We start from the raw sequence: 52,811 nt of genomic DNA on the forward strand, positions 1-52,811 counted from the left end.
CTGTCCCCCTTCCCCCGCTCCCGTCTCGTCAACACCCGCTCGATGGAGGTCTTCCGGCGGCTCGGCCTGGCCGCCGGGATCACGGCCGGCGCGTTCCCGCCGCAGTTCGGCCGCGTCAGGTTCCGCGACACCCTCCACGACCGTGACTTCGCCTCCGCCGTGATGGTCGGGGTCGACGGGCCGATCCCCGAGTCCCCCGTGACGGGTGTGGTCACCTCGCAGGACCGGCTGGAGCCCCTGCTGCTCGCCGCGGCGGACGCGCCGGCGCGGTTCGGGGCCGAGGTCGTCGGCCTGGCCGAGGAGGCCGACGGCGTCACGGCCCTCGTCCTCGACCGGGAACGCGGTACGCGCAGCCGCGTACGCTCCCGCTACCTGCTGGCCGCCGACGGCGCGAACTCCGCCGTCCGGCGGTGGCTGGGGACGGGGACCACCGGCCCCGGGGCGATGGCGGCCGTCACCACCGTCGTGTTCGACGCGGACCTGGGCCGCTGGTGCGCCGGCCAGCCCGCCGGGGTGTACGTCACCGCGCACGGATCGTTCCTCCCGCTGTACCCCGAAGGGGGGTGGGCCTGGCTGGCGCCCACGCCCGAGGGCGCGGAGCGCGCCGACTGGCCCGGCCTGGTCGCGCGCGCCCTCGGACCCGGCTCCGCCGTCCGCCCCGAGGTGCTGCGGGTCCAGCACTGGGTGATGAACGCGTTCGTCGCCGAACGCTTCCGGCACGGCCGGATCCTGCTGGCCGGGGACGCCGCGCACGCGATGCCGGTCATCGGCGGCCTCGGCATGAACACGGGCGTCGCCGACGCGCACAACCTGTGCTGGAAGCTGGCGGGTGCGCTCCGCGGCTGGGCCGGGTCCGGCCTGCTGGACACGTACGAGGTGGAACGACGCCCCGTCGCCGACCGGACGCTCCGCCAGGCGGTGGCCAACACGGACCTGATGTTCCAGGCGCAGAGCCTGCGCCGCGAGCAGCTCCGGGCCGGCGGAGCGGCGTCGGGCCGGATCGAACTGCCCTGGTCGGAGCGGTACTTCGCGCAGCTGGGTCTGGTACTCGGCGTCACGTACCGCTCCGCGGCGGTCCTCGGGGACGGCGGCGGCACCGCCCCGCCGCCACCCGGATCTTCCGAGGCGTCCGAGGCGTCCGAGGCGTCCGCCCACTACACGCCCACCGCGGAGCCCGGCCGCCGCATGCCGCACCTCTGGCTCGCACCCGGCCGCTCCACGCTCGACGCGTTCGGCGAATGGTTCACCCTGCTCACCCCGGACCCCGCCCGCTGGGCGCCGCAGGACGCACCGCCGTGGCCGCTGCGCGTCGAGGCCCTCGGCGCCGAGCACGCCGGCCCGTGCGGCCTCTCCCCGCGGGGGGCGCTGCTCGTCCGGCCCGACGGCCACGTCGGCGCCCGCTGGCAGGACGGCCTCCCGCGCCCCTCCGCCCTTCGGGACGCCCTCGCCGCGATCACCGGTACGGAAGGCCGTACCGCCTGAATCCCGGACGGGTCCGGAGGTCACGGCGTACGCGTGGACCGCCCCGTCCGGTGGCGCGTCATCAGTCCCGGAGCACGCACGGGAGTCATGCGCCGACGGGACCGGCCGGGCAGCCGCCGGGGCAGTCGTGGGACGCGCCCGGCGTGACGCGGGCGTCGTCCACGTACAGGATCAGTGCGCCGTCCTCGGGGCACCTGAGGGCGACCGAAAGGCCCCGGACCGCGCCGTCCTGCGTGACGGCGAGCGCGACCGCGACCTGGAAGACGCCGTGTCCTGCGGGGCAGCGGGGGAAGTCCGACGGTTCGAAGCCCGGGCCCGGGGAGGCGGGCGGCAGCGGAGCCGCGGACGGTTCGAGCGTCCAGGGGTACGCGTCCGTGTGCATCGCCCCGTCCGCGATGCCGAGCGGCAGGCAGCAGCCCACGCAGAAGCACTCGCCCTTGGCGACCTCGAACTCGTCCGTCCGTTCGCCGCACATCAGGCACTCGGCGATCAGGGCCTCGACGCGCCCGCCCGCCTCCGTGCGGGTGGCGCCGCGCACGAGCCGCAGCAGGTCCTCGGGCCCCGTGGCGGGCTGCCCGTGCGTCCACACGGCCTCGTGATCCATGGGGTGGATCCTCGCACACGGCCCCCTGCCGACGTACGGTCGGGCGACGGGCCGCGCCCGGCGGCCGGACCGGAACAGGAGCGGAGCGGGCCGATGCTTCTCTACGCCCAGACCCCAGCACGGCGGAACCGCCAGATCCTCGCGGATCTGGCCGCCGTGGCCGTGATCGCCTGCGCGGTGTGGTTCGCGCTGGCCGTCCACGACGCGATCATGCTCCTGGCGGAGCCGGGGCGGAAGGTGGAGAGCGCGGGCCAGGGCTTTGCCGGCGCCCTCGACGAGGCCGGTGAGACGGCCTCGGACGTGCCGCTGGTCGGCGGCCTGCTGAAGAAGCCGTTCCAGTCGGCGGCGGACGCCGGCACGGGTCTCGCCGACGCCGGGCGGTCCCTGCAGGACGCCATCGGCCAGTTGGCGACGCTGGCCGCGGTCGTGCTGATCGTGGTCCCCGTGCTCTTCGTGCTCCTGGTGTGGCTTCCGCTGCGGCTGCGCTGGATCCGTCGCGGCGCAGCCGTCCGGAGCCTCGCCGGCGCACCCGGGGGTGCCGATCTGCTCGCGCTGCGGGCCCTCACCGGACCGCTGCGCGACCTCCGCGGGGTCCCCGCTCCGCCGGGGGGCCTCGCGGACGCCTGGCGCCGCGGTGACCCGCAGGTCGTCGCGACCCTGTCCGAGATCGCGCTGAAGCGGGCGGGGCTGCGGCCCTGAGGCTGTCTCAGGGGTGCCTGTCGGGAGCGGCAACCGCTATGTAATGTCACATCGCATGCTGATCTTACGTCGTGCGGCATCGGCCGCCGCCCTCCTCGTCACCGCCCTCCCCATCGCCCTCGCCCCGCCCGCGCAGGCGGCCGACGCCACCCCGGTCTGCCGGACCGCGGCATCCGTACCGCTCGACGCCGAACAGGCACGCCTCGCGGACGCCCGCACCACCGCCCTCGTCGAACGGGCGGGGTTCGGGGACTTCGTACGACGCTTCCCCGCCGCCCTGTGCTCCGCGCGCACCCCCGCCGAGGCCGGACGGCTCCTCGACTCCTGGGGCCAGGCCCTCTGGCAGGCCTCCGTCCGGCGTGCCCAGGGCCAGCGGCCCGGCGGCGACCTCGCCCCCGGCGACGACCGCCCCCTGTACTGGGCGCGGCTCTCCATGACCACCGCCCTCGCCCGCTGGCAGCCGGCTTTCGCCGTCGACCGGGCCGCGCTCCGCACCCGCTTCGAGGACGCCTCGCGCGGCCTCACCGACAACGCCTTCCGGGCCGCGCCCGGCGTCCGCCGCGTCTTCATCAGCGGCTTCGACCCCTTCGGGCTCGACGCGGAGATCCGCCGCGCCAACCCCTCCGGATCGGCCGCCCTCCAGCTGAACGGGCGGCGCGTGACCCTCGCCGACGGCAGCCCGGCCGAGATCCGTGCCGTCGTCCTGCCCGTGCGGTACGCCGACTTCGACGCCGGCATCGTGGAGCGGGCGTTCACCCCCCGCCTGGCCGCCGGCCCGGCCCCGGCCGACGTCATCACCACCGTCAGCCAGGGCTACCCCGGCATCTTCACCCTGGAGGACTGGGCGGGGCGGGCGCGCTCCGCAGACCCGTACCCGGACAACGCGCGCGCCCTCTCCGGCGGCACCCGCGAGCACCCGGTGACCGCCCCCGGCCTCGGCCCGGGGCCCGAGTTCATCCGCACCACGCTGCCCGCCGACGCGGTGACCGCCGCCGTCCAGACCCCGTACCCGGTCCTCCTCAACAGCAAGGTGACCGAGATACCGGCGGGCGGCACCACCCCGGTCGACCGGACCGACGGGCCGACGGCCGGCTCGCGCGCCGTGGCCGGCGGCGGTGGCGGCTACCTCTCCAACGAGGTCGCCTACCGCTCCAACCGGCTGCGCGCCGAACTCGCCCCGCACCTGCCCGGCGGCCACCTGCACACCCCCGTGCTCACCGGCCTGCCCGCCGACCCCGAGCAGTTGACCGGCCCCGAGTTCGAACGCAACGAGGGCGCGATCGCCGCCGAGGTCCGTGCGGTCCTCGAACACGCCGCCGTACGCCGCTAGGCCGTCTCTTCCGGATCTTGCTCCCCCAGCTACCGCTGGGAGGTACCCCCAGACCCGCGCCGCCCGGCACCGCACCTCGCCGCGTTGGCGGAGCACCCGAGTACGTCCAGTACAAGGGCGCCCCGCCAACGCGCCGATGCACGGCACCGAACGACGCGGGCTTAACCGGCAAGATCCGAAAGAGACGGCCTAGTCAGCCGAGGACGGCGGTGACCTCGCGGCGGGTCGCCTCCGACAGGAGCGGCTCCCAGCGCGTGAACAGCTCCTGCAGGGCCGCGCCGTTGCGCTCGCGGAAGGAGTCGTTCACCTTGGCCAGGTCCAGCTCGTTGGCCACCGTGAGCTCGGCGAAGTCGCGGCGCTGCTGCGGGGACGGGGTGAACTCCTCGCCGGTGAACCGGTCCCGGAAGGTCGCCTCGGCCCCGTCCGGCGCGGCGAGGCCCGGGTAGGAGGCCTCGCGGTCGCAGCTCGCGTAGAAGTACACGAGTTCCTCCGCCTCCGTGCCGATCGCCTCGGCGAGGCGGTCGCGCTCGGAGAGCTCCAGGAGCACCAGCGGCAGCCCGTCGGTGCCGTAGAAGGCGTGGCACAGTGCCGCGGTCCGCAGTGCGGGCCGCGCACCCCAGGAAGCGACCAGCGCCTCGACGCGCAGCAGGTGGGTCAGGAGGGTGCCGCCGGAGTGCTTGGTCGTCTCCGCCCCCACCTCCTTGAGCAGGGCGATCGTCGGCGAGTCGGGGTGGTGGTCGTCGCTGTGCATCATGGGCCCATCATGGCGCGGTGCCCGGACCGGCGTCCGGGGGGACCGGCATGCGGACAGCGGGGCCCGCCGGCTCGGTCGCGTAGCGGCTCATCGCGTCGGCGTGCGTCCCGGGCGTCAGCGGCCGGCCGGCGGCGAGCCCCTCCTGGAGGTCCCGGAAGTACTGCACGTACAGGTCGGGGGTGAACGTGCTGAGCAGGACGGCGGGCCGGTCGGCCGGGTTCGCGAAGGTGTGCGGGGTGCCGGGCGGGACCAGCACGAACGTGCCCGCTCCGGCGTCGTGGTCCTCGTCCCCGACGGTGAACCGCACGGTCCCGGAGAGGACGTAGAAGCCCTCGTCGTGCCGGGCGTGGCGGTGCTGCGGTGGCCCCTGGGTGTGCGGGGCGAGGACGGACTCGGCGACCGCGAGGCGGTGCCCGGTGCGGCTGCCGTCCTCCAGGATGCGCATGCGGGTGGCGCCCAGGACGATCGTCTCGCCGCCGCCGGGACCCACGACCGATACGGCGGGGGCGGCCTGCGGCGCTTCGGCTTCTTCTTCTCCGGTCATGCCCACCAGTGCACCGCCGGGGGCCCGGAGGTGTCCAAGACCGGTCCTGTGGCGCCGATGCCCCCCGGGTATCGTCGCAGCGTGGAGCTACGGACCCTGCGCTATTTCGTGGCCGTCGCCGAGGAACTCCACTTCGGCCGGGCCGCCGCCCGACTGCACATGAGCCAGCCTCCGCTGAGCCGGGCGGTCAAGCGGTTGGAGGCCGATGTCGGGGCCCTGCTGTTCATCCGCTCCCCGGCCGGTGTCACGCTCACGGCTGCGGGCGCGGTGCTGCTCGACGAGGCGCGGGACCTGCTCGACCGCGCCGACCGCGTCCGGGTTCGCGTGAGCGCGGCGGCCGGCGCCGCGAGCATCACCGTCGGCATTCTGGGCGACGGGACCGACCCCGGCGTGGCCCGGCTGGCCGCCGCCTACCGGCGGACGCACCCGGGGGTCGACATCCGCATCCGCGACACCGACCTGACCGACCCGACGTGCGGGCTGCGCACCGGTCTGGTCGACGTGGCCCTGACCCGGGCGCCCTTCGACGGGACCGGCCTGACGGTCCGTGAGCTGCGGAGGGACCCGGTCGGCGCGGTGCTGCGCACCGACGATCCGCTGGCCCGCCGCGGCCGGCTGCGGCTGGCCGACCTGAGCGGCCGCCGCTGGTTCCGGTTCCCCCGGGGCACCGACCCCGCGTGGCAGGCGTACTGGCACGGGGGCGCCCCGCGCGAGGGGCCGGTGGTCCGCTCCGTCGGGGAGTGCCTGCACGCCGTGCTGTGGAACGGCACGGTCGGCCTGGCCCCCCTCGGACACGAACCGCCCGCGGCGGACCTGACCGTGGTGCCGCTGACCGACATGCCGCCGAGCCGGGTGGTGGTGGCGTGCGGCGGGGGTGACGCCGATCCGCTGGTCCGGTCCTTAGCCGGGATCGCGGCGGCCGTCTACCGCGGCGGGGGGCCCGGCCGGGCTCGGTGACGCGTCCGCGCTCCGCGCTCCCTGGTCCCCGGTCCGACCGGGTGCGGCGACCGCGGCCACCTACGGGCCCGGTCATCCCCCGTCCGTAGCCGGGCCCCGGGCCGGTGCGACCAGCGGGGTAGGGCGGAAGGTCCTGTCGGCTGACGTACCGGCGGGGCCGCGCCCCGAGGATGGGAGGGACGAAACGCCTCGCACGGGAGCAATCCGAATGAACCGCAAGTCCGCCGTCCTGACCGCCGCCGGAGTGGTCTCCGCGCTCGCCCTCGCCGCGATCGTCGCGACCCCGGCGATCGCCGACTGGCGCGAGAACCGCCACGTGCAGAGCGGCACCTACGCCACCGGCGCCCTGGCCAAGGCCGAGCGGGCCTCGGTCCCCCGCTGGCTGCCCGACGGCGCCACGGCCGTCTCCTACGCGATGAAGACCACCGGCGGCGAACGCCTCCTCAAGGCCGCCCTCCCCGGAGGCGGGCTCCCCGAGGGGTGCAGGCCGCTGGACGGCGCGGCGGCGAAGGAGCCGGGGATGAAGGCCGACTGGTTCCCCGAGGGCGCCCGGAACAGGGCCACCGCCCGCTGCGGCCTCTACTACGCCCACCTCGACGGCTCCACCCTCTACGCCTGGCAGGACAACACCGACTGGATCGACGCCGGCGCCCCCTGACCGGCCGCCGGCTGCCGGCCGCCGGGGCGGCGCGCCTGCTCGGACGTCCCGCATGACCCGGCCGGACCGGAACGGCGTTTCCAGCGTGTCCGAGGAGTGTCTTGACGGCGAGAAACGCGGCGAGATCCACTAAGGCACGACACCCGCCCATATGGGCGGGTACCGGTGGGGTTTCGGCGCGTGGGGGGCGAGGGGTGGGACTTCGGCGTGCGCGGGGGTTCGCGGTGAAGGCCGCGGCGCTGTTCCGTCTGGCGCACCTGATCGCCGCGGCGGGCGTCGTGTTCGAGGGCCCGGTGGACGGCCGGAGCGTGGTTCTGCTGGCCTGTGCCGGTGCCGTCTCGGTGGTCCTGTACGTGCCCGCCCTCGTCCGCGGCTGGTTCTCCGGCCCGGGTGTCTGGGCCGACGTGCTGGTCACCGGGTGCTGTCTCCCGTGGGTCGCGGTCGCCGTCGTCGGCGAGGGGCAGGCCGTGGCGCCGCACGGCTGGCTGATGGTGCAGAGCCTGTCGGCGGCCGCGGCCGCCGTGGTCGCGTTCGGGTGGCGCGGCACCGCCCTCGCGCTCGCGCTGCTGCTCGCCACCTCGCTGGGGATGCACGGGGTGGTGCCGGACTCGGACCCGGAGGGCGTCCTCGACCACGTCAGTGCCGTCGCCACGTCCGTCGCCCTGACCGGCGGCGTCTGGTGGTACACCCGGCGCCAGGGGATCCTGCTGGACGCCGCGCACGACCGGGCGGTGGCCGCCGAGGCCGCTCGCGCGCGGCAGGCCGAGCGGACGGCGCACCACGCGGCCCTGCACGACACCGTCCTCGCCACCCTCACCACGATCGGGGCCGGCCGCGTGGACGCCAACGCCCCGGCGGTCCGCGAGCGCTGCGCCCGCGAGGCCGCGTACGTACGGCGGCTCGTCGAGTCCGGGGACGTCCCGTCCCCCGGCGGGGCCGCGGACGCGCGGGCCGCGCTGGAGGAGGCCGTGCGGCGGGCGGAGGGGCTGGGGCTCACCGTGAAGGCGCAGTACCACGCCGTGCCGGACCTGCCCCGGGAGGTCGCCGAAGCACTGGCCGCCGCGGTGTCCGAGGCCCTGAACAACGTGAGCCGGCACGCGGGCACCGACACGGCGTACGTGACGGCCGTCGGGGGTGCCCGCGGCGGTGTGGAGGTGACCGTGGCCGACCGCGGGACCGGATTCGACGCCTCCGGAGCCGGCGGCTCCCGCGGCGCCGCCGGCGGTACCGGACTGCGGCGCTCGGTGCGCGGCAGGCTGGCGGCCGTCGGCGGGGCGGCGGACGTGGACAGCCGCCCCGGCGAGGGGACCGCCGTCGAGCTGAGGTGGCCCGCGTGATCGACGTCGCCGTGGTCGACGACGACCGCATGCTGCTCGACGGGCTGGGCTCGTGGCTCGCCCGTCAGCAGCGGCTGCGCCTGGTCGGTACCGCGGCCACGGTCGGGGAGCTGCTCGCGCGGCCGGGGGCGGCGCCCGAGGTCGTCCTGCTCGACCTCGTCCTGCGGGACGGGTCCGCTCCGGAGGCGAACGTACGGCGGGTGCGGGCTTCGGGGAGCAAGGTCCTGCTGATCAGCACCGTGACCGACCGCGACCGGATCGTGGCGGCCGTCGCGGCCGGAGCGGACGGCTACCTGACGAAGGACCACGCCCTGGAGGTCCTCGTCGAGGCCGTCGAGGCGGTGGCGGCGGGCGGCACGGCGCACTCGCCCGAGCTGGCGTTCGCCTGGGCGAACGACACCGGTCCGGCCCGGCCGCACCTGGCGCCGCGGGAACGCCAGGTGCTGCGCGACTACGCCTCGGGGCTGACGCTGAAGGCCGCCGCGCGCCGGGCGGGCATCAGCGTCCACACCGCGAAGTACTACCTGGACCAGGTGAAGGAGAAGTACCGGGAGGTCGGCCGCCCCGCCCATACGAAGATCGAGCTGGCACAGCGGGTCCGCGAGGACGGCCTGCACCCGTGAGTCACCGGGGCGGGCCCGGGCCGCCGGTTCCTACGGGGCCGGCGGGTGGCACGCGGCGCCGGTGTCCCCTTCCTCGGTGCGCGGCCAGTAGCGTCCTTCGAGGGCCTCGGCGCTGCGGTTGAGGCGGATCAGGACGTCCTCCAGCTCCCGCACCTCCTCGGGGGACCAGCCGGCGACGATCCGGGCCAGACAGGACCGGTTGACCTCGCGGTCTCCGGTGAGCCGGCGCCCGCCCTCGGCGGTGATCCGCAGTTTGCGGGCCATGCCGCCGTCCGGGTCGGCGACGCGTTCGGCGAGTCCGCAGCGCAGCAGTGCGGCCGTCTGGCGGTTGACGGTCGAGGTGTCGAGCCCGAAGGCCTCCGCCAGCTGGCCGATGGACATGGGGCCCTGGGTGTCTATGCGGCTGAGCAGCAGGTAGGCCGACCGCTCCAGGCGCTCGGGGTCGCGCTCGCGCCGGCCCAGCACCTGGTGCCGCGAGAGCAGCATCAGCTCCCGCTCCAGTTTCTCCAGCACTGCGCCTCCCGCTCCTCCCGGCGCTCCATTATCGCCGAACCACGGACCGGCGAAGCCCTGCAATATGCATGATACATATCATGTGTACTATGCACTTCTCGTTGTCGTCCGACGAGCCACAGCCTCAACCCGGAGGACCCGCATGACCGTCACCACGTCCACCGCCTCCCGCGCGGCCGAAATCCTCTCCCGGCCCGTCACGCTGAACGGCCTGGCCGTCCCCAACCGCATCGCGATGGCGCCGATGACGCGGATGTTCTCCCCCGGCGGCGTGCCCGGCGAGGACGTGCGGGCGTACTACGCCAGCCGGGCCGCCGCGGGCGTGGGCCTGATCGTCACCGAAGGCACCTACGTCGGCCACGAGTCGGCCGGCCAGAGCGACCGGGTGCCGCGGTTCCACGGTGAGGAGCAGCTGGCGGGGTGGGCGAAGGTCGCCGCGGCCGTGCACGAGGCGGGCGGCACGATCGTGCCCCAGCTGTGGCACATAGGCATGGTGCGCAAGCAGGGCGAGGCACCGTACCCCGACGCGCCCGCCGTCGGCCCCTCCGGCATCCGCGTCGACGGCACCGAGGGGACCGGGAAGGCGATGACCCGCACCGACCTCGACGAGGTCGTCGGCGCCTTCGCCGACGCCGCCGCCGACGCCGTGCGGACCGGCTTCGACGGCGTCGAGCTGCACGGCGCCCACGGGTACCTGCTCGACCAGTTCCTGTGGGAGCGGACCAACCGCCGCACGGACGCCTACGGCGGCGACGCGGTCGCCCGCACGAAGTTCGCCGCGGAGGTCGTGGCCGCCGTCCGCGAGCGCGTCCCGGCCGACTTCCCGGTGATCTTCCGCTACTCGCAGTGGAAGCAGGAGGCCTACGACGGCCGGCTCGCGCAGACCCCGCAGGAGCTGGAGGCCATCCTGGCCCCGCTGGCGGCGGCGGGCGTCGACGTCTTCCACGCCTCCACCCGGCGCTACTGGCTCCCGGAGTTCGAGGGCTCGGACCTGAACCTCGCGGGCTGGACGAAGAAGCTCACCGGCCGGCCGGCGATCACCGTCGGCTCCGTGGGCCTCGACGGGGACTTCATCCGCTCCTTCGCCGGCGAGGGGGCGGCGCTCGGCGACCTCGACAACCTCCTGGACCGCATGGAACGCGACGAGTTCGACATGGTCGCGGTCGGCCGGGCCCTGCTCCAGGACCCGCAGTGGGCCGCGAAGGTCCTCGGCAACCGGTTCGACGAGCTGAAGCCGTACGACGCGGCCTCCCTCGGCTCGCTCAGCCGGTAGCCGGCGGTCCCCCGCGGGAGGGCCCCGTGAGGCCGGTCCGCCGGCCCCGCGGGGCCTTCGCGCTCCGTCATGGCCGAAACCACATCTCCCGGGCATGTGCCTCATTGACCCCGCAGCACGGCCGCGATTGCATGCTCTGGCCTGCGGCAGGGAGCCGCAGGCGGGACATCGTCCTGGCTGGGGGGAACATGAGGGGAACCACGAACAGGGTCACCACCAGACGCGTGCGGGCCGCCCTGGGCGCGGCCGCCGCGGTCTGCGCGGTCACGGCCGCGTTGCCCGGAGCCGCCTGGGCCGGGCCCTCGGCGGTGACGGGTACCGCGGGTACGGCCACCGTGGGGGTCGAGAGGATCAGCGTCGCGCCCGACGGCACCCAGGGCAACGGCGGTTCCGGCGCCGCGTCGATCACGCCCGACGGCCGCCGTGTCGTCTTCTCGTCCTCGGCGCGCAACCTGACGTCCGACAACCCGGCGGGCAACGAAGCCGTGTTCGTCCGCGACCAGCAGACGGCCCTGACCAAGCGGATGGGAACGTACACCCCGCTCCAGCCCCCGGCGATCAGCGGCAACGGGGCGTACGTCGGCTACTCGCTCCAGTGGTTCAATGACGTACGGATCCGCCAGTACCAGGTGAGCAGCGGTGGGACGGCGTCCGCCAACTGCTCCGCCTACAGCTGCGACCAGCCGTCGCTGAACGGGGACGGCCGGTACACGGCCCTCGCCCTCCTCATCCGGAAGCCGGCGCCCACCAACCGTCAGCGCGTCGAGGTCCACGACTGGAACACCGGCGCCGTGGTGACCGTCGCCTCCTTCGAGCACACCCAGCAGGCCCGGCCGTCCATCAGCGGCGACGGGCGCTACGTCGCCTACCAGGACGGCGCCGCGAAGGACGTCTTCGTCTGGGACCGGACCACCGGCACCAGCACCGGCCCGGTCGAGGGCCCGGCCACGGCGGCCTCGCTCCTCCAGCTCAGCGACGACGGCGGCACGGTGGTCTACCTCTCGGGCTCCCACACCTACGTCCACGACCTGCGTACGGGCACGACCCGAACGGTCCCTGACGTGAAGGGCCTGGCCGTCGATCCGACCGGCCGGCACCTGCTGTACGCGCCGAACGGCACGGGCGGACCGTCGCTGGTCCTGCGCGACCTGGAGACCGGTACCGACCAGGTCGTCTCGGACCGGCCCGCCACGGCGGGGATCGACGCGGTCAGCACGGGAGGACGCGACGTGGTCTTCCAGTCCGCGGCCGACGACATCGTGCCGGACGACACCAACGGCGCCTCGGACGTCTTCGTCCGCCACCTCTTCTGACCGGACCGGTCTGATCCCGCCTTGTCCGGCACGGCGGACGGGCGGGAGAATCCCGGCATGTCCAGCGACCGGCTCATGCGCATCCACAGTCCCGAGTTCCAGGCCATGGCGGAGAGGGTGCTGGAGGTCACCCGGCTCACCTCCCGCCTGAACGTCCTGCCGTTCGAGGACGAGGAGGGCAAGGCCGCACTGCTGGAACGGATCCTCGGCAAGCCGCTGCCGCCGAGGGTCACGGTCTATCCGCCCTTCTACACGGACCACGGCCTGAACCTCGAACTCGCCGAACGCGTGTTCATCAACCAGAACTGCACGTTCCTGGACTACGCCGGCATCCGGCTCGGCGCGCGCGTGATGGTCGGCCCGAAGGTCACGTTCATCACCAGCGGCCACCCGGTCGATCCCGAGGAGCGGCGGCTGTACCTGACGGGTGCTCCCATCGACGTCGCGGAGAACGTGTGGATCGGCGCCGGTGCCACGATCCTGCCCGGGGTCAGCATCGGCCGTGACGCCGTGATCGCGGCCGGCGCGGTCGTGGCCGAGGACGTTCCGGCGGCGAGCTTGGTCACCGGCCCGAAGGCCGCGGTGCGGCGGCAGTGGTGACGCGGGTGGCGACACGGCTGGTGACACGGCACCGCCCCCGGCCGGAGTACCGGCCGGGGGCGGTGCAGCGGGCCCGCCGCGTCAGGAGCGCGGCGAGAGCTTGACGATGGCCTCGATCTCCACGAGCTGGTCGGGGACCGACATGTCCGACACGCCGACGATGGTGTCGGTCGTGCGGTGCTTGCCGACGTACTCCTTGTGCAGGCGGGCGGCCGTGTCGAAGTTCTGCCGCAGGTCCTTGGTGAAGATCTTCATGCTGATGATCTGGCTGCGCGGCACCTTGTAGTGCGCGAGGACCTTGTCCAGGTTCGCGAACGACTGGCGGACCTGCTTCTCGAAGTCGCCGGCGCCCACGAAGTTCCCGGCCGCGTCGTGCGACACCTGACCCGAGATGTAGATCACGTCCCCGGCCTTGATGCCCTGCGAGTAGCCGTAGGACTCCTCCCACGGGACTCCGAAGGTGAAGTGGTCCCAGCCCCGGCGCGCCTGGTCCTGTGCACTGGCTCCCTGCGGTCCCACGAAGGTGATCATCGTGGCCACGATCGCGGCCACCACGGCGCCGATGCCGAACTTGCGCCTTGACTTGGTCATTCCCGTTGTCCTTTCGTCCCCAGTGGAGCCCGGAGCCCTGACGCTTTCAGAGCGGAAAGGAGAACTCCTCGAACGGACGTCGAGTGCGGCCGGTGGGCGCGTGCCGGGACGCAGGTGCCGGGAGGGGCTGGCCTGATCCGGTGCCTGCGGGTGCCGGGGCCGGCGCGGGGCTGGGAGCATCTGCGGATGCTCGGAAAACGTGGTGCGGTCCTGACGGTGCTGGCGGCCGCGTACGGCCTGTCCTCCATGGGGGACCAGATGGCGATCGTCTCCCTGACCCTCCGTCTGCACGACGAGGGTCACTCGGGTGTTGCCGTCTCGGCGCTGGTCATCGCCGGGGTGCTGCCGCTGGTCGTGGTCGGGCCGCTGGCCGCGCCGCTGGTCGACCGGGTCGAGAGCGGCCGGCTGGTCGTCGCGGTGACGGCTCTGCAGGCCCTGGTCAGCGCCGGGCTCGTGTTCGTGACCGACCTCGCGCTGACGCTGGTCCTGCTGGTCCTGCTCGGTGCCGGACTGGCGCTGGCGTCCCCGGCCCTGCTGCTGCTGGTCCCGCAGATCACCGGCGACGACGGCACCGCCCGCGGCTACGCCCGGCTCGACGCCTTCCGGTCCACCGGCAACGTGGCCGGCCCGGCGCTGGCCGGTGCGCTGATCGCCGTGTCCGACGTACGGGTGGCCCTGCTGGCGAACACGGCCACCTTCGCCGTCATGGCCGTGGTGCTGTCCTTCCTCGGGGTCCGGCGCGAGCCCGTCCAGGGGGCGGGAGGGAGCTGGCCGGCACAGGTCCGCGAGGGGGTGCGGGTCCTGGGCGGGGACCGGCTGCTGCGTACGGCGATCCTCGCGCTGGCGTCGGCGATCGTCTTCACCGCCGTGCTGAGCGTGGCCCGGGTCTTCTTCATCCGGGACGACCTGGACGTGTCCGGCACCGGGTACGGCCTGCTGGTCAGCGCGCACACCGTCGGCATGCTGGCCTCCGCGACGCTGATCGCCCCGCGGGTCCCGCTGGAGTGGCAGCCTCGGGTCCTGGTCGGTGCCGGGGTGCTGATGGGGGCCTCGCTCGCCGTCGGGGCGGCCGTGCCGGTCTTCGCCCTCGCGGTGGTGTCGTTCTTCCTGACCGGCGTCGCCAACTCCCTCCAGGGGCTGGCGATCCGCAACCTCATCCACGCCCGGGTCCCCGAGCAGGTACGGGGGCGGGCCTTCGCCACCTCGGGGGCGACGCTGAACGGGGCCAACCTGGCGGGGACCGCCCTGGGCGGCCCGGCCACGGCGCTGCTCGGTGGGGCCGGGGCGCTGGAGCTGGCGGGGGCGGGCACGCTGCTCGCCACCCTGGCGGGCAGTCCGGTGCTCCTGCGCGGGCGCGCCGGCGCGGACGTCCCGCGGGGGTCGCAGGCTCCGGAGCGGGCTGCCGATCCCGCGCAGGAGTAGGCGCGGCCGCGGGTGGCCGGTTCCCGCTCCTGCCCGTTGACGGGCCGCCGGGGCGTCCCTAGCGTCGAAAACCGACCGACCGGAATCGGTCCTGTACCTCGTGTCTCTGATCTCAGAGGGTGCCAGGCGGTCCCTGCCACCCGTCAGAGGGGGAAACCCATGTCCAGCACGATATCTCCCGACCATCCCATCATTCGAGAACTGGTGCTCCTGGGCGACTCCGCGCCCGGGCGCCGCGCTGGGCGGACCGTCGTCGCCCAGTCCCACTGCGAGATCGACCTCGGCTCCGACGCGGCGCTGGAGCGGTGCGTCCAGGCCCTGCGCGCCTCCGACGAGCGCCTGGCCGAACTGTCGGACGGCCCGTACGACTGGCAGCGGACCTGGGTGGAACGCAACGGCCAGGCCGGCGGCAAGGTCGTCTTCGACGTGGCCTGGTACGACGAGGAGTTCTTCCAGGAGAAGAAGGACACCTTCCTCGCCCCCGAACACCTCGCGATGTACGCGAACATCGGGGCCGAGGAGGGGGCGGTGCGGGTCACGCACTGGCACAAGGTCGACTGACGCACCGCCAGCCGATCGGGGAGGGCCGTCCGCGAGAGCGCGGGCGGCCCTCCGCGCGGTCGTGGCGGCGGGCCGGGCGGTACTCCGATCGGGTGGCGGCGGGGCGGTGCGTGCGGTGGCCGGACGGGCCGTGGGCACAGGACCCGGAGGGAACCCGCACACCTCGGAGGCGCTTCACATGTCCGTGCTCTTCTTCGACATCGGGGCCACGCTGGCGGACGCCCGGCTGGAGCCCGACGGCGCGCTGACGCTGCGCCCCCGGCCCCGCGTGGCCGCCGTCCTGGACTCCCTCGCCGGCGTGCGCATGGGCATCGTCTCCGACCCCGGGCCGGGCGAGGGCGCGGCCGAGCGGGCCGCCGCGGCCCTCGCGGGGGCGTTTCCCGGCCGGTTCGCGGACGCGGGTCTCGTGCACTGGGGCGTGAAGGACGGCCGCGGGCCGTTCGACCTGGCGGTCGCGAGCGCCGGGGGCGTACCGGCCGACGCGTGCGTGTTCGTCGGCGAGGACGCCCGGGAGCGGGCGTTCGCCCGGGAGGCGGGGATGCGTACGGCTCCGCATCCGGTGTTCGCCGCGGCCGCGATGGAGGGCCGTCCCGTGTTCTCCGTACGGATCGGCCTGCCCGACGGGCGGGAGCCGGCCGAGCTGGACGCGGTGGCGGCGACGACCGAGGCGGTTCCCGGGCGCACGCTCCCGGACCGGCTCGTGCTCGCGACGGCGAGTGCGCTCGGCGCCGGGGTGCTGGAAAGCGCCGGATTCCCGGTGGACCGGCAGGAGCGGGTGGACTAGCGGGCGGACCGGCGGGGGTCCTCGGGGCGGGGTCCCGTGGCGTACGGGTTCGCCTGGCCTTCCGCGAGGACGCCCACGAAGGGTTCGCCCTCCCCCGCGAAGGTGTAGGCGCCGGCCTCGATGCGCGCGATCAGGCCGTGGGTCCAGGCCGCTTCGCTGTCGGCCGAGTGGACCCACCTGTTCATGATCTCGCCGATGTGCCCGAGCTGTCCGGGGCCGCCCTGCGGCGTGTAGTACCCGGTGACCTCGGCGCGCCACCGGCGCAGCCCCTCGGTCCGCTCCTTGAGGAGGGCGACGGCTTCGTCCCGCGGCAGGTCGACGATGAATCCGAGGCCGGCCGAGAGGACGTCCGCCTTCTGGTCGTACGAGGTCAGCGCCTGGCGCAGCAGGGCGAGGTACTCCTCGGTGCCCCGGCCGGTGATCTCGTACTCGACGCGCGGCGGGCCGCCGGCGGTGCTCGGCGCGACCTCGTGGGCCAGCAGGAGGCCTTCCTTCGCCATCTGCTTGAGCGCGTGGTAGATCGATCCCGGCTTGGCGTTGGACCACTCGTGGGCGCCCCAGAACTCCAGGTCGTTGCGGACCTGGTAGCCGTGCGCCCGTCCGTGCTGGCGCACCGCGCCGAGGACCAGCAGCCGGATCGCTGACATGGGCGTCTCCTTTCAAGACAAGTTCGACCAGCTTATGGCTCCGGGCTCCGCGGGTTTCCGCATGCCGAAGCCCTGTAATCAAGTTTGACTAATGGAGTGGGCTGTCGTACGGTTCCCTGGTAGTCAAGTTTGACTATGCATCCGTGCCCGCCCGGCCACCGCCCTGACCGTCTGCCGCTCCGATCGCGCACCGAGGGAGAACCGTGCCCCTGCCCGAATCCGTTTCCGAAGATGCCGTGGCCCCGCTCCCGCCGCTCGCCGTCCAGGCCGAGCGGCTGATCGAGCTCGGCGTGCCCGCGCTCGCCGGGATCTCCGCCGCCGAACTGCGCGCCTTCGCCGGGGGCGGAGGCGACGGCGCCCTGCTCGCCGTCCATCCGGACCTGGCACCCGCCTCCGTCCTCGCACCGCTGCTCCGCCGGGAGGGGAAGCCCGGCTTCGTCGTCACCGACATGCAGGACGTCGACCGGTTCGCGCCCCACGGCATCGAGCTGCCCGACGCTCCGCTCTACCTCGTCGACGGCCCGGACCGCGGTGACCGCATGGCCAACTGGAGCCCGGACGAGGCGCTTCCCGCCCTCACCGGGGAGGGCCGCACCCCGCTCCTGCTCACCGAAGGCATCCTCTGGGTCGTCCAGCAGCCCGAAGTCCTCGACCGCAACCACTGCTTCATGACCATCGGCTCGCGCCTCGTCAAGGCCAACGGCAGCCCCGACGCGCGCACTCCGGCGGTCTGGATCAGCAACGGCACCGGGCGGGACGGCCGCGAGCGGCGCAACGCGCCCAAGGTCGGGTGGTGTTGGTGGAACAACCGGCACACCTGGCTGGGATTCGCCTCCGCGACCGGCCGCCGGTCCCGCATCTGAGCGCCGCGGGCTGCGGGACGGCGGGCGCGGAAGGGATGCCGTGCGCCGCCCGCGGGCTTCGTCCGGACCGCGATCGAGCGGCCGGGGAGCGAAGTTGCGAACCCTCCCCCGTGGAGATCGCATCCTCTGGGCGGCGCACAGAGCCACCCGGGAGGCCCGTCGCGCGTGCGAGGGGCCGCCTCCACGGCGGCATGTACAAGATCCTGCTGCACTGCCCCTTGAGTGTCAACAATAGTTTTCACATACCTCAACTCAAGGGCCGTCCGGGCTCCTTGCCTGCGGATCCGCGGGGTGGCGGGTGCTCCTCACGGGACTGCGGGGGCGCCGGTGAACCGTGTCGGCACCGGGGGCTTTAGACCCTTCCCTGTCAAGGCGAAAGCGGCGATGATCGTGGCACTCGCCACCCCGGCCGCCCTGCGCGCCGGCAACGGCGCCGATCGAGCCGACAGGTAAGGGATTGATGAGCGGCACGGGGAACGAACGGGCGTCGCTGATCTCCGCACGTCTCGACTTCCTGTTCGCGCACGTCTTCCCGCGCAACGGCGGCCCCCAGTCGGAGGACTCCGTCAGCTTCGCCACGGGCGTGCCGGCCGCCCTCCTGCGGAGCCTGCGGGCGGGCGATCCCTGCGGGGAGGGCGTGGACGACGACCCGTTCATCGCCAGGCTCGACCACCTGCTGAAGACCCGGATGACCGCCGAGGGCAAGCCCCACACGATCACGGACGTGGCCAGGGCCTGCGGAAAGTCGCGGACCTGGCTCTACAACCTGCTGGACGACAAGAGCAAGCCGAGCCTGGAATCCACCAAGCTGCTCTGCCGGATCTTCGGGGTGGACCCGTCCTTCTTCACGGACGACCCCCTGGAGGCCCTGGCGCGGCACTTCGGCATCGAGGCGGGGGCACGGTTCTTCGTACTCCCCGATGACGACGAGCTGGTGCAGGAGACCAAGAGCCAGGTGGAACTGGTCGCGCTGCTGCGGGAAGTGGGCGCTCCGGCCGTGCTCAGCCGCTACCTCGGCACCCTGCCCGGCTCTCCTCCCGGCTCTCCTCCCGGCTCACTTCCCGCGGGCACCACACCCCGCTCCGGGGCCTGAGTCCCCGGAGCGGCCGGCCACAAGGGGACTCGGGGACCGGTGGAGCCGGAAGCGGCGGGCAGCCATTCGGCGCCCGCTCCTTTACGCTGCCGTCAGGTCACCGTGGGGCGGTCCGAGGATGCGGGCCGCCCACGAGCGATGCGGCAGACCCGTGAACCGGACGAAGTACGCGTCCCGTCACGGGTCTTGTAGGAGGAGAGGCCGGCCGTGGCGGGAATCAGGAAGACCCTCGGGGTCGTCGCGGAGACGGTCCGGGAGATCCGCGCCCTGCGCAGGTTGCGCAACACCTTCTGCACGCGGCTGGGTCTGGGCGCGCATCCGACCATCGACAAGGTCGTCTCGGCCGTGTCCGGCCACCGCGGCATGCCGATCCGGATCCTCCAGCTGCCGTTGAAGTACCCCCTCACCGGAGGGCTCCTGCAGGGGCCCGGCGAACTGATCATCGTGGTCGACAAGGACTCGCCGACCATCCTGCAGAACTTCGTGGTCGCGCACGAACTGGCGCACGCCTTCCTCGGGCACGACCCGGAGACGGCGGGACACGACCTCCAGGACGAGCTGCTCGCCAGCCTGGCGCCCGCGCTCAACCCCAAGGTGGCCCGCATGATGCTCGCCCGTACGTACTTCGACGGGGCCGAACCCGGGCATCCGCACGGCCAGAGTCCGCCCGAGCGGGAGGCCGAGACCCTCGGCCGGCTCATCGTCAGCATGATCACCCATACCGGCGGCACCTCGGCGACATCGGCGAGCTCCGCCCTGCGCCACAGGGGGACCGGTGTCTGAAGACACTGCGAACGTCGTCTACCTCGTCGTCGCCGCGATCGCCACGTGCACCACGCTGGCCAAGATCGTCGCCTGGCAGCGGGAGCGCTCCCCCGCCCTGCGGCTGATCGCCGTGTGCTCCGCGGTCGGGGTGGGCGCGTTCGTCTTCGCCACGCCCGTGGTCTACCGCGGCATCGCCGGACTCACCGGCGCGCAGAACCTCGCCGAGCTGCTGGTCTTCTTCTGCATCCTCGGCTTCTTCGCCCACACCCACGCCATGTCACTGGTCTGGCGGCCCCTCGCGAAGCCCGTCCCCGAGCGGAACGTGCTGGCGTTCCCGCTCTGCGTCTACGCCCTCGTGTCCGTGGCCATGACCGCCGGGTTCCTCGCCGGCGGGCTCGACGACGCGCCCCACCCGCTGGACTTCAACATCGCCTACGCCCGGGACCCGGGAGCCCTGGTCATGCTCGCCGCGTTCCAGCTGGGCCTCGGGTACGCGTCCGTCTCCACCGCCCTGCGCTTCCGCCGCAACGCGCTGTCCGCCCAGGACGATCCGCGGCTGCGCCGGGCGTTGCAGCACATCGCCGTCGCCACCTGGTTCATCGCCGGATACGTGGCCTGCGTCGGACCGGCCACCCTGGCCGGCGCCTTCGGGTGGAGCGGTCTGGACCCCCTGCACAGCCTGGGGCCGGTCTCCGGCACCATCGGGGCGATCATCATCAACTGGGGGTTCTCGGGCGCCGCGATCGCCACGTGGCGCACGGACCGCCGGGACTACCTGGCACTGGCGCCCCTGTGGCAGCTGACGCGGCGCCCCGACCCGCGGATCGCGCTGACCGAGCCCAACCAGGTCACCCAGCTCGGACTCGTCTACGTACGGGACTGGCACCTGGTGACGCGCATGGCCGACATCCTCAGCGGGATCCGCAGCCTGTACCCGTACTTCAGCGAGGCCCCCGTCGAGCGGATCCGCCGGGCCGCACCGGGCGCCGGCTGGTCGCAGGACGAGGAGCACGCCGCCGCGGCGGCCGCGGTCCTCCTGCGCGCGGTGGCCCTCGCCGAGAGCGGGGCCGACACCGTGAGCGAGCGGGGCCGCCCGCTGCCGGGCTCGGGGCTGGAGCCGGCCGCGCAGCGCGCCCACCTGGTCCGCATGGCCCGCCACCTCGAACACCCCGAGGTCCTGACGGCGGCGGGGGTGGACGCGGACGGGCGGCTGGTGCCCGGCCCGGGGGCCGGGTGACGGGGCGCCGCCTCACCGTCCCCGGAGCGGCTGCCGCTGCCGTCGTACCAGCTGCGGCCCCTGCGCCCGCTGTGCCCGCATCGCCCTCGCCACGTGCCACCAGAACTCCGGGGTCCGCAGGTCCGCCGGGCGCCGCCGCATGTTGACGACGTCCAGGAAGCGGCCGTTCACCCACGCGTCCGTCGTGGAGGCCCGGCCCATCCAGTCCGCCATCTTCCGGGCCAGCCGGTATCCGCGCGGATAGGGGCCCGTCACGTGCGGCTGGGCCAGGTCGGAGAGGGTCGACACCTCCCACGCCGCGTCCACGACGACCCTGATGTGGCGGAAGTAGGCGTGGGCCGGCGCGTGCAGGTCCGCTCCCTTGCGCAGGTACGCGGCCAGGCAGGACGCGTGCAGGAAGGCGCTGGTCATCCCCTGCCCGTACACGGGGTTGAAGGAGGCCACGGCGTCGCCCGCCACGAACAGGCCGCCCGGCAGCCGGTCCACCGCCCACCAGTTGCGGCGCAGCGAGTGCGCCATGCCGTACGTCTCGACCTCGCCGATCATCGTGCACCGGTCGGCCACGACGCCGAACGGACCGGCTTCCATCTCCCGCATCCGCCGCAGGAACTCCGCGGGGTCCCGGGAGGGGCGGTTCTCGGCGTAGGCGACGATGACCGCCATCCACTGGCCGCCCTCCACCGCGGCCATGGCCCCCGTGTCGGGCTGCTCCGCGGCGGAGGCGCCGGCCGGGGGCAGTTGGTGGGCCACGCTGACTCCGGGCAGTTCCCCGCCCCTGCGGAAGCGGGCCGTGGCGTAGCCCAGGTCGATCCGCATGCGGTCGACCGGGGGCTGCGGCCACCCCTGCGCGGCCAGCCAGGACGTCAGCCTGCTCGACCGGCCGGTGGCGTCGACGACCGCGTCGGCGGGCACCACGGTCACCGCGTCCGGGTCCGGGTCCGCGGCGCGTACCCGGACGCCGGTGACCCGTCCGCCCCGGATGTCCAGGCCGCAGGCCCTGCCCGCGATCACGGAGGTCCCGTCGTCCAGGAGGGTCCGCCGGCGGATGTGGTCTTCGAGGAGGGTGCGGCTCACGCCGATCAGCTCGTTGCCGGGAACGCTGACCTTGCGCGTTCCGTTCTCGAAGAGCTGGATCTCACTGCCCGATCCGAGGACCGCGCCGTCCGCCACGAGGTCCTTCGACAGGCCGGGGAACCACCGTTCCGCCTGCGTCCGGCCCATGTCGAGCAGCGCGTGGAGCTGCCCGCCCTGCGGTACTCCGCCCCGCGGCCCCGTCGTGGCGAGCCCGTCGGGCTCGACGATGGTGACCTTCATGCCCTGGCCGCGCAGGGCGCGCGTCGCGGCGAGCCCCGCGATGCTTCCGCCCAGGACCACTACGTGTTGCACGTGCTCGTTCCCCCTCCTCCGCCGGCCGGCCTGCCCGCCCGGCGACCCGCGCGCAGAAGACTCCGGGTCAATCTAAGGGCGTTCCGGCGGGCCGCCAACGCGGGCTGGTGCGGCGCCCGTTGGCGCGTGCGGCGGGCCGGGCCTGCGGAGTTCGAGGAGGCCGAGGGCGATCTTGACCCCGGTGGCGACCGTCAGGGCCTGCAGGAAGGGCATGCCCGTGAGCCACAGGGCCAGCATCATCACCGTGAGGACCAGGAACGCGGGAAGCAGACCGGTCCGCGTGATCACGGCCTTCAGGTGCCCGGCCACGCCCGGGCTCCGGGTCCGGGTCCGGCTCAGGTCCACCGCACCGACGGGGAGCGGTTCGGCGAAACCTTCCTTCTCCTCTTCGGCTTGCGGCATCGGCCGTGCTCCTTCCCTCGTGCGCGTCTCCCGCCACGAGCCTCCGGTCTCCCGGGGCCGGCTGCCACTCCTGCCGCCCGCCCGGCCGCCATCCGACGGAGAAGTTCACCGATGTGACGCACGACACTGCCCGGTCGTTTCGGGGCGGACGTACGCGATCATGACCGGATGGACGCCCGATTCCTTGGCATTCCGGAGCTGACCGACGCGCCGTCCGCGGCCGTCGTGGTCGACGTCATGCGCGCCTTCACGGTGGCTGCCTGGGCCTTCGCCCGGGGAGCGGAGAAGATCGTTCTCGCCGAGTCGCTGGACCAGGTCCTGGACCTCAAGTCCCGCCACCCGGACTGGGTGGCGCTCAAGGACGGTCCGCCCGCGGCCGGGTTCGACGCCGTCAACTCGCCGGGCCTGCTGCGCTCCGCGGACCTGGGCGGACGGACCGTCGTACAGAAGACCACGGCGGGGACGGTCGGCGCCCTCGCGGTCAAGGACGCGTCGCTGGTGCTGTGCGCCGGCTTCGTGGTGGCCGAGGCGACGGCACGGCTGCTGCGTGAGCGCGGGTGCGGGAGCGTCACGTTCGTGGTCACCGGCGAGGACGGGCGGGCCGAGGAGGACCTCGCCTGCGCCCAGTACATCGCCCGGCGGGCGGCCGGGGCCGGGACCGATGCGGCCGGCTTCCTGCGCCGCGCCGCCGGGTCCCGTGCCGCCGCCGAGCTGACGGAGGGCGTACGCCAGGGCTCCCACCCCGACGACGTCGCGCTCTGCCTGGAACTCGACCGGTTCCCCTTCGCCATGGTGGCGGAGCCGGAGGGTGCGCACATGGTCCTGCGCCCCTTCCCCGCGCTGCCGGTCAGCGGCCCAGGGTGTTCATCAGGATGATGGCGAGGAGGTCCAGGAGGTTGACGGTGACCACGACGCCGATCATGATCCAGGCCCTGCGCGATTCGTCCACGTCCCTCGCCTCGCTCCGTGCTCTGCCCCCCGGTCATGGTGACGCGCTTCCGCGCCGGGCACACCTCGGGCGCCCGGCGCCGGTCACGAGCTCACGGGCTCACGAGCTCACGAGGGGCGCTTGAGACCCCACGTCTGCAGCACGAACGGCCGGCCCTTCTCCTCACCCGTGATCAGCGGCACGTCGAGCAGCGCGAAGCCGGCCTTCTGGGCCACGGCGACACTGGCGGCGTTCTCGGCCTCCAGTTCCAGGATCACTTCCTCGGCGCCCATCTGCTCGAACGCGTACGCGGCCATCACCCTCACCGCACGCGCCGCCAGTCCCTGCCCGCGGTGCGCGGGGCCGACCGCGTAGCCGATCTCCGTGCCTTCGGGAGCGCGCCGCAGCATGACCTCGCCGAGCGGCGCGCCGCCGTCGACGGTGATGGCGAGCAGGATGGTCTTGCCCTCCTGCCGCAGCTGCCGGTCCCGGGCCAGCCGTGCGTGGGCGGCCGCCTCGTCGAAGGGCGACACGATCGGCGTCCAGTACGCGATGTCGGGGTGGTCGAACAGCTCGGGCATCGCGGTCAGGTCCCCCTCCGTCCAGTCACGCAGCACGAGCCCCTCCCCCACCAGCTCGATCCGCTCGGGCAAGGACGACGACGTGGCACTGCTCATGGTGTGGGACCTCCCGGGGCCGGTTCAGGACGAGGCAAGATAACCGGGTCGGATCCCTGCCGCACCCCCATTTTCCCTGACGAGGGGCACCACGGCCCCGCGGCCCGTCCTGGCGTCAGGGGTGGGTGGGCGGGTCCAGGGAGGCGAGGAGGCGGAGGCCGTCTTCGGTGGGGGTGCCCGGGGCGGCGGAGAGGACCAGGAGTTCCATGCCGGGTTCGCCCGGCAGCTCGAAGTTCTCCTGGTGCAGTTCCAGCAGACCGACCAGCGGGTGCCGGTAGACCTTGCGCCCGTGGGTGCGGGCGCGTACGTCCGCTCGGGCCCAGAGGCGGCGGAAGCGCTCGCTGCCCATGGCGAGTTCGCCGATGAGGGAGGCCAGGCGGGGGTCGTCGGGGTGCCGGCCGGCGGCCAGGCGCAGGTGCCCGACCACGTCGAGGGTGCACTGCTCCCCGTCCGCGTAGAGGCCGTTCTCGGCCTCCTCCAGGAAGAGGTGCCGGGCGATGTTCAGGCCCGGCATCGGCCGGCCGAAGAGGAGTCCGGCGAGGCGGTTGCCGGCGAGCGCGTCCAGGCGGTGGTCCACGAGGAGGGCGGGTGCGTCGGCCACCAGGCCGAGGACGCGCAGCAGTTCGGGCCGGACCCGTCCGCCCGGGGCCTTGGTGCGGCGCCGGCGCTGCCGGGCCAGCCGGTGGAGGTGCTCGTGCTCGGTCTCGTCGAGGCCCAGGACGCGGGCGAGCGCGTCGAGGACCTGTTCGGAGGGCTGGGTCGCGCGGCCCTGCTCCAGGCGCACGTAGTAGTCGACGCTGACCCCCGAGAGGTGCGCCACCTCCTCGCGGCGCAGCCCTTCCACCCGGCGGCGGCCGTCGGTGGGTATGCCGACGGCGGCCGGGGCGACCCGGGAGCGCCGGGTCCGCAGGAATCCCGCGAGATCGTCCATACGCTCCAGTATGGCCCCGGCCGCGCGCGCGAGGGTGGTACTGGCGTTCCCAGGAAGGCCGTTCCGACGGAAGGGCCGTCCCTGAACGCGGAGCCCCGTACCGCCCAGGATGGGGGCATCCGATCCGAAGGAGTTCCCGTGAAGACGCTGATCGTCCACGCCCACCCGGAGCCGAAGTCGCTCAACGGCTCTTTGACGGACCTCGCGGTGTCCACGTTGGAGGGCGCCGGGCACGAGGTGCGGGTGAGCGATCTGTACGCGATGGGCTGGAAGGCGGCCGTGGACGCCTCCGACTACGGCCCCGAGGCCTCCGGTCCGTTGAAGGTGGCCCGTGACTCGGGCCGGGCCTTCGAGGCCGGGACGCTCACCCCCGACGTCCGCGCCGAGCAGGAGAAGCTCCTGTGGGCGGACACGGTCGTCTTCCAGTTCCCGCTGTGGTGGTACTCGATGCCCGCCATCCTCAAGGGCTGGGTGGACCGGGTGTTCACCTACCGCTTCGCGTACGGGGTCGGCGAGCACAGCGACACCAAGTACGGCGAGCGGTTCGGCGAGGGCACCCTGGCGGGCCGCAGGGCGCTGCTGTCGGTGACCGTCGGCGGCCCGGAGTCGCACTACGCGGCCCGGGGCATCAACGGGCCGATCGAGGACCTGCTGTTCCCGATCCACCACGGCGTCCTCTACTACCCGGGCCTGGAGGTCCTTCCGCCGTTCGTGCTGTACGGCGCCGACCGGATGGGCGAGGAGGAGTACGCGGAGGCCGCCCGGGCCTGGGAACGGCGGCTGCTGACCCTGGAGTCGACCGAGCCGATCGCGTTCCGGCGGCAGAACTTCGGCGACTACGAGATCCCCTCGCTGCACCTGAAGGAGGGTCTGGAGCCCGTCGGCCGCTCGGGGTTCGGGCTGCACGTGCGCGGCTGACGGGGGTCCGGGCCCGCGCGTCCTCCCGTACCCGGTCCCGAGCGATTGGCTTGAACTGGTCGTCAGCGGGTTCGGGAGGCCCCTGCCGCCCCGGGAGCGGCGGCCCCCGCCGCACCCTTCAGGGCAGCAGCCGTTCCGGGGACGTCGCCCACCAGAAGGTCAGCTGGGGCACCGTCTCCAGGCCCAGCGCCTCGCGCAGTTTGGACACCTGGGCCGTCACGGTGCGCTCGCTGAGCCCGAGGTTCTCCCCGATCTGCCGGTGGCTCTTGCCGGCCACGATCCCGCGGACGATCGTCCGCTGGATCTTCGAGGTCGTGGCGTCCTCGTCGCCCTTCACCGCGCCCGCCTCGGGATCGCCCGGCAGCCAGGGGTCGGCCCGCTCCCACTGCTGCCAGAAGTGCGCGGCCAGCACGGCGCACACGCCCCGGTCGCGGGTGTACCAGGCGGACGCCTGCTGGATGGTGCCGTCGTCGCCGAAGACCTCGAAGAAGGCGTGCTTGCGGTCCACGACGATTAACCGCAGGAAGTCCTCCCCGAGGGTGCGGACCTGGGCGCCGGCCCGCGTCATGGTGGCGACCCAGTCCCGCTGTGCCGGGTTGGTCCGTCCGTTGTTGCGGTAGATCGTCCGTACGGTCACGCCGCGCCGGGCCGCCTGGAGGTCCCGCGGCAGGGCGCCCTTGAGGACCTGCGGTTTGCGGTGGCCGGGCTGGGCGGTGAGGATCTCGGACTCGGCGGACTGGATGGTCCGTATCGTCTCCGCGTTGACCTCCGGGACGGTGCGCAGGAGGAGCGTCCCGACCGGGCTGGGGCTGTAGTGGTGGCGCTGCTGCTCGGCCTCCAGCTCGCGTACGTGGGCGGGGACGGCGGCCAGGGCGGCGGTGACGTCGGTGAGCGCCTTGAGGACGGCGTCGTTGAGCTGCGTCTCCAGGTAGCGGGAGGGGGCGGGGACGTAGGTTCCGGGTTCATGGGTATTGGGGAAGAGGATGTCCCGCGCCAGGAGCGAGGCGAGTCCGGGTTCGCCGTCGGGGAGCTCCTCGCCGCGCAGGGCCCTGCGGTAGGCGCTCAGTTCCACCGCGGTCAACGGGGAGGTGTCGGGGGCGGCGGCCATGGCCCGTTCCTTCATCAGATCTGTCTTCCTCTTCCTGAACTGCGGGTGGACGCAGTATCGCGAAGGTTGATCGCACCCCTCCCCCGGTAGAGGCTTGATCCCGTGCCACAGGGCCCGTGGTGCGGAGAAGGCCCTTCTGCCCGCATCGTCCGCGGGAGTCGGGCCGGTCGAGGGAGGAACGCCTTGATATCGATCAACATCCGGTCAACCATCACCGCCGTGCTGCTCGCGATCCTCGCGGTCACCGGACTCAGTGGTGTCGCGGCGGCCAGTGCGCCGTCCGGCACCAATTGGGGATTCGCAGCCATGGGAGAGGTGGAGCAGCAGGCCGACGCCCCCGTCGTGTCCGGCCGTTCACTGATCCAGCCGCCGGACTCCGACTGGGGATGATCCTCCCGCGCTGCGGCGCACAGCACCCGGTACGGCGGTAGCCGCCGCCCCGCCGGGTGCAACGCCGTGTCCGGGAGCGGTCCGCCGCGAGGAATCGTGCATCCTCGTGGCGGACCGTCAAGGAGCCGTCGTGGCCCGTGGCGCCCGGGCGGGGACGGTGAACCACAACTCCGGGCGCTCCCAGCCGGCTTCCGGGGGCATCGGGGGGACCGTGCCCACCCGCTGGGCGCCCAGCCGCCGGTAGAAACGTTCCGCGGGCGGATGGGACACGACGCGTACGCCGGCCAGTCCGGCGTCCGCCGCCTGGTCCAGCATGTGCCCGATCAGGAGCCGTCCCACCCCCAGTCCCTGCGCCTCGTCCGAGACGAAGGCCAGGTCCAGCTCGGGCGGTTCGACGACGAGCGAGTAGAAGCCCACCGGCAGGTCGGACGCGTCGACGGCGGCGAAGACCCGGTGCCGGGCCACGTACGCGGGGGTGACCTCGTAGCCGGAGACCATCGAGGCGTACTGCCCCCGGTAGGCGGCGGACTGCTGGACGAGTGAGGTGAGGCGCTCCGCGTCCTGCGCGACGGCACGCCTGATCGTGATGGATTGCATGGCACGAAGTATAGGAGTCAAGGGCCATTTGGCCTCTTACATTCTCGGCGGAAGGACGGGCTCATGTGGCCGCGAGTGCCGTGGTCGGGAGCGCTGCGGGACGAGTGGGGAAGGCCCGGACGCGCGCGCAGACTGGGCAGCAGCCCCCGGTCCCGGGTGTGGCGGGTGGCACTGCCGGACCGGACGGTGGTGGTGAAGCAGGTCGTCGACGGTGTCGGCGCCGACGAGCGCTACGCCCGCGAGGTGGCCGCCCTGCGGCTCGCCGCCCGGGCGGATCCCCCGGTGGTGCCGGCGCTGCTGGGCGCCGATCCCGTCGCACGGGTGCTGGTACTGGAGCACGTGGAGCACCGGCCCCCGGCCGGGGACTGGATCGTCGGCTACGCGGGCGCGTTGGCACGGCTGCACGCGACCGCGCGCCCGGACGACGCCGGGGCGCTCCCACGGTGGCGGGGTCCGGGGCGGGCGGACGCGGACGCCTTCCTGGGGCTGGCCGACGCCCTGGGGGTGCCCGTCGCGTCCGGCGTGGTGGGTGAGCTCCACGGCCTCGTGGAGCGGCTCGGCCGGGCGGAGGGGTACGCCCTGCTCCACGGGGACCCCTGTCCGGGCAACGACCTCCACACCGCCTCGGGGGTCAGGTTCATCGACTTCGAGCAGGCGTCGCTGGGCAACGGCCTGACGGAGCTCGCCTATCTGCGGATCGGCTTCCCGACCTGCTGGTGCGTCACTTCGGCCGCGGAGCCGCTGCTGCGGCGGGCCGAGAGCGCGTACGGCGACGCGTGGCGTGCCGCGACCGGCTCCGAGGCCCCCGGTGACCTCACGGACGCGTGCGCCGGCTGGCTGCTCCGGGGGGACGGGCTCGTCGAGCGGGCCCGCCGCGAAGGCGCCGACCACCTGGCCAGGGTCCCGCGCCGGGACTGGACGTGGGGCACCGCGACGGCCCGGGAGCGGCTGGTCCACCGGCTCGGCGTGGTCGCGGGGATGACGGCCGGCGACGGCCCGCTCGGCGGTCTGGGCGGTCTCAGCGCGGCCATGCGCCGCAGCATGCTCGTGCGCTGGCCCGGGCTCCGGCCGGTGCCGGCGGAGCGGCCGGAGCGGAGCCGGGCCGCTATCCGAGCCAGACGAGGTCCAGGACGGACAGGCGGCGGAGCGGCCGGTTGATCCAGTAGACGAGGGACAGCGCGCCGGCGGACGCGATGCGCACGTCCCGGCCGTCGGGGTCGCCGGGGTCCCACTGCCGGAATCCCCACGGCCCGGCGGCCGCGGCGTCCAGGAGGTCCCAGGCCGTCCGCTCGGCGTGCCGGGGCAGGGTGGTGAGCACTTCGGCGGCGCGCGGGGACAGTCGGATCGCGTACGGCTGGCTCGTCATCTGCTGCTGCTCCGTGTCCTCTTCGGGCCGCCCTCCTCGCCGCAGGCCGGGCCCGGCCTGCGCGGACCACCGCCAACCTACCGGGCCGGGGCGCGGATGCCCCACGGCACCGTCCCTCCCCGTGCACCGGTCCTCCCGCGGAGTCGGGGGAGGACCGGTGGACCGAGATCCCTGAACTGGGCTTACGCCGCCCGGGAGTTCCACCTCGCGCACCCGTGGATGCTGCGCGCGGCCACCGCCGCGGCACCGCAGGGCACGAACGAACCGGTCTGGTTCGAGGCACTGTTGTGACCCCCGTCCCGGTCGGCCTCGTCGCCGTCGACCTGGTCGCCACCGCCCTGCTCGTCTCCGGTACGGTCCGCGAACCGGCCCGGATCGCCGCCGAGATCGTCCCTTCCGGCTCCGCGTACGGGCAGCTCCTCGCCCAGGCCGTCCAGCCCGCCCGGTGCCCGACGCTCGCGTCCCTGATACCGTCGGGCGCCGTGGAGGAGGACGGCGACGTCAGGCCCGCCCTCCCATTCGACCTCCACCGCGTCGTCGACGGCCTGGAGGCGGGGGGAGTGACCGATGGCGGACGGCGGTCCGGCCGCGTTCCACCGGATCAAGATCCGTGTCGCAGGCCTGGTCCTCGACGGGCGGGACGTGGCGCTGATCCGGCGCACGAACGACCTGGGGAAGACCCACTACTCCCTGCCGGGCGGCAACGTCGAGCCCGCCGAGCCGCTGGTCGACGCGCTGCGGCGAGAACTCCGGGAGGAGCTCGGCCTGGTGCCGCAGGACTGCGCGGAGGCTCCGCACTTCCTGTGGCTGCTGGACGCGATGGTGAGCCGGCCCGGCTCGACACCCCCGCGCAAGCTCCACCTCGTCTACCGGGTCCGCCTGAAGCCGGGAGTCCGTCCGACGTTGCGGCTGTTCGAGGACGACGACGCCGTCGGGCGGGGCGAGGTCGTCTGGCTGCCGGTCGAGCAGACCCGGGACCTCAGGCTCTTCCCGCCCGTGCCCGTCGCCGATCTCGGGACTGCCGAAGGCACCGGCACCGGGTCCGCCCTGCTTCCACCCCTCGACGACACCACCTACGAGTGGGTCTGAGCCGGGGCCGGTACGCAGGACGCGGAACCGGGGGTGCGGTGTCCGGCGTGGCACGTTCCGCCACGGGAGGGGCCGTCACTACCCTCGCCGCATGGCAGACACGTTCGATCACGCTCCCGCGGTCTGGACCGCGAGGCAGCTGCGCTCCGCACTGGCCGATGTGCCGGACGACGCCCCCATCAGCATCGGCGTAGCCGGCACCCCCGGCGACTTCGACGAGTACGACGAGTTCGTGCTCGTGGGGGCCGAGCCCGTGGAGGTCGACCCCGGTGACGGCGAGGATCCCGGCACGCCCCAGGTGGAGTTCACCCTCTTCGCCGACGCCAAGGCGGGGCTGTACTACCTGGACATGGAGTGACGTAGGCACAGGGCCCGGCCGTGGTCAGGCCGGGACGGTGTCCCACGGCCAGGCGGACCCGCGGCCGGCCTCGATGAGGCCGGCCGTCCGGAAGGCGGCGTCCGTGAGGCCGCCGAAGGTGTGGCGGTGGGGCCCCGTAGGGCCGTGGGCCGGGCGGTAGCCCGCGAGGTTCCACGTGTAGACCGGCACGTCGGCCGGGACCGGGTCTCCCGGCCCTCCGGGGCGTTCGGGGGCCGCCTGTTCGTCGGTGACGATCAGGACCCGGTCGTGTTCCCGGTAGTGGGTCCGCACCGCCTTCGTGGTGTGGGTGCCGCCCAGGCTGTTGAACCGTTTCAGGACGTCGAGCACCGGCTCGTCCGGGGCGAACGGCACCTCCCGGCTGCTCCACCCGAACTCCACCAGGTCGGCCCGTTCGGCCCGCAGCGCGAGCGCGGTGCCGAACACGGCCGCGGCGTCGGCCCGGGTCAGCCGGGAGCGCTCCGAGACGGTGTCCCAGAACATGGAGTCGGAACGGTCCACGAGGACCAGGGTCCGGCCGGGCAGGGACGGTACGTTCGCCAGGGAGTGGCCCAGTGCCCGTTCCAGCGCCTCCGCCCAGCGCGGCGAGGGCGCGTGCCGGTGGGCGGCCAGGTAGCGGAAGGGGAACTGGCGGGACCGGGCGACCTCGGCCGGGTCCGCGAGGCGCGCGGCCACCGCGGCCGCGACGTCGTCGCCCACGCCCGCCTCGTCGAAGTTGCGCAGGTTCCGCAGCAGGGCCATCGGGGCCATCGCCGGGATCACGGCCTCCCAGACGGCGGCGTCCAGCGGTCCGTGCAGCCAGCCCGCCAGGGCCTCCCACGTCATGCCCGCCGCGGTCAGCCGCTCGGAGCCGCCGGGCCCGGTCACCACCGCGCGCCGCTCGTCCGGGGCCGTGGCCATCAGGGCCCGGTGCGCGGTCAGCACCGGGTCGGAGGCCGGCGGAACCGCCTGCTCCGGGTGGTGGCGGCGGTCCAGGGCGTACCGGAAGAGAGCGGCCTGCCAGGGTTTCGCCGGGTCGGGCGAGGCGTGGACCAGGTTGAGTACGTCGCCGAAGCGGAAGCCCTTCGAGGCCGTGTCGTACTTGAGCATGGAGCGGGAGGTGTACAGCCGGCGCACGGCGTCGGCGACGCCGCGCTTCACGGGCTGCGGCAGGTTCCGCCCGTAGGCCGAGGTCCAGTGGGCGAGCAGCTCGCCGGGCTCGTCGGCGCGCTGGAGCACCGAGTCGATCACGGAGCGGTTGGACGGGCCCTCCGCGGTCCCGGCCGCCAGCCGGGCCCTCACGTAGGCGGCGGCACCCACCAGGGACGCCGTGCGCATGTTGCCCTCGCCGCGCAGCCACCGCAGCAGGCCGGCGGTCCATTCGGGGTCCTGGACGGCGAGTTCACCGACGAGGCGGACGTACCGGTCGTCCCGGTCGGCGCCGCTCTCGTAGAAGGTCCACTGGGAGACGAAGTTGCCGACGGCGAGGAGGAACAGCTCCTCCCGGGGTTCCCGGACGTAGGCAGGGCCCCCCTCGTAGGTGCGGTGGTCCGCCCCGGCGGGCCGGTGGTGGACCGGGTACGCGGTCTGCGTGCGGGCGGCCGCCGCGATGTGCGGGGCCACGAGCATCTCGGACCAGGTCTTGGAGACGCGCGGAGTGTGGCGAGGCAGCGAATCCCCCCGGATTCGAAGGACTGGAAGGACGGACGGAGGCGCCCGGAGGGCGACGGGCCCCGGCCGATGCCTTCGGCGGGGGTGGAGGGCGACCGCGCCCGCAGAGATCAGAGGTGGCGGCGGCGTCACTTGGGTGTCAGAAGAAGTAGCCGCAGCCGGGCGCATCGCGGGCGTGGTCGCTGGCGCCAACCTACAAGGGCCGCCGGACCGCGCACCATCGAATTAGCGCGGGGCCGCCCCACCTTGCCCGACCTATTGAAATTCGATAGATTCACATCGCGATTCGATAGAAGGAGAAGGAGGGGCCATGGGGAAGCTGACGGTGCACGCCCTGCGCGCGGTGCTCGTGGTGATGCTCACCGGCACCGTGTTCGTGCAGGCGTTGATGGTGTGGGCGTTCATCGCGGATCCGGAGGAGGGGGAGCTCCCGCTGACCCCGCTCCGGGTGATCGTGATCCTGGGAGCCGTGACGGTGCAGACCGTGCTCGTCTGCGTCTGGCGGCTGGTGGCGATGGTCCGGCGCGGCACCGTGTTCTCCCACGCCGCGTTCCGGTACGTGGACACCGTGATCGGCGCCTTCGTGGCGGCCGACCTGCTGGTGTTCTCCGCCTTCCTGGTGGCGCGCGCCCAGATGGAGCCGCCCGGGGTCCTGTTCCTCGGCGGGGTCGGCATCGGGCTGATCGGGGTCGCGCTCATCGTGCTGGTGCTGCGGATGCTGCTCGCCCAGGCCGTGGCGCGCGACGTCCAGGCAGCGCACATGCAGGCGGAGCTGGACGAGGTGATCTGATGCCGATCGTCGTCGACATCGACGTGATGCTCGCCCGGCGGAAGATGTCCGTGGGCGAACTCGCGGACCGCGTCGGGATCACCCCCGCCAACCTCGCCGTGCTCAAGAACGGCCGCGCCAAGGCGGTGCGCTTCTCGACCCTCGCCGCGCTCTGCGAGGTGCTCGCATGCCAGCCGGGCGACCTGCTGCGCTGGGAAGCCGAGGACGCGGCGGACGAGCCTGCTGCATCCTTGGCCTGAGCCGGATCGAGGGGGCGGGCAGAAGGGGGCCCGCGGGACACCCGGGTCCGACGTTCCAGGGGGAACCAGGTGGGTTTGAGCGGGCTTCGGGCGCAGGACCCGAAGCGGATCGGGGAGCTGGCGCTCGTCGGCCGGCTGGGGGCGGGCGGCATGGGTGTCGTCTACCTCGCGCAGGGGCCGGACGGCCGGCTCGTCGCCGTCAAGCGGCTGCGCGAGGAACTCGCCTCGGACGACGGGTTCCGGACGCGGTTCCGGCGCGAGGCCGCAACGCTGCTGCGCGTCCGCGGGACGTGCACGGCAAGGGTCCTCGCGGTGGAGGCCGAGGCGAGCACCCCGTACGTGGTCATGGAGTACGTACAGGGCCCGACCCTGTCGGAGTTCGTCGGCGAACACGGGCCGCTGCGCGGCGACATGGCGCAGTCGTTCGCCGTCGGGCTCGCCGAGGCACTGGCGGCCGTCCACCGGGCGGGCATCGTGCACCGCGATCTCAAGCCCGGGAACGTCCTGCTGTCGGAGCAGGGCCCGAAGGTCATCGACTTCGGCATCGCGCAGGCCGCCGACGCCACGGCGCTGACCCGCACCGGTGTCGCGGTCGGCACCGTCGGCTACATGGCGCCGGAGCAGGTCCGCGGACAGGCCGGCCCTCCGGCCGACGTGTTCGCGTGGGCCCTGACCGTCGCCTACGCCACCACCGGACGGCCCCCCTTCGGTACCGGACCGGCCGAGGCCGTGCTGTACCGGGTGGTGAACGAGGAACCCGATCTGGACGGCGTCCCCGACCGCCTCCGGCCGCTGCTGACGTCCGCGCTGGCCGGATCCCCCGAGCGGCGCCCGACTCCGGCGCACCTGCTCGCGGAGCTGACCGGCGGCGCGGCTTCCGCGACCGCGGTCGGCACCGCGGTCGACCCCGCCGGAGCCGCGGCCGTGGACACGGTGCTCGCCACCGCGTGGCGGATGCCGCAGGCGGCGGTACCGCCGCCCGCAGGTCCGCGGCGGCCCGCCGCACGGACCGCTGCCGTGGCCGGGGCGGCGTTCCTCGTCCTCCTGATCGCCGGGATCGTATGGACGGTGCTGCCCCCGGGCGGCCGCACCACGGCCTCGGGCCCGACTCCCCCGGCGAGCCCGGCAACGGGCCCGGCCCCGTCCGCCCGGCCGAGCACCACCGCGGGGACGCGACCCGCCTCCTCCGCCGCCCCCGGGCCGACGACGGCCCGGCCGTCCCCGCCGGCAGCGGTACAGGTACCGGCGCCTTCGGCGGTGACGGGCGCGATCGCCAACACCCACAGCGGGCTCTGCGTCGACACCAACGGCCCGCAGCGGCCCGGCCTGGACGTGGTGCTCCGCGCCTGCGGGAGCTTCAGCGGCCAGATCTGGCGCTACGACGACTCGGGCACCCGACTCGCGAACCCTCCCAGCGGCCTGTGCCTCGACACGGCCGGGGACCCCGCCGTCGGGGTCAGGGCCGTGGTCAACCCCTGCGGGAACCGCACCGGGCAGCAGTGGCGCTACGACACCGCCACCGCGCGGTTCGCCAACCCGGCCAGCGGGCTGTGCCTGGACACGAACGGAGCCCCGGCCGTCGACGTCGCGCTGGTGCTCAACCCCTGCGGGCACTACACGGGTCAGTACTGGCGGGTGTGACCGTACCGGCGCCGGTGCGGGCCCCGGCCGGCACCGGTCCCTGCGGAGGGGCGCTCCGCGTCGCGGGGCGTAATCCGGTGGCGTCGTCCGGGGTGCCGGGGAGAATGCGGGGATGCGCATCAGAGCCGTACGCCGTGACGAACTGCCGCTCCTCCAGGACGTCGAGAGGGCCGCCGGGGAGTGTTTCCGGGACATCGGCATGCCGGAGATCGCCGACGACGAACCGCTCCCCGTCGGTGAGCTCGCCCGGTACCTCGACTGCGGGCTGGCCTGGGTCGCGGCCGACGGCGCCGACGTGCCGGCCGCGTACCTGATCGCCGACCGGGTCGACGGCAACCTGCACGTGGAGCAGGTCTCCGTGCACCCGCGCAGTGCGCGGCGGGGGGTCGGCCGGCTGCTGCTGGAGCATCTGGCGGAGCGGGCAGCGGGCGAGGGGGTGCCCGCGCTGACCCTCACCACGTTCACGGGGGTGCCGTGGAACGCCCCCTACTACGCGCGCTGCGGCTTCCGTCTCCTGGAGGACGGCGCCCTCACGCCCGGTCTGCGCAGGATCCGCGCGCTCGAAGCGGCCCACGGCCTGGACCGGTGGCCGCGGGCCTGCATGCGCCGGGTGCTGTGACGCCCCGGCGCCGTCCGGCGGACGGTGCCCGCCCCGGACGGACGGCCCGGCAGGCCTCCGTGTCCCGGCGGCCGGAGGATGGTCCGGGGGCACGCGACGGGAGCCGAGCAGAATGCCGAACACCGCCGGTCACTGGTGCGGGGCGCGCCGCGCCCTGGTGGGCGTGCTGCTGCTCGCCGGGGTCGTCGTCGCCGGGTGCGGTACGGGGCCCGGTGCCGCGCGGGGCCCGGGAGCCGCGGCGCGGTCCGGCAGGGTGACCGTCGTCTACGAGGACCGGACGTTCGGCCCGCGGGAGCGGGAGGCCGTGGCGCTGGTCCGGAGTTCCCGGGTGCTGGAGCGGACGGCCGACTGGGTGAACCGGGCGCTCGTCCTCCCGCACGACCTGGTCGTGAAGGTCACCGCCGCCGTACCGCCCGGCGTCACCGACGCGGTCACCCAGCCGGACGGCAGGACGGTCTTCCTCCCGCCCTCGTTCCTGGCCGAGATCCAGGAGGCCTCCGCCCGGATCGTGAAGACGGTCCCACGGCCCTCCCCGTTCCCGGCGTCCGCGTACGACACCGGCGGTCTGACCACGGCGGCGACCGAGTTCGTCCTCGGCCACGAGATGGGCCACGCCCTGCAGCGCCAGCTCGTCCTGGCCAACCTCGGGCTCGAGGAGGACGCTGCCGACGGCTTCGCGTCCTTCTACACCGTCAACGAGGTCGGGCCGGTCCCGTCGCTGGCCGCCGCGATGCTCTTCGACGAGATCGCCCGCAAGGAGGGCCGGCTGACCCTGGAGAACCTGGCGAGCGACCACCCCGTCACCCAGCAGCGGGTCTTCACCTTCCTCTGCTACCTGGAGGGCAGCGATCCGGCGGCGTACCGGCGGCCCCTGGTGGACGGCGGGTACCTCCCGAAGTCCCGCGCCCCGCTGTGCCCGCAGGCGTGGGCGATGCTGGACAACGGCTGGTGGACCCAGCTCCGGCCGCACTTCACCGAGGGGTACCGGGCGCAGGGTGACGCAGCGCAGGTGAAGGCGCGGGCGCGGTTGGCCGCGGAGACGGAGGCGCTGGCGGAGCGGCTGGACGAGATCCGCACCGGCCGGTGAGGGCACCGCCTCCAGCTGCTCCCCAGAGTCTCTCAAGGGGCTCCCTGCCAAGATCGCCGGATGACTCCCGACACACCTGCGCGGCGTCCGCAGGCGGACCCGGGCCCCGGCGACGTACCCGCCGGCTACCCCGCGGCCTACTGGACCGGCGTCGCCCACGAGGCGCTCATCGCGTACACCCGGGCCCGGCAGGCCGAGAAGGGCTACACCCAGCCCCAGTTCTGGCTGCTGCGGCACCTGTCGGCGAACGACATCTCGCCCGACGGCGAGGGGATGACCCTGCCCGCCCTGAGGGAGGCCATGGCCTCCTACGTCCGGCCCGAGGACGATCTGGCGGCGGAGGCCTCGGTGCTCGTGGAGCGCGGCTGGCTGCGCCGGGACGGGCAGGAGCGCCTGTGGCTCACCGAGGAGGGTGAGCGGGCCCGCGTCGGCCTCTCCCGCAACGCTCCCGCGATCCGCGCCGCGCTGCACGAGGGCATCGACGAAGCGGAGTACGCCATCGCCGTGAAGGTGCTCCGGCAGCTGATCCGCAACGCCGGCGGTACGGCCGACTGAGCCCGCAGGGGCGGTCCCGCAGCTCCCCCTCGGCAGGGCCGGGAACGGCTGCCGCCGGGCGTGCGTCCTCTGCGGCAGTGGAGGGCGGGCCGGCGGAAGGACGGGGCGATGCGGGGCGGACGGGGTGTCGGGGGCGGGGTGGTGGCCCTGGCGGTCGGGGTGCCACTGGTCGTGGCGGGGGTCGTGGTGGCGGTCGTGCTGCCGGGCAGCGGCGGCGGTGCTCCCGGCCCGCTACACCGGGCGGTGGACGCGTACCTCGACGCGGCGGGAGGCGGCGGGCCCGGGCCGGCCGCCGCCCGGGGCAGTGCCTGCCCGGCGGGCGGTGGGGATCCCGCGGCGGCGCTGCGCGGCATCGCACCTCTGTTCGGGCACCGGATCGTGTCCTCCACGGAGAGCGGGGACGGGGCCGCCGTGAACGTCGATCTCCTGCCGCGTGGGGGCGACCGGGTCGCGGTGGTGCTGGAGCTGCGCCGCAGCGGTGAGCGCTGGGACGTCTGCGCGGCCTCCCCCGGCCATGTGGAGATCGACCCCTTCTGAGTCGGCCGCCGACGGGGCGCTCCGGCAGCCCCCGCGGACCCCTGCACCGCCCACCTGGCCGAGCGCCACGACCGGGCCGGCGGCCGGTTCGCCCCGCCCGGGACCCGGTGCGGGTTCCCGGCCGTCCCGGCCCGCCCGGACGGCGTCCCGGACCGGGAGCCCGCAGGTCGACCCGCCCCGACGGGCCCCGGCCCCGCCCCGCCGTCCGGTGCCTGAGCCGACGGCCCCGGAGGGCTCCGGCGGGCCCGGGGGCCCACGGCCGCGGGCCGCACGGAGCGCTATGCCCCCTTTACGTAGATATCCTGTGAACTGTGATCGAGTCCGGACGGCCGCGGCCCCGTCGGCGCCCCGGCCCGGGAAGGCTTGTGCGGCTGTCGCCGGTCATCCTGACCGTCGTCATCGCCAGCCTGGCGTACACCACTCCCCCGGAGATGGCCTTCAGCCGCCTCCTGCCCGCCGCCCCGGCCCTCGCCGCCGCGATGTGGCCGGTGCTCCCCACCGTCCTGCTCGGTACGGTCTGCCTGATCCTGATGATCGGCCTCAGCCTCGTCTTCCCCGACCTCGGGACGTGGTGGACGGCCGCCGGGATCATCGCGGTCACCGTCGCGGCCGCGTACGGGAGCCACCTGCGGCTCCAGCGCGAGCGCACCCTCTTCCAGGTCAGGCTCGTCGCCGACGCGGCGCAGCAGGTGGTGCTGAGCCCCATGCCCCGCCGCTTCGGCGACGTCTCGATCGAGTCGCTGTACCTGGCGGCCGCGGCGGAGGCCCGCATCGGCGGGGACTTCTACGAGGTCGCCGACACGCCGTACGGGGTGCGGCTGCTCATCGGTGACGTGCGGGGCAAGGGGCTGCCCGCCGTGGGGGCGGCCGCGGCGATCGTCAACGCCTTCCGGGAGGCGGCCTACGACGAGACCGACATGGTCGCCGTCGCCCGCCGGATGGACGCCAGCAGCACCCGCTACAACGCGGCCTTCCCCGCCGACGGGGCGACGGAGCGCTTCGCCACCGCCCTGCTCGTCGAGATCCCGCACGAGGGCGGGCACATCGACGTCCTCAACTGCGGGCACCCTCCGCCGCTGCTCCTGAACCGGGGGGAACTGCGCGTGCTGGAACCCGACGTCCCTTCTCCGCTGCTCAGCCTCGCGGAGCTGATCGGCGACCACTACAGCGTCGACACCTTCGAGGTCGCCCGCGGGGACCTGCTGCTCCTCTACACCGATGGGATCGCCGAGGCCCGCGCCCGCGACGGGGAGTTCTTCCCGCTGACGGCGTGGATGCGCAAGCAGCCCCCGACCCCGCCCCGCGAACTGCTCTCGGCGCTCCACCGCGACCTCGTCCAGCACAGCAGGGGCCGGCTCGACGACGACGTCGCCGCCCTCGCCATCCGCCTGTGCGAACCCTGAGGGGGCCGCCCCCGCGCCGGTCCCGCTACCCTGCGGGCATGGTGTCCCCCTCCCGGCCCCGCCGTAGGCGCCGCCTCGTGCTCGTGGCGGCCGGCGTCGCCGCCGCCGCGGCGGTCGGTGCGGCGCTGTACCAGGACCTGGCGCGCGGCTCCGTCCCGGAGACGCGGCCCTGCGCGCTCGTGTCGGCGCGGACGGCCCGGCTGGTGGCGGGGCCCGCCGAGGGCGTGGAGGACGGGTCCGCGTGCACGTGGCCCGGCCCCGGGCCGCAGCCGGTCCTGAAGGTGCAGGTGACCCGGCTGGGGACGCCGCAGGCGCGGGAGGGCTTCCGGCTGGTCAGGGAGGAGGTCCCGCCGGGGAAGACGGGGCCGATGACGGCGGAGCTGACGGACTTCGGCGACGAGGCGTTCTCCCGCATCCTCTTTCCCGCCGGGGGCCGGGTGACGAGCGAGATCTGGTTCCGCCGGGGCGACGTGGTGGTGGCGGTCCGGTACGCACCGGTCGACGGCGACATCGACCCGTCCCACGCGGGCGCCTACGAGGTGGCCACGGAGGCGGCGGCCCGGCTGGCAGACTGACCGCCCCGCCGGGACGGCGGCGGGAGGGTGTAGGAGTGGAGGACGTCGACCTCCCTGAATCCGGCCGACCGGTAGAGGGCGGTGGCCGCGGTCCGGTCGTCTTCGGCGCCCGGGACGGTGTCCGTCTCGACGTAGAGGACGGCTTCGCGGGCTCCGTGCCGGCTCAGCGCGTCCAGTGCCGATCCCAGCAGCGACCGGCCGGTTCCCCGGCGGCGTGACGGCGGCCGGACGCCGATCCACCACAGGACTCCGGCGCCCTCGACGGGCAGCCCGATGACCGCCTCGGCCTCGGCGGCCGCTTCGCCCCGGCGGATTTCGAGGCGGCGGGCGTGGGGGTCGCCGGGCTCCGGGACGGTGCGTACTCCGGCGGCGCGGGGCAGGTCCGGTGCGGGCAGGTCGATCAGGAGGTAGCGCCACTGGGGCGCGCCGTGGAAACCCGCGCGTTCCAGGGCCTCGTGGGTGGCTTCCCGGTGGGCCCGCGGCAGTGCCTCCACGCCCCGGGTGAGGGCGGTGGCCAGCGGGAAGGCCTCGACGGGGCGCGGGCCGAGCGCGGTGAGGGCGGCGCCGACGAGGGCGTCCGCGACCCGCGGGTCCTCCCGGCAGTGCAGCCACAGGACCAGGCCGGTGCCGTCCTCGGGCCGGGTGGCCCAGGAGACGACGCCCACGGGGGTGCCGTCGGGGCCGACCGCCACGTGGGTGGCGGGCGGGTCGAGTTCCTCCCACCAGCCCCCGTCGACGGGCGAGCGGCCCGCGAGCGCCTCCCGGAGCATCTCCGGTGTCGCGACCGGCTGTCCGGGGAGGCGGTCGGCGTTCACCAGGGACAGGACGGCGCGGGCGTCGGCCGGGGCGTAGGGGCGCAGGGCGAGGGGGGTGGCGGAGGGCACGGTGACGACTGTGGCAAGCGCCGGCCACGTTGTCGAGCGGGTTGTCCCGCGGGGTGGCCGGAGTGTCGCCGCACCCGGTCGACTCCCCTGGCGGGAGCGCCGGTTACGGTTCCCGGGTACGCACCACACGGGGAGTTCCATCATGCGCATCCACCGGAGCCGTGCCGCGGCCGTGGCCACCTTCACCGGGCTCGTCCTCGCCCTGACCGGCTGTGGGGGCGGTGCCGCGAACGGGGCGCCGGCGGCGGGCCCGGGCACGGGCGCGCCGTCGCCCAGTGGGACGCCTGCGGCCACCGCGAGCCCCGTCCCGGCGGGCGCGGACGGCAAGGGCACGCAGGGCCCCGGAGGGCCGGGCACCGACGACGGCTACGCCTACACCCATCCCTGCTCCGCCCGGAACCTCACCGTCAGGGTGAGCGCGCCCGAGGGCCTCCCGGCCACGGTCCGCGTCGTCACGGTGACCAACAACGGCACCACCAGCTGCGGGCTGGACCTGCACCCCACCGTCGGCTTCAGCGCCAAGGGCGCCGCCCTCGGCATCCAGGCGGTGCCGCCTCAGGGCATCGGCGGACCGGCGCACCCGGTCCGGCCGGGAGCCACCGCGTACGCGGCGGTGGACCTCGACCCGTCGGGCGCGGGCGGGCCCGTCGCCGATGAGATCAACATCCTGGCCGACGGGTACCACATGGCGAACGCGGACGGCGTCAGCCTGCCGCTCGCCGTCCCCGGCACCGTCGCCAAGCCGAGGGTCGGCCTGTACCACTCCAGCGCCCGGGACTCGTTCGAGACCCTCCGGTAGCCGCGCCGGTCAGCCGGCGTGCTCGTCGGCGTCCTGCTGCCGCCGGGCCCGGCTGCCGACCACCACGGCCGCCGCGGCCGCGCTCGCGGTGAAGGCCAGGGCGAGCATCCACCGCTGGTCGAAGGTGTGGCCGCTGGCGTGGTCGAGGGAGTAGCGGCCGGCGCCGGCGAGGCCGATGGCGGCAGCGGTGAACCCGAGGAAGGCCGGGTACTCGTACCCGCCGGCCTGTGCGAAGAAGCCAGCCGGGGCGTGGACGGACACGGCGCCCGCCATGGCGCCCGCCGCCGCGGCTCCGGCGGCGGGGGTGGCCAGCCCCAGTACGAGCAGGGCCCCGCCGCCGGTCTCGCCGAGTCCGGCGGCCAGGGCGCTCCGGCGGCCGGGGGTGAAGCCCATGTGTTCCATCGCGGCGGCGGTCTTGTCCAGACCGCCGCCGCCGAACCAGCCGAACAGCTTCTGGGTGCCGTGCGCCATGAGCACGGCGCCGGTCCCGGTGCGGAGGGCCAGCAGGGCGAGGTCGCGTCGGTTGATGCAGCTCATGGGGTCTCCCTGGACGACGGGGGCGGGTGCCGGGAACATCCGTATCCGTTCCGGGCGGCGGTGCCCCGCGTACGGGAAGAGGTCCGCCGGACGGGCGAGCGTCCGGCGCAGCGGCGGGTGCGGGGCGGGTCAGTCCACGAGCACGCCGGGGTTGAGGATGCCGCGGGGGTCGAGCGCGTCCTTCGCGGCGCGCAGGGCCAGCGCGAAGGGTTCGGGGCGCTGGAGGTCGTAGCCCGGCCGGTGGTCGCGGCCGACGGCGTGGTGGTGGGTGATGGTGGCGCGGTGCCGGTGCAGGACCTCGCCGGCGACGGCCTTGAGGTCGTCCCAGAGGGCGACCTCGTCGCCGGGCCGTCCCGCGGCGAGGACGGTGAAGTAGGGGGCCGCGCCGTCCGGGTAGACGTGCGTCAGACGGCAGTTGACGGTGGCGGGGTGTCCGGTGGCCTTGAGGGCGGCCGCGGCGACCTCGGTGCGCACCGCCTCGATCAGGCCGGGGACGCGGTCCCAGGTGGCGGCCGTTTCGAAGGTCTCGGCCACCGCGCCCATCCGGACGAGGCCGTCGCGGAGGTAGGGCATCCGGAGGAAGGCGGCGCGCCACGCGCCGACGGCCGCGTCGCCGTCCGGGGTCCCGCCGGCTCCCCCGTCCCGGCCGGTGCTCCCGTCGTGCCGGCCGCCGTGGGAGCGGGCCAGCTCGACGGCGCGCGCGAGCCTGCCGTCCACCGGTTCGTGCGCGGATTCGAAGCCCAGGACGAGGACGGAGCCGCCGTCCCGGGCGGCACCGGACAGGGCGGCCTCGCCCGGGTCGAGGAGGCGGCAGTTGGCGGGTGAGAGGTCGGACTGCGCGAGGTCGCGGACCGCGCCGAGGGCGGCGTGGAAGTCGTGGAAGGCGACGGCCGCGGAGGCCTTGTGGCGGGGGCGTTCCTGGAGGCGCATCCATGCCTCGGTGATGACGCCGAGCGCTCCTTCGGAGCCGAGGAAGAGGCGGTCGGGCGAGGGGCCCGCCCCGGAGGCGGGCAGCCGCCAGGAGGCGCTGGTGCCGGCGGGGGTGACCACGCGCATCGACTGGACGAAGTCGTCGATGTGCGTGCGTCCGGTGGCGTAGTGGCCGCCGGCCCGGGTGGCGAGCCAGCCGCCGAGGGTGGAGAACTCGAAGCTCTGCGGGAAGTGGCGCAGGGTCAGACCGTGCGGCCGCAGCTGGGCTTCGAGGTCCGGCCCGAGGGCGCCGGCCTGGATGCGGGCGGCGCGGCCGGTGGTGTCGACCTCCAGGACGCGGCGCATCCCGGTCAGGTCGAGGGACAGCACCGCCCGGTGGGCGTCGCCGCGGTACTCCACGCCCCCGCTGACCGAGGAGCCGCCGCCGTACGGGACGACGGCGGTGCCGTTCCGGCCGGCCCAGTCCAGGAGGTCGGCCACCGCCTGTTCGTCGGCGGGCCGGGCGACGAGGTCGGGGATGCGGCCGGGCCGGCCGCGCAGGGCGCGCACCACGTCGCGGTAGGCCTTGCCCATGGCGTGGGAGGCGCGGTCCGCCGGGTCTGCGGTGACCAGGTGGGCGAGGCTGGGCGGCGGTTGGACGGCGGGGGCGCCGATGCGGAGGTCGCGTACGCCGGGCACGGGGAGGGGGCGGGCGAGGGTGCCGGGGAGCAGTGCGCCCATCGCGGTGCACTCGGCGTCGTCGGGGTGGGCGTCGGTCCAGCCCCAGCCCCACCAGGAGCGGGTGCGGGGGGCGGGGCGGGGGGTGGTGCCGTCCATGGGGCTGCTCCGGGGGGCGTCGCCGTGCACGAATTTACCTTGAGGTAAATTACCTACTGGTAAGATCCGTTCATGGCAACCCCTTCTTCGAAAGCCGGTACCAAGGGAGTCCCCCGCGAGCACCGCGCCCGCCAGCTGCTGGACGCCGCCACGCAGGAGTTCGGCACCCGCGGATACGCGGCCGCGTCGCTGCCGGCGATCGCCGCGCGGGTCGGCGTCACCAAGACGCTGCTGCACCAGTACTTCGGCACCAAGGAGGAGCTGTACACGGCCTGCCTGGTCCCGGTCGGCGACCGGCTGCTGGAGGCCGTCCGCACGGCGATGGGGCCGGACGGGACCACCCCGCAGACCCCGCTGCGCGTGCTCGGGGCGGTCTTCACCGCCCTGGAGGGGCAGCGGGAGGCGTGGTTCGTCCTGTACGACACCACCCTGCCGCCGGGCGGGGAGGCGGCCCGGGTGGCCGCGGGGTACCGGTCGGCCATCGACCGGCTGGCCGCCGCCGGCACCGCCGAACTGCTGCACGGTGCCGGATCCGCCGACCCGCTGGACGCGGACGCGCTCCTGTACGTGTGGCGGGACCTGGTCGCCACCCTGGTCCGCTGGTGGGTCAAGCACCCGGAGCAGACCCCGGAGGCGATGACCCGGCGCTGTGCCCGCCTGTTCGCGGCGGCCGCGTCCCTCGCCCCGGAAGGCGGCCGCTGACACCTGCCCGGCGGGGCGTCAGAAGGCGTAGAGCGCGTTGCCGTTCAGGGTCGCCGCCATCTCGCAGGGGTTGGGGAAGGTGTGCTGCCAGGCGATGCGGGTGCCGTGCCAGACGCCGTCCGCCGTGACCGTGACGGGGGCGTACTGCCGGGGGCAGGGGCGCTCCGGGGCCGGGGCGGCCAGCAGGCGGTCGAGCTTGCCGCCGGTGGCGTTCAGGGCGTCGCACGCGGCCCTGGGGTCGGGATGCGTGCCCTCGGCGGCGTAGCCGCAGCTGAGGGTGACGGCCCGCAGGGCGGTGCCCGCGGCGGCGTCCCGGCCCTGGACGACGCTGAAGACCATGGCGGACGGTCCGTGCGGGGTCGCGGGGGCGGCCTCCGCCACGCCCGTGGCGCCGGCGAGGCAGAGGAGGGCGGCGGCGGAGACTGCTGCTAAGCGGTGACGCACGACAGGACTCGCTTTCGATTCAAAGGTTGAAACTGACCCAATCTCTGTCATCCAGCGGCCAGTTGGGGGTGACACTGCCAGATGTGAAAGACCTCCGCACCTCGAGGATCGATTTACGGACGGGGCGTTCGGATATCGGATCCCTGGTGGCGGCGGCGCGCGCCCACCCCCGGGCCGTCCCAGCGTGACCGGATCGGTGCGGCGCAGGGGCTGCCGGGGAGCTGCCGGAGACCTGCCGGGGAACTGCCGGAAGGGCTGCCCGAGGGGCGCGTGGAGGCCAAGTGACCCGTGCGTACTGCACGTCCGGCTGGTGACAAACGCGACTGTCGCGGGCTCCTCGCGGCATGCCACCTTTGCTCCCGTCACCGACCGAGGGAGCAGGAGTGAACAACGGGCACGCGGCCTTCTGCGACGCCGACCGCTGGTTCTACGACGCCCCGTACCGGCGCGCCGGCGAGGAGTTCCCGGCGGCCACCGCCCCCGTCCCCGAGGGCTGGCGCTCGCACCGCAGCGGCGACTGGCTGGCCCTGCGCCCCCTCGGCCTCGAACTCCCCTCCCAGGGCTGGAAGATCCACGTGTCGGCCTGCCTCGACAACGCGGAGTCCGTCCTCGACCGGGTCCACGCCTACTGCACGGAGCGGCGGATCGCCTTCAAGTTCGTACCCAGCCGGTACCTGCTGCACCTGCGCAACGCCAAGTACGCGGACCGCGCGGCGAGCGGCAAGTTCCTGACCGTGTACCCCGCCGACGAGGACGCCTGCCGCCGCATCGCCGAGGACCTGGACGCCCTGCTGGCGGGCGAGCCCGGCCCGTACGTGCTGAGCGACCTGCGCTGGAACGACGGCCCGGTGCACCTGCGGTACGGCAGCTTCACCCTGCGGCACTGCTACGACGAACAGGGCGAGCTGGTCCCCGCGATCGAGGAGCCCGGCGGACGGCTGGTGCCGGACGTGCGCGGCCCTGCCTTCCGGCTGCCCTCCTGGGTGGAGCCGCCCGCCTTCCTGCGGCCGCACCTGGAGCGGCGCTCCGCCGTCACCCTGGAGGGCGTGCCCTACACCGTGGAGCGGGCCCTGCACTTCTCCAACGGCGGCGGGGTGTACGCGGGCCGCGACACCCGCACGGGCGAGCCGGTCGTCCTCAAGGAGGCCCGCCCCTTCGCCGGGCTCGCCGCCGACGGGGCGGACGCGGTGGCCCGGCTGCACCGGGAGCGCAGGGCGCTGGAACGGCTGTCCGGGCTGGACTGCGTCCCCGCGGTCCGCGGCGCCTTCACCGTCGGGGACCACCACTTCCTCGCGCTCCAGTACCTCGACGGCAAGCCCCTCAACACCTACTTCGCCCGCCGCCATCCGCTGATCGAGGCCGACCCCGGCCCCGCGGAGCTCGCCGCGTACACCGCCTGGGCGCTGAAGATCCACGCCCGGGTGACCGAGGCCGTGGACGCCGTCCACGCCCGCGGCGTCGTCTTCAACGACCTGCACCTGTTCAACATCATGGTGGCGGAGGACCCGGACACCGGCGAACCCTCCGTCTCCCTCCTCGACTTCGAGGCCGCCGCCCACGTCGACGAGGGCCTGCGCCAGACGGTGGCGAACCCGGCCTTCGTCGCGCCGCCCGGCCGGCGCGGCTTCGCCGTCGACCGGTACGCCCTGGCCTGCCTGCGCCTGGCCCTGTTCCTGCCGCTGACCAGCCTGCTGGTGATGGACCGGGGCAAGGCCGCGCACCTCGCGGACATCGCCGCCGCGCAGTTCCCCGTACCCCGCGCCTTCCTCGACGAGGCGGTGCGGGAGATCCTCGCCGGTCCGGCGGACGGCTCCCCCGCCGGGCGGGCCCCGGCACCCGCCCGGCCGTACCTGCCGGCCCGCCCCGAGGACTGGCCGGCCGCCCGCGCCTCCCTGACGGCGGTCCTGCGCGCCACCGCCACCCCCGAGCGAGAGGACCGCCTCTTCCCCGGGGACCCCGCCCAGTTCGCCGGCGCGGGCGGCGGAACGGCCTTCGGCCACGGGGCCGCCGGAGTCCTGTACGCGCTGGCCGAAACGGGCGACGCGCCCTGGCCGGAGGCCGAGGAGTGGCTGCTCGCCCGTACCCGGGACCCTGCGTCCGGCACCCCGCTGGGCTTCTACGACGGCCTCGCCGGACTCGCCTGGACCCATCACCGGCTGGGCCACCACGAGCGCGCGCTCGAACTGGTGGACCGCCTGCTCTGCCAGCCGTGGCGGTCCGCCGGACCCGACCTGCACGGCGGCCTCGCCGGGATCGGGCTCGCCCTCGACTCCCTGGGCACCGCCACCGGCGAAGGCTCCCTGCACGACGCCGCCCTGCGCTGCGCCGACCTGGCCCACGCGGCCGCCCCCGGGCTCCGGCGGACGGGGCTGCTGTACGGCCACAGCGGGATCGCCCTGCTGCACCTGCGCCTGTACGAGCGCACCGGGGACCCCGAACTGCTCCGGCGCGCCGGGCAGTTCCTGCACCGGGACCTGGACCGCTGCGTGACCAGCGCCTTCGGCACCCTCCAGGTGGACGAGGGCTGGCGCACCATGCCGTACCTCGGCGCGGGCAGCGTGGGCATCGGGGTGGTCCTCGACGACTGGTCGGAGCACGGGCGGGACGACCGCTTCGAGAAGGCCCGGCCCGAGATCGTCCAGGCGGCCCAGGCCACCTTCTACGCCCAGCCCGGTCTCTTCCGCGGCGCCGCCGGCATGATCCTGCACCTGTCCCGGACCACCACGCCCGGACCCGGCACCCGTCCCGGGGACATCGCCCGGCAGATCGAGGCCCTGGCGCGGCACGCACTCCCGTACGAGGGACACCTCGCCTTCCCCGGCGAGCAGATGATGCGCCTGTCCATGGACCTGTCGACCGGCACCGCCGGCGCCCTGCTCGCCCTGGGCAGCGCCGCGACCGGCGGACGCGTGCACCTGCCGTTCCTCCCGCCGCCGCGCACCGCGGCGGCCCCAGAGCCGGTCCCCCACCGGGGGGCCGTGACCCATCGGAACACACCTGCGAAGGAAAGGAACCGGTCATGACCCTTCTCGACCTGCAGTCCATGGAGACCCCGAAGGAAGAGAACACCGAGGCCGCGCAGCTCGGCGGCGGCGGTGGCGGCGGCAGCCGCGCCAGCCTGCTCCTGTGCGGCGACAGCAGCCTGAGCATCACGACCTGTAACTGATCGGGTCCCTCCGGGCCCGGGCGGCACCTCGCCCGGGCCCGCACCTCGTCCCGGGCGGCCCTTCGCGCGGGCCCGCACCCCGTCCCGGGCGGCCGCGTCCCGCGCCGCCGGGAGACCCCAGGAGCCGCCGCCGATGACCCCGCCCGAAGCCGCCGGCACCCCCGGTGAGACGGCGGCCAACCGTGCCGCCGACCGGGCCCTGCGGGCGGCCGCACGGCACAGCGCCGGCCGCACCGCGGCCGTGTCCGGCTGCTCGCTGGCCGCCGCGTGCGCGGCGCTCGCCGAACCGGCCCTCCTGGGCCACGCCCTCGACCTGCTCCTGCGCCGCGACCCCTCGGGCACCCGGTGGGCCCTCTACTGCGCGGCGGTGATCGCCGCCGAGGTCCTGCTGGACGCCGCGACCGCACGGCTCACCGGCGGCGTCGACGCCCGCTCCACCGCCTGGCTGCGCCGGCGCGGCCTCACCGCGCTGCTGCGCACCGCACCCCACCACGCCGCCCGGCACTCCCCCGGCGAGGTCTCGGCCCGGCTCACCGCGCACGCCGCGGGCGCGGGGACCGTTCCGGCGGCCGTCGCCACGGCCGTCACGGCCCTGCTGCCGCCGGCCGGGGGTCTCGTCGCCCTGTTCCTCGTCGACGTCTGGACCGGCCTCGCCTTCCTGGCCGGGGTGCCGGTGCTCGTGCTGCTGCTGCGGACCTTCACCCGTGCGTCGGGGGCCAGCGTCGGCCGGTACCAGCAGGTGCAGCTCGCGCTGGCCGGCCGGCTCGCCGAGGCCCTGGCCGGCGCCCGCACGATCGCGGCGGCCGGCACCGCCGGGCGCGAGGCGGCCCGGATCCTCGCCCCGCTGCCCGAACTGGGCCGCGAGGGAAGGCTGATGTGGCGGATCTACGGGGGGACCGCCGCCCGCACCGGCGCCCTGCTGCCGCTGCTGCTCTACGTGGTCCTCGGCGTGGGCGGCATGCGCCTCGCGGCCGGGGCGCTGGGCGTCGGCGGCCTGCTCGCCGCGGTCCGCTACGCGGGGCTCGCGGCCGGCGCCGGAGCCGTCACGGGCCGCCTCGCGGCGGTGGTGCGCGGACGGGCCGCCGCCCGCCGCACCGCCGCCCTCCTGGACCTGCCCGAACTCCCGCAGGGGGACCTGGAACACGCCGCCCACGGCCCCGGCACGCTGGAGCTGCGCGGCGTCCGCCTCGTGCGGGCCGGCAGGACCGTGCTGGACGGCGTCGACCTGCGCCTGGCGGGCGGGACCACCACCGCGATCGTCGGCCGCTCCGGGTCCGGCAAGAGCCTGCTGGCCGCGGCCGCCGGACGGCTCACCTCCTGCGACGGGGGCCGGGTGCTGCTGGACGGCACCCCGCTGGAGGAGCTCACGGCCGGGGCGCTGCGCCGCGAGGTGGGCCACGCCTTCGAGCGGCCCGCCCTGTTCGGGCCGAGCGTGGGCGCGGCCATCGCCTTCGGAACGCGGCCGGAGCCCGCTGCGGAGGCCGTGCGCCGCGCCGCGCGGGCCGCCGGGGCCGACCCGTTCGTACGCCGGCTGCCCGAGGGCTACGGCACACCGCTCGCCGACGCCCCGATGTCCGGCGGGGAACTGCAACGCCTCGGGCTGGCACGGGCGTTCTGCGGGGCGGGCCGGGTGCTGGTGCTGGACGACGCCACCTCGGGCCTGGACACCGTCACCGCCCGCGAGGTGGAGCGCGCCCTGGCCCGGGACGTCGGGGCGCGGACCCGTCTCGTGGTGACCCACCGGGCCTCCACGGCCGCCCGCGCCGACCTCGTCGTATGGCTGGAGGAGGGCCGGGTACGGGCCACCGGGGCGCACGCGGAGCTGTGGCGGGACCCCGGCTACCGCGCGCTGTTCGGGGCGGGCGGGAAGCCGGCCGGACCCGGGGCGGACCGGTGAGCGGGGACGGCGGCCGGCGTCGGGTCGGCGGCGAGGGACTCCGCTTCCTGCGCGGCCGCGCCCGGACGCTGCGCGGTCTGGCCCTGTGGTCCCTGCTGGAGTCCGCGCACACCTTCCTCGGCGGGTACGCCGTGGCCCGCGCCCTCGACGACGGCTTCCTCGCCGCGCGGCCCGGCACCGGCCTGGCCTGGCTGGCGGTGGCCGGGGCCGGCGCCCTCCTCGGCGGGCTGGCCCTGCGGGGGGTCTTCGGCGGGCTCGCCGACCTGGTCGAGCCGATGCGCGACGGCCTGGTGCGCCGGGCCGTGCGGCAGGCCCTGGAGCGCGCGGTCGCCGACCCGGCGCGGGCCGTGCACGACGGTGCCGTCTCCCGGCTGACCCAGCAGACCGAGACGGCCCGGGACTCCTTCGCGGGGCTGGTGCTCGTGGCCCGGTCCTTCGTCTTCACGGCGGCGGGCGCGCTGGCCGGGATGGCCGCACTGGCGCCGGTGCTGCTGCTGTTCGTGCTGCCGCCGCTGGTCCTGGGCACGGCCGGGTTCCTGCTCACGCTGCGTCCGATGGCGCGCGTGCAGCGCCGGGCGCTCGACACCGACGAGGCCCTGGCGGCCCGGACCGGCGAACTGGCGGCGGGCCTGCGGGACGTGGTCGCCTGCGGGGGCGGCGCGGAGGCGGGGGCCGGCCTGCGGCTGCTGATCTCCGACCAGGAGCGGCTGACGGGGCTGCTCTCCCGGTGGGCCGCACTGCGCACGGTGGCGCTCGGGGTCGCGGGCCGGCTCCCGGTCGTCGCGCTGCTGTTGGGTGCGCCGTGGCTGCTGGGGCGCGGGCTGAGCGCGGGGGCGCTGGCCGCCGCGTTCACGTACCTGGTGCAGTCCCTGCTGCCGGCCCTCGATGCGCTCATGGGCGCCCTGGGCTCCGCGGGGACCCGGCTGGCCGTGGTCCTGGAGCGCTTCTGCCCCCCGCGGCCGGAGCGGGCGGCGGTTCCCGCTCAGGATCCGGCTCCGGATCCGGTTCCCGCGGCCGGGGGCGGGGGGCCCGCCGCCGAGCTGCGGCGGGTGCGCTTCGCGTACGGGGCGCACGCCCTGCCGGTGATCGACGGCCTCGACCTGGAGCTGCGCGAGGGGGAGCACCTCGCCGTCGTCGGGCCGAGCGGCATCGGCAAGTCCACGCTCACCGCTCTGCTGGCCGGCCTCCTCCCGCCCGGCCGGGGCCGCGTCCTGCTGGCCGGCGCCCCGGCCTGGCGGGGGCCCGCGCGGGGTCCCGATCCCCGGCGGACCCTGCTGCCGCAGCAGGCGTACGTGTTCACGGGCTCCGTCCGCGAGAACCTCACGCACCTGTGCCCCGGGCCGGTGTCCGGGGCGCGGCTGGAGCGGGCCGTGGCGGTCCTGGGGGCGGAGGGCCTCGTGGAGCGGCTGGGCGGGCCCGACGCGCCGCTGGACCCGGCCGCGCTCTCACAAGGCGAGCGCCAGCTGCTGGCCCTGGTGGCCGCCCACCTCTCGCCCGCTCCGCTGCTGCTGCTCGACGAGGCCACCTGCCACCTGGATCCGGCGGCCGAGGAGCGGGCGGAGCGGGCGCTCGCCGACCGTCCCGGCACCCTGGTCGTCGTGGCCCACCGCATCTCCTCGGCGGCGCGGGCCGACCGGGTCCTCGTCCTCGACGGGACCCGTGCGGTCTGCGGGACACACGCGGACCTGCCGGGCCGGTCGGCGCTCTACCGGGAGCTGGTGGGGGTGTGGAACGCCCGGGTGTGAAGGGGCCGTTCTCAGACCCAGCCGGCCCGCCGGGAGATCCGGATGGCGTCTATCCGGTTGCGGGCGCCGATCTTGCGGGTGGCGGCAGCCATGTAGTTGCGCACGGTTCCGCTGGCGAGGTGCAGGGCGTGCGCGATCTCGGCGATGGAATCGCCCTCCGCGGCCCGGGCCAGCACCGTCAGTTCGCGCGGGCTGAGCGGCATGGGGTCGGCCTCCAGCAGGGCCGAGGCGAGGGACGGGTCGACGAACCGCTCCCCGGCGGCGACCTTGCGGATGGCCCGGACGAGCCGGCCGGGCGTTCCGTCCTTGTCCACGTAGCCGTGCGCTGCGGCGCGGACCCCGCGCTGCAGGGAGCCGGGCGCTCCGGAGGTGGCGAGCACCAGCAGCGGGGCGGGCGGTCCGTCGAGCGGGCGGGGGGTCCCGGCCCGGGCCTCCAGGGTGGCGGACGCCCCCGGACAGTCCAGGTCGACGACGGTCACGTCCGGCCGTAAGGACTCCGCCTGGCGCGCTGCGGACCGCCAGCCGGCGCACGTGACGTCGAATCCGCCCTCGGATCTCAGCAGGGCGGCGAGCGCCGACCTCACGAGGCTGACGCTGTGCAGGACGAGGACCTTGGTCATCGGGGGCTCTCCTCGGGTACTGATCAACGGGCACCAAGCGGGTTCCCGCCAACCCACGGGTAGGAACGTCCTCGTCCGCGGCCCAGGGGGGCGCGTGGCCGAAGCCCGGCGCCCGGGTGGCGGGCCCGCGGGCGGCCGTACCCCCGCCACGCTCTGCGGGTACGGCCGCGGAGCCGGGGCGCGCCTGCCGGCGGAGCCAAGCGGTAGGGCCGATTCCGGGCGCCTCGGCGTGCGGTGGGGCGGGGTTCGGAGGGCGCTTCGCCGCGGATCCCCCGTGTCCGCGGGACGGCCGCCCCACCGGTGCGGGCCTGCGCGCCGCCGTGGCGCGCGGTCACTTGACCGGCAATCTGATTAGCC

General features: G+C 74.8%; 58 protein-coding genes (1 of these 58 cut by a window edge). 38 read left to right on the forward strand and 20 right to left on the reverse strand.

The annotated features are described in order from the left end of the window. On the forward strand, positions 1–1,482 hold the 3' portion of the coding sequence (locus ACIPW5_RS00440; protein WP_401238243.1) for an FAD-dependent monooxygenase. 123 nt of this gene lie to the left of the window's left edge; the window shows 1,482 of its 1,605 coding nt (coding positions 124–1,605); its start codon lies off the left edge, out of view; it ends in the stop codon at positions 1,480–1,482. 85 nt (positions 1,483–1,567) lie between these two features. On the opposite strand, the gene ACIPW5_RS00445 is transcribed toward ACIPW5_RS00440, so the two are convergent. Beyond that, positions 1,568–2,086, reverse strand: a complete 519-nt coding sequence (locus tag ACIPW5_RS00445; protein WP_401238246.1) for a hypothetical protein — start codon at positions 2,084–2,086, stop codon at positions 1,568–1,570. Between the two features lie 93 nt (positions 2,087–2,179). Between ACIPW5_RS00445 and ACIPW5_RS00450 the strand changes: the two genes are divergently transcribed. Then, on the forward strand, positions 2,180–2,785 hold the full coding sequence (locus tag ACIPW5_RS00450; protein WP_401238249.1) for a hypothetical protein: 606 nt from the start codon (positions 2,180–2,182) through the stop codon (positions 2,783–2,785). Positions 2,786–2,840: 55 nt separating this feature from the next. Beyond that, a complete protein-coding gene (locus ACIPW5_RS00455; RefSeq protein ID WP_401238252.1) occupies positions 2,841–4,115 on the forward strand; it encodes a pyroglutamyl peptidase in 1,275 nt (424 codons plus the stop codon). 193 nt (positions 4,116–4,308) lie between these two features. Here ACIPW5_RS00455 and ACIPW5_RS00460 read toward each other — a convergent pair whose 3' ends face one another. Continuing rightward, a complete protein-coding gene (locus tag ACIPW5_RS00460) occupies positions 4,309–4,869 on the reverse strand; it encodes a DUF6817 domain-containing protein (protein WP_401238254.1) in 561 nt (186 codons plus the stop codon). Between the two features lie 7 nt (positions 4,870–4,876). Beyond that, entirely contained in the window at positions 4,877–5,413 is a 537-nt protein-coding gene (locus tag ACIPW5_RS00465; protein ID WP_401238256.1) for a cupin domain-containing protein, read from the reverse strand. Positions 5,414–5,494: 81 nt separating this feature from the next. On the opposite strand from ACIPW5_RS00465, the gene ACIPW5_RS00470 reads away from it, so the two are divergent. From ACIPW5_RS00470 to ACIPW5_RS00485, 4 genes are all read left to right on the forward strand, one after another. Further along, positions 5,495–6,370: a LysR family transcriptional regulator gene (locus ACIPW5_RS00470; protein ID WP_401238259.1), complete on the forward strand. Its 876-nt coding sequence runs from the start codon at positions 5,495–5,497 to the stop codon at positions 6,368–6,370. A 208-nt stretch (positions 6,371–6,578) separates the two neighbouring features. Then, complete coding sequence (locus ACIPW5_RS00475) at positions 6,579–7,028, forward strand: hypothetical protein (protein ID WP_401238262.1); 450 nt, start codon at positions 6,579–6,581, stop codon at positions 7,026–7,028. Positions 7,029–7,222: 194 nt separating this feature from the next. Then, positions 7,223–8,365 (forward strand): ATP-binding protein, encoded by a 1,143-nt coding sequence (locus ACIPW5_RS00480; protein WP_401238265.1) that lies wholly within the window; start codon positions 7,223–7,225, stop codon positions 8,363–8,365. Then, positions 8,362–8,988, forward strand: coding sequence for a response regulator (locus ACIPW5_RS00485; protein WP_401238266.1), 627 nt, complete (start codon positions 8,362–8,364; stop codon positions 8,986–8,988). Before ACIPW5_RS00480 ends, ACIPW5_RS00485 begins: the two co-directional genes overlap by 4 nt. 30 nt (positions 8,989–9,018) lie before the next feature. Here the strand turns inward: ACIPW5_RS00485 and ACIPW5_RS00490 are convergent, their stop codons facing one another. Continuing rightward, the gene (locus tag ACIPW5_RS00490) at positions 9,019–9,474 is read right to left on the reverse strand and encodes a MarR family winged helix-turn-helix transcriptional regulator (RefSeq protein WP_401240031.1); all 456 of its coding nucleotides are present in this window, start codon (positions 9,472–9,474) and stop codon (positions 9,019–9,021) included. 169 nt (positions 9,475–9,643) lie between these two features. Here ACIPW5_RS00490 and ACIPW5_RS00495 point away from each other — a divergent pair, with 169 nt between their 5' ends. The 3 genes from ACIPW5_RS00495 to ACIPW5_RS00505 all read left to right on the forward strand — a co-directional run bounded on the left by ACIPW5_RS00495 (position 9,644) and on the right by ACIPW5_RS00505 (position 12,687). Then, positions 9,644–10,774 carry an NADH:flavin oxidoreductase gene (locus tag ACIPW5_RS00495; protein ID WP_401238269.1) on the forward strand — a complete coding sequence of 377 codons (1,131 nt, stop codon included), beginning with the start codon at positions 9,644–9,646 and terminating at the stop codon, positions 10,772–10,774. Between the two features lie 188 nt (positions 10,775–10,962). After that, a complete protein-coding gene (locus tag ACIPW5_RS00500) occupies positions 10,963–12,087 on the forward strand; it encodes a TolB family protein (RefSeq protein ID WP_401238271.1) in 1,125 nt (374 codons plus the stop codon). A 57-nt stretch (positions 12,088–12,144) separates the two neighbouring features. Next, the gene (locus ACIPW5_RS00505) at positions 12,145–12,687 is read left to right on the forward strand and encodes a DapH/DapD/GlmU-related protein (protein ID WP_401238274.1); all 543 of its coding nucleotides are present in this window, start codon (positions 12,145–12,147) and stop codon (positions 12,685–12,687) included. A gap of 81 nt (positions 12,688–12,768) precedes the next feature. Here the strand turns inward: ACIPW5_RS00505 and ACIPW5_RS00510 are convergent, their stop codons facing one another. Beyond that, positions 12,769–13,278, reverse strand: coding sequence for a RidA family protein (locus ACIPW5_RS00510; RefSeq protein ID WP_401238277.1), 510 nt, complete (start codon positions 13,276–13,278; stop codon positions 12,769–12,771). A gap of 186 nt (positions 13,279–13,464) precedes the next feature. Here ACIPW5_RS00510 and ACIPW5_RS00515 point away from each other — a divergent pair, with 186 nt between their 5' ends. The 3 genes from ACIPW5_RS00515 (at position 13,465) to ACIPW5_RS00525 (ending at position 16,045) form a co-directional block, all read left to right on the forward strand. Further along, positions 13,465–14,700 carry an MFS transporter gene (locus tag ACIPW5_RS00515; protein ID WP_401238280.1) on the forward strand — a complete coding sequence of 412 codons (1,236 nt, stop codon included), beginning with the start codon at positions 13,465–13,467 and terminating at the stop codon, positions 14,698–14,700. A gap of 159 nt (positions 14,701–14,859) precedes the next feature. Further along, positions 14,860–15,261, forward strand: a complete 402-nt coding sequence (locus tag ACIPW5_RS00520; protein WP_401238282.1) for a hypothetical protein — start codon at positions 14,860–14,862, stop codon at positions 15,259–15,261. A gap of 178 nt (positions 15,262–15,439) precedes the next feature. Then, positions 15,440–16,045 carry an HAD family hydrolase gene (locus tag ACIPW5_RS00525; protein WP_401238284.1) on the forward strand — a complete coding sequence of 202 codons (606 nt, stop codon included), beginning with the start codon at positions 15,440–15,442 and terminating at the stop codon, positions 16,043–16,045. Here ACIPW5_RS00525 and ACIPW5_RS00530 read toward each other — a convergent pair. After that, entirely contained in the window at positions 16,042–16,692 is a 651-nt protein-coding gene (locus ACIPW5_RS00530) for a PadR family transcriptional regulator (RefSeq protein ID WP_401238286.1), read from the reverse strand. The genes ACIPW5_RS00525 and ACIPW5_RS00530 overlap by 4 nt on opposite strands. Positions 16,693–16,901: 209 nt before the next feature. Here ACIPW5_RS00530 and ACIPW5_RS00535 point away from each other — a divergent pair, with 209 nt between their 5' ends. The 4 genes from ACIPW5_RS00535 (at position 16,902) to ACIPW5_RS00550 (ending at position 20,650) form a co-directional block, all read left to right on the forward strand. Beyond that, the gene (locus tag ACIPW5_RS00535; protein WP_401240034.1) at positions 16,902–17,555 is read left to right on the forward strand and encodes a DUF5701 family protein; all 654 of its coding nucleotides are present in this window, start codon (positions 16,902–16,904) and stop codon (positions 17,553–17,555) included. 460 nt (positions 17,556–18,015) lie between these two features. Beyond that, entirely contained in the window at positions 18,016–18,648 is a 633-nt protein-coding gene (locus ACIPW5_RS00540; RefSeq protein ID WP_401238289.1) for a helix-turn-helix domain-containing protein, read from the forward strand. Between the two features lie 207 nt (positions 18,649–18,855). Then, positions 18,856–19,431 (forward strand): ImmA/IrrE family metallo-endopeptidase, encoded by a 576-nt coding sequence (locus tag ACIPW5_RS00545; RefSeq protein ID WP_401238291.1) that lies wholly within the window; start codon positions 18,856–18,858, stop codon positions 19,429–19,431. Then, the gene (locus ACIPW5_RS00550) at positions 19,424–20,650 is read left to right on the forward strand and encodes a DUF6545 domain-containing protein (RefSeq protein ID WP_401238293.1); all 1,227 of its coding nucleotides are present in this window, start codon (positions 19,424–19,426) and stop codon (positions 20,648–20,650) included. Before ACIPW5_RS00545 ends, ACIPW5_RS00550 begins: the two co-directional genes overlap by 8 nt. A gap of 12 nt (positions 20,651–20,662) precedes the next feature. Here the strand turns inward: ACIPW5_RS00550 and ACIPW5_RS00555 are convergent, their stop codons facing one another. Beyond that, entirely contained in the window at positions 20,663–22,036 is a 1,374-nt protein-coding gene (locus ACIPW5_RS00555; protein WP_401238296.1) for an FAD-dependent oxidoreductase, read from the reverse strand. 72 nt (positions 22,037–22,108) lie between these two features. Further along, the gene (locus tag ACIPW5_RS00560; RefSeq protein WP_401238298.1) at positions 22,109–22,438 is read right to left on the reverse strand and encodes a hypothetical protein; all 330 of its coding nucleotides are present in this window, start codon (positions 22,436–22,438) and stop codon (positions 22,109–22,111) included. A gap of 168 nt (positions 22,439–22,606) precedes the next feature. Here ACIPW5_RS00560 and ACIPW5_RS00565 point away from each other — a divergent pair, with 168 nt between their 5' ends. Further along, positions 22,607–23,314: a 2-phosphosulfolactate phosphatase gene (locus tag ACIPW5_RS00565; RefSeq protein WP_401238300.1), complete on the forward strand. Its 708-nt coding sequence runs from the start codon at positions 22,607–22,609 to the stop codon at positions 23,312–23,314. A 180-nt stretch (positions 23,315–23,494) separates the two neighbouring features. On the opposite strand, the gene ACIPW5_RS00570 is transcribed toward ACIPW5_RS00565, so the two are convergent. Then, entirely contained in the window at positions 23,495–24,043 is a 549-nt protein-coding gene (locus ACIPW5_RS00570) for a GNAT family N-acetyltransferase (RefSeq protein ID WP_401238303.1), read from the reverse strand. Positions 24,044–24,158: 115 nt separating this feature from the next. After that, positions 24,159–24,974: a helix-turn-helix transcriptional regulator gene (locus ACIPW5_RS00575; RefSeq protein WP_401238305.1), complete on the reverse strand. Its 816-nt coding sequence runs from the start codon at positions 24,972–24,974 to the stop codon at positions 24,159–24,161. A 138-nt stretch (positions 24,975–25,112) separates the two neighbouring features. Between ACIPW5_RS00575 and ACIPW5_RS00580 the strand changes: the two genes are divergently transcribed. Then, complete coding sequence (locus ACIPW5_RS00580; RefSeq protein WP_401238308.1) at positions 25,113–25,892, forward strand: NAD(P)H-dependent oxidoreductase; 780 nt, start codon at positions 25,113–25,115, stop codon at positions 25,890–25,892. A 118-nt stretch (positions 25,893–26,010) separates the two neighbouring features. On the opposite strand, the gene ACIPW5_RS00585 is transcribed toward ACIPW5_RS00580, so the two are convergent. Next, entirely contained in the window at positions 26,011–27,015 is a 1,005-nt protein-coding gene (locus tag ACIPW5_RS00585) for a LuxR C-terminal-related transcriptional regulator (RefSeq protein ID WP_401238311.1), read from the reverse strand. Positions 27,016–27,183: 168 nt separating this feature from the next. Here ACIPW5_RS00585 and ACIPW5_RS00590 point away from each other — a divergent pair, with 168 nt between their 5' ends. Beyond that, positions 27,184–27,390, forward strand: coding sequence for a hypothetical protein (locus ACIPW5_RS00590; protein ID WP_401238313.1), 207 nt, complete (start codon positions 27,184–27,186; stop codon positions 27,388–27,390). 117 nt (positions 27,391–27,507) lie between these two features. Here the strand turns inward: ACIPW5_RS00590 and ACIPW5_RS00595 are convergent, their stop codons facing one another. After that, positions 27,508–27,987: a GNAT family N-acetyltransferase gene (locus tag ACIPW5_RS00595; RefSeq protein ID WP_401238316.1), complete on the reverse strand. Its 480-nt coding sequence runs from the start codon at positions 27,985–27,987 to the stop codon at positions 27,508–27,510. Between the two features lie 63 nt (positions 27,988–28,050). On the opposite strand from ACIPW5_RS00595, the gene ACIPW5_RS00600 reads away from it, so the two are divergent. Continuing rightward, positions 28,051–29,145 carry an aminoglycoside phosphotransferase family protein gene (locus ACIPW5_RS00600; protein WP_401238319.1) on the forward strand — a complete coding sequence of 365 codons (1,095 nt, stop codon included), beginning with the start codon at positions 28,051–28,053 and terminating at the stop codon, positions 29,143–29,145. Here the strand turns inward: ACIPW5_RS00600 and ACIPW5_RS00605 are convergent. Both ACIPW5_RS00605 and ACIPW5_RS00610 read right to left on the reverse strand, forming a co-directional pair. After that, a complete protein-coding gene (locus ACIPW5_RS00605; protein WP_401238322.1) occupies positions 29,093–29,353 on the reverse strand; it encodes a hypothetical protein in 261 nt (86 codons plus the stop codon). The genes ACIPW5_RS00600 and ACIPW5_RS00605 overlap by 53 nt on opposite strands. 182 nt (positions 29,354–29,535) lie before the next feature. Continuing rightward, positions 29,536–29,958, reverse strand: a complete 423-nt coding sequence (locus ACIPW5_RS00610) for a hypothetical protein (RefSeq protein ID WP_401238325.1) — start codon at positions 29,956–29,958, stop codon at positions 29,536–29,538. Here ACIPW5_RS00610 and ACIPW5_RS00615 point away from each other — a divergent pair. Both ACIPW5_RS00615 and ACIPW5_RS00620 read left to right on the forward strand, forming a co-directional pair. Further along, positions 29,921–30,442, forward strand: a complete 522-nt coding sequence (locus tag ACIPW5_RS00615) for an NUDIX hydrolase (RefSeq protein WP_401238328.1) — start codon at positions 29,921–29,923, stop codon at positions 30,440–30,442. The two genes, ACIPW5_RS00610 and ACIPW5_RS00615, sit on opposite strands and share 38 nt — an antisense overlap. A 91-nt stretch (positions 30,443–30,533) precedes the next feature. Beyond that, complete coding sequence (locus ACIPW5_RS00620; protein WP_125817431.1) at positions 30,534–30,800, forward strand: DUF6225 family protein; 267 nt, start codon at positions 30,534–30,536, stop codon at positions 30,798–30,800. A 24-nt stretch (positions 30,801–30,824) separates the two neighbouring features. Here ACIPW5_RS00620 and ACIPW5_RS00625 read toward each other — a convergent pair whose 3' ends face one another. Then, positions 30,825–32,426, reverse strand: coding sequence for a TROVE domain-containing protein (locus ACIPW5_RS00625; RefSeq protein ID WP_401238332.1), 1,602 nt, complete (start codon positions 32,424–32,426; stop codon positions 30,825–30,827). A gap of 352 nt (positions 32,427–32,778) precedes the next feature. Between ACIPW5_RS00625 and ACIPW5_RS00630 the strand changes: the two genes are divergently transcribed. The 9 genes from ACIPW5_RS00630 to ACIPW5_RS00670 all read left to right on the forward strand — a co-directional run bounded on the left by ACIPW5_RS00630 (position 32,779) and on the right by ACIPW5_RS00670 (position 39,914). Further along, positions 32,779–33,258: a DUF2975 domain-containing protein gene (locus ACIPW5_RS00630; protein WP_401238335.1), complete on the forward strand. Its 480-nt coding sequence runs from the start codon at positions 32,779–32,781 to the stop codon at positions 33,256–33,258. Beyond that, a complete protein-coding gene (locus ACIPW5_RS00635; RefSeq protein WP_401238338.1) occupies positions 33,258–33,497 on the forward strand; it encodes a helix-turn-helix domain-containing protein in 240 nt (79 codons plus the stop codon). The genes ACIPW5_RS00630 and ACIPW5_RS00635 overlap by 1 nt, the downstream gene beginning before the upstream one ends. A 75-nt stretch (positions 33,498–33,572) precedes the next feature. After that, positions 33,573–35,138 (forward strand): protein kinase, encoded by a 1,566-nt coding sequence (locus ACIPW5_RS00640; RefSeq protein ID WP_401238341.1) that lies wholly within the window; start codon positions 33,573–33,575, stop codon positions 35,136–35,138. Positions 35,139–35,250: 112 nt separating this feature from the next. Beyond that, positions 35,251–35,757 (forward strand): GNAT family N-acetyltransferase, encoded by a 507-nt coding sequence (locus ACIPW5_RS00645; protein WP_401238344.1) that lies wholly within the window; start codon positions 35,251–35,253, stop codon positions 35,755–35,757. A gap of 112 nt (positions 35,758–35,869) precedes the next feature. Continuing rightward, the gene (locus ACIPW5_RS00650; protein WP_401238347.1) at positions 35,870–36,844 is read left to right on the forward strand and encodes a DUF4344 domain-containing metallopeptidase; all 975 of its coding nucleotides are present in this window, start codon (positions 35,870–35,872) and stop codon (positions 36,842–36,844) included. A 60-nt stretch (positions 36,845–36,904) separates the two neighbouring features. Continuing rightward, positions 36,905–37,399 carry a MarR family transcriptional regulator gene (locus ACIPW5_RS00655; RefSeq protein WP_401238350.1) on the forward strand — a complete coding sequence of 165 codons (495 nt, stop codon included), beginning with the start codon at positions 36,905–36,907 and terminating at the stop codon, positions 37,397–37,399. Between the two features lie 108 nt (positions 37,400–37,507). Next, on the forward strand, positions 37,508–37,936 hold the full coding sequence (locus tag ACIPW5_RS00660; RefSeq protein ID WP_401238353.1) for a hypothetical protein: 429 nt from the start codon (positions 37,508–37,510) through the stop codon (positions 37,934–37,936). Between the two features lie 311 nt (positions 37,937–38,247). Then, entirely contained in the window at positions 38,248–39,339 is a 1,092-nt protein-coding gene (locus tag ACIPW5_RS00665; protein WP_401238356.1) for a PP2C family protein-serine/threonine phosphatase, read from the forward strand. 38 nt (positions 39,340–39,377) lie between these two features. Then, the gene (locus ACIPW5_RS00670) at positions 39,378–39,914 is read left to right on the forward strand and encodes a hypothetical protein (protein ID WP_401238359.1); all 537 of its coding nucleotides are present in this window, start codon (positions 39,378–39,380) and stop codon (positions 39,912–39,914) included. Here ACIPW5_RS00670 and ACIPW5_RS00675 read toward each other — a convergent pair. After that, positions 39,872–40,798 (reverse strand): GNAT family N-acetyltransferase, encoded by a 927-nt coding sequence (locus tag ACIPW5_RS00675; protein WP_401238362.1) that lies wholly within the window; start codon positions 40,796–40,798, stop codon positions 39,872–39,874. The two genes, ACIPW5_RS00670 and ACIPW5_RS00675, sit on opposite strands and share 43 nt — an antisense overlap. 142 nt (positions 40,799–40,940) lie before the next feature. On the opposite strand from ACIPW5_RS00675, the gene ACIPW5_RS00680 reads away from it, so the two are divergent. Next, a complete protein-coding gene (locus tag ACIPW5_RS00680; protein ID WP_401238365.1) occupies positions 40,941–41,597 on the forward strand; it encodes a DUF4232 domain-containing protein in 657 nt (218 codons plus the stop codon). A gap of 9 nt (positions 41,598–41,606) precedes the next feature. Here ACIPW5_RS00680 and ACIPW5_RS00685 read toward each other — a convergent pair whose 3' ends face one another. Together ACIPW5_RS00685 and ACIPW5_RS00690 are read right to left on the reverse strand one after the other, a co-directional pair. Next, a complete protein-coding gene (locus ACIPW5_RS00685; RefSeq protein ID WP_401238367.1) occupies positions 41,607–42,134 on the reverse strand; it encodes a DoxX family protein in 528 nt (175 codons plus the stop codon). A gap of 129 nt (positions 42,135–42,263) precedes the next feature. Further along, complete coding sequence (locus ACIPW5_RS00690; RefSeq protein ID WP_401238370.1) at positions 42,264–43,880, reverse strand: FAD-binding oxidoreductase; 1,617 nt, start codon at positions 43,878–43,880, stop codon at positions 42,264–42,266. A 72-nt stretch (positions 43,881–43,952) separates the two neighbouring features. Here ACIPW5_RS00690 and ACIPW5_RS00695 point away from each other — a divergent pair, with 72 nt between their 5' ends. Next, positions 43,953–44,582 carry a TetR/AcrR family transcriptional regulator gene (locus ACIPW5_RS00695; RefSeq protein WP_401238373.1) on the forward strand — a complete coding sequence of 210 codons (630 nt, stop codon included), beginning with the start codon at positions 43,953–43,955 and terminating at the stop codon, positions 44,580–44,582. An 18-nt stretch (positions 44,583–44,600) separates the two neighbouring features. Here ACIPW5_RS00695 and ACIPW5_RS00700 read toward each other — a convergent pair whose 3' ends face one another. After that, on the reverse strand, positions 44,601–45,026 hold the full coding sequence (locus tag ACIPW5_RS00700; RefSeq protein ID WP_401238375.1) for a subtilase-type protease inhibitor: 426 nt from the start codon (positions 45,024–45,026) through the stop codon (positions 44,601–44,603). A 383-nt stretch (positions 45,027–45,409) separates the two neighbouring features. On the opposite strand from ACIPW5_RS00700, the gene lanKC reads away from it, so the two are divergent. The 4 genes from lanKC (at position 45,410) to ACIPW5_RS00720 (ending at position 51,834) form a co-directional block, all read left to right on the forward strand. Beyond that, on the forward strand, positions 45,410–48,049 hold the full coding sequence (gene lanKC / locus ACIPW5_RS00705) for a class III lanthionine synthetase LanKC (protein ID WP_401238378.1): 2,640 nt from the start codon (positions 45,410–45,412) through the stop codon (positions 48,047–48,049). Further along, positions 48,046–48,192 carry a SapB/AmfS family lanthipeptide gene (locus ACIPW5_RS00710; RefSeq protein ID WP_401238381.1) on the forward strand — a complete coding sequence of 49 codons (147 nt, stop codon included), beginning with the start codon at positions 48,046–48,048 and terminating at the stop codon, positions 48,190–48,192. The genes lanKC and ACIPW5_RS00710 overlap by 4 nt, the downstream gene beginning before the upstream one ends. Before the next feature lie 133 nt (positions 48,193–48,325). Then, positions 48,326–50,089, forward strand: a complete 1,764-nt coding sequence (locus tag ACIPW5_RS00715) for an ATP-binding cassette domain-containing protein (RefSeq protein ID WP_401238384.1) — start codon at positions 48,326–48,328, stop codon at positions 50,087–50,089. Then, positions 50,086–51,834, forward strand: a complete 1,749-nt coding sequence (locus tag ACIPW5_RS00720; RefSeq protein WP_401238387.1) for an ATP-binding cassette domain-containing protein — start codon at positions 50,086–50,088, stop codon at positions 51,832–51,834. The genes ACIPW5_RS00715 and ACIPW5_RS00720 overlap by 4 nt, the downstream gene beginning before the upstream one ends. Positions 51,835–51,845: 11 nt before the next feature. Here the strand turns inward: ACIPW5_RS00720 and ACIPW5_RS00725 are convergent, their stop codons facing one another. After that, entirely contained in the window at positions 51,846–52,454 is a 609-nt protein-coding gene (locus tag ACIPW5_RS00725) for a response regulator transcription factor (RefSeq protein WP_401238390.1), read from the reverse strand. Positions 52,455–52,811: the final 357 nt, after the last annotated feature.

This window comes from Streptomyces sp. NPDC090077 (assembly GCF_044747545.1).
Lineage (GTDB): Bacteria > Actinomycetota > Actinomycetes > Streptomycetales > Streptomycetaceae > Streptomyces.

What these genes read in the sequence shown, in the direction of transcription:
- ACIPW5_RS00655 (WP_401238350.1), top strand. Translation starts at nt 36,905, where the DNA reads ATGACTCCCGACACACCTGCGCGGCGTCCGCAGGCGGACCCGGGCCCC.
- ACIPW5_RS00715 (WP_401238384.1), top strand. Translation starts at nt 48,326, where the DNA reads ATGACCCCGCCCGAAGCCGCCGGCACCCCCGGTGAGACGGCGGCCAAC.
- ACIPW5_RS00600 (WP_401238319.1), top strand. Translation starts at nt 28,051, where the DNA reads ATGTGGCCGCGAGTGCCGTGGTCGGGAGCGCTGCGGGACGAGTGGGGA.
- ACIPW5_RS00445 (WP_401238246.1), bottom strand. Translation starts at nt 2,086, where the DNA reads ATGGATCACGAGGCCGTGTGGACGCACGGGCAGCCCGCCACGGGGCCC.
- ACIPW5_RS00690 (WP_401238370.1), bottom strand. Translation starts at nt 43,880, where the DNA reads ATGGACGGCACCACCCCCCGCCCCGCCCCCCGCACCCGCTCCTGGTGG.
- ACIPW5_RS00660 (WP_401238353.1), top strand. Translation starts at nt 37,508, where the DNA reads ATGCGGGGCGGACGGGGTGTCGGGGGCGGGGTGGTGGCCCTGGCGGTC.
- ACIPW5_RS00515 (WP_401238280.1), top strand. Translation starts at nt 13,465, where the DNA reads ATGCTCGGAAAACGTGGTGCGGTCCTGACGGTGCTGGCGGCCGCGTAC.
- ACIPW5_RS00695 (WP_401238373.1), top strand. Translation starts at nt 43,953, where the DNA reads ATGGCAACCCCTTCTTCGAAAGCCGGTACCAAGGGAGTCCCCCGCGAG.
- ACIPW5_RS00490 (WP_401240031.1), bottom strand. Translation starts at nt 9,474, where the DNA reads ATGCTGCTCTCGCGGCACCAGGTGCTGGGCCGGCGCGAGCGCGACCCC.
- ACIPW5_RS00540 (WP_401238289.1), top strand. Translation starts at nt 18,016, where the DNA reads ATGAGCGGCACGGGGAACGAACGGGCGTCGCTGATCTCCGCACGTCTC.
- ACIPW5_RS00685 (WP_401238367.1), bottom strand. Translation starts at nt 42,134, where the DNA reads ATGAGCTGCATCAACCGACGCGACCTCGCCCTGCTGGCCCTCCGCACC.
- ACIPW5_RS00460 (WP_401238254.1), bottom strand. Translation starts at nt 4,869, where the DNA reads ATGATGCACAGCGACGACCACCACCCCGACTCGCCGACGATCGCCCTG.
- ACIPW5_RS00500 (WP_401238271.1), top strand. Translation starts at nt 10,963, where the DNA reads ATGAGGGGAACCACGAACAGGGTCACCACCAGACGCGTGCGGGCCGCC.
- ACIPW5_RS00455 (WP_401238252.1), top strand. Translation starts at nt 2,841, where the DNA reads ATGCTGATCTTACGTCGTGCGGCATCGGCCGCCGCCCTCCTCGTCACC.
- ACIPW5_RS00615 (WP_401238328.1), top strand. Translation starts at nt 29,921, where the DNA reads ATGGCGGACGGCGGTCCGGCCGCGTTCCACCGGATCAAGATCCGTGTC.
- ACIPW5_RS00650 (WP_401238347.1), top strand. Translation starts at nt 35,870, where the DNA reads ATGCCGAACACCGCCGGTCACTGGTGCGGGGCGCGCCGCGCCCTGGTG.
- ACIPW5_RS00560 (WP_401238298.1), bottom strand. Translation starts at nt 22,438, where the DNA reads ATGCCGCAAGCCGAAGAGGAGAAGGAAGGTTTCGCCGAACCGCTCCCC.
- ACIPW5_RS00575 (WP_401238305.1), bottom strand. Translation starts at nt 24,974, where the DNA reads ATGGACGATCTCGCGGGATTCCTGCGGACCCGGCGCTCCCGGGTCGCC.
- ACIPW5_RS00570 (WP_401238303.1), bottom strand. Translation starts at nt 24,043, where the DNA reads ATGAGCAGTGCCACGTCGTCGTCCTTGCCCGAGCGGATCGAGCTGGTG.
- ACIPW5_RS00630 (WP_401238335.1), top strand. Translation starts at nt 32,779, where the DNA reads ATGGGGAAGCTGACGGTGCACGCCCTGCGCGCGGTGCTCGTGGTGATG.
- ACIPW5_RS00725 (WP_401238390.1), bottom strand. Translation starts at nt 52,454, where the DNA reads ATGACCAAGGTCCTCGTCCTGCACAGCGTCAGCCTCGTGAGGTCGGCG.
- ACIPW5_RS00680 (WP_401238365.1), top strand. Translation starts at nt 40,941, where the DNA reads ATGCGCATCCACCGGAGCCGTGCCGCGGCCGTGGCCACCTTCACCGGG.
- ACIPW5_RS00635 (WP_401238338.1), top strand. Translation starts at nt 33,258, where the DNA reads ATGCCGATCGTCGTCGACATCGACGTGATGCTCGCCCGGCGGAAGATG.
- ACIPW5_RS00605 (WP_401238322.1), bottom strand. Translation starts at nt 29,353, where the DNA reads ATGACGAGCCAGCCGTACGCGATCCGACTGTCCCCGCGCGCCGCCGAA.
- ACIPW5_RS00670 (WP_401238359.1), top strand. Translation starts at nt 39,378, where the DNA reads ATGGTGTCCCCCTCCCGGCCCCGCCGTAGGCGCCGCCTCGTGCTCGTG.
- ACIPW5_RS00505 (WP_401238274.1), top strand. Translation starts at nt 12,145, where the DNA reads ATGTCCAGCGACCGGCTCATGCGCATCCACAGTCCCGAGTTCCAGGCC.
- ACIPW5_RS00465 (WP_401238256.1), bottom strand. Translation starts at nt 5,413, where the DNA reads ATGACCGGAGAAGAAGAAGCCGAAGCGCCGCAGGCCGCCCCCGCCGTA.
- ACIPW5_RS00625 (WP_401238332.1), bottom strand. Translation starts at nt 32,426, where the DNA reads ATGCTCGTGGCCCCGCACATCGCGGCGGCCGCCCGCACGCAGACCGCG.
- ACIPW5_RS00520 (WP_401238282.1), top strand. Translation starts at nt 14,860, where the DNA reads ATGTCCAGCACGATATCTCCCGACCATCCCATCATTCGAGAACTGGTG.
- ACIPW5_RS00495 (WP_401238269.1), top strand. Translation starts at nt 9,644, where the DNA reads ATGACCGTCACCACGTCCACCGCCTCCCGCGCGGCCGAAATCCTCTCC.
- ACIPW5_RS00450 (WP_401238249.1), top strand. Translation starts at nt 2,180, where the DNA reads ATGCTTCTCTACGCCCAGACCCCAGCACGGCGGAACCGCCAGATCCTC.
- ACIPW5_RS00510 (WP_401238277.1), bottom strand. Translation starts at nt 13,278, where the DNA reads ATGACCAAGTCAAGGCGCAAGTTCGGCATCGGCGCCGTGGTGGCCGCG.
- ACIPW5_RS00565 (WP_401238300.1), top strand. Translation starts at nt 22,607, where the DNA reads ATGGACGCCCGATTCCTTGGCATTCCGGAGCTGACCGACGCGCCGTCC.
- ACIPW5_RS00585 (WP_401238311.1), bottom strand. Translation starts at nt 27,015, where the DNA reads ATGAAGGAACGGGCCATGGCCGCCGCCCCCGACACCTCCCCGTTGACC.
- ACIPW5_RS00530 (WP_401238286.1), bottom strand. Translation starts at nt 16,692, where the DNA reads ATGTCAGCGATCCGGCTGCTGGTCCTCGGCGCGGTGCGCCAGCACGGA.
- ACIPW5_RS00525 (WP_401238284.1), top strand. Translation starts at nt 15,440, where the DNA reads ATGTCCGTGCTCTTCTTCGACATCGGGGCCACGCTGGCGGACGCCCGG.
- ACIPW5_RS00620 (WP_125817431.1), top strand. Translation starts at nt 30,534, where the DNA reads ATGGCAGACACGTTCGATCACGCTCCCGCGGTCTGGACCGCGAGGCAG.
- ACIPW5_RS00475 (WP_401238262.1), top strand. Translation starts at nt 6,579, where the DNA reads ATGAACCGCAAGTCCGCCGTCCTGACCGCCGCCGGAGTGGTCTCCGCG.
- ACIPW5_RS00595 (WP_401238316.1), bottom strand. Translation starts at nt 27,987, where the DNA reads ATGCAATCCATCACGATCAGGCGTGCCGTCGCGCAGGACGCGGAGCGC.
- ACIPW5_RS00645 (WP_401238344.1), top strand. Translation starts at nt 35,251, where the DNA reads ATGCGCATCAGAGCCGTACGCCGTGACGAACTGCCGCTCCTCCAGGAC.
- ACIPW5_RS00710 (WP_401238381.1), top strand. Translation starts at nt 48,046, where the DNA reads ATGACCCTTCTCGACCTGCAGTCCATGGAGACCCCGAAGGAAGAGAAC.